This is a genomic window from Streptomyces sp. NPDC087787, assembly GCF_044743035.1.
GTDB lineage: Bacteria > Actinomycetota > Actinomycetes > Streptomycetales > Streptomycetaceae > Streptomyces.
The window spans coordinates 166038-220554 of sequence record NZ_JBIUVQ010000006.1; the positions used below are offsets into that span (position 1 = coordinate 166038).

At 69.1% G+C, this 54517-nt stretch carries 55 protein-coding genes, 1 tRNA gene, 1 pseudogene and 1 riboswitch (2 of these 58 only partly in view); of the genes and pseudogenes, 19 read left to right on the forward strand and 38 right to left on the reverse strand.

All coding sequences use genetic code 11. From position 1 onward, the window contains the following. The 3 genes in view from ACIOWN_RS12210 to ACIOWN_RS12220 are tightly spaced (each overlapping or abutting the next) and all read right to left on the reverse strand, a layout consistent with a single transcriptional unit that may run on beyond the window. A protein-coding gene (locus ACIOWN_RS12210; RefSeq protein ID WP_401981921.1) for a DEAD/DEAH box helicase crosses the window boundary here: on the reverse strand, positions 1–276 show its start. The gene continues 5319 nt to the left of window position 1, outside the view; the window shows 276 of its 5595 coding nt (coding positions 1–276); it begins with the start codon at positions 274–276; its stop codon lies beyond the left edge, outside the window. Next, positions 269–1219, reverse strand: a complete 951-nt coding sequence (locus ACIOWN_RS12215; RefSeq protein ID WP_401981924.1) for a hypothetical protein — start codon at positions 1217–1219, stop codon at positions 269–271. Before ACIOWN_RS12215 ends, ACIOWN_RS12210 begins: the two co-directional genes overlap by 8 nt. Next, positions 1219–3318 (reverse strand): hypothetical protein, encoded by a 2100-nt coding sequence (locus tag ACIOWN_RS12220; protein ID WP_401981927.1) that lies wholly within the window; start codon positions 3316–3318, stop codon positions 1219–1221. Before ACIOWN_RS12220 ends, ACIOWN_RS12215 begins: the two co-directional genes overlap by 1 nt. A gap of 701 nt (positions 3319–4019) precedes the next feature. On the opposite strand from ACIOWN_RS12220, the gene ACIOWN_RS12225 reads away from it, so the two are divergent. Beyond that, on the forward strand, positions 4020–4481 hold the full coding sequence (locus ACIOWN_RS12225; protein WP_401981929.1) for a very short patch repair endonuclease: 462 nt from the start codon (positions 4020–4022) through the stop codon (positions 4479–4481). Here the strand turns inward: ACIOWN_RS12225 and ACIOWN_RS12230 are convergent. The 4 genes from ACIOWN_RS12230 to ACIOWN_RS12245 all read right to left on the reverse strand — a co-directional run bounded on the left by ACIOWN_RS12230 (position 4413) and on the right by ACIOWN_RS12245 (position 9940). Then, positions 4413–5762, reverse strand: coding sequence for a DNA cytosine methyltransferase (locus ACIOWN_RS12230; RefSeq protein WP_401981932.1), 1350 nt, complete (start codon positions 5760–5762; stop codon positions 4413–4415). The genes ACIOWN_RS12225 and ACIOWN_RS12230 overlap by 69 nt on opposite strands. 180 nt (positions 5763–5942) lie before the next feature. After that, a complete protein-coding gene (locus ACIOWN_RS12235) occupies positions 5943–7757 on the reverse strand; it encodes a DEAD/DEAH box helicase (RefSeq protein WP_401981935.1) in 1815 nt (604 codons plus the stop codon). After that, on the reverse strand, positions 7754–9190 hold the full coding sequence (locus ACIOWN_RS12240; protein ID WP_401982138.1) for a hypothetical protein: 1437 nt from the start codon (positions 9188–9190) through the stop codon (positions 7754–7756). The genes ACIOWN_RS12235 and ACIOWN_RS12240 overlap by 4 nt, the downstream gene beginning before the upstream one ends. Positions 9191–9214: 24 nt before the next feature. Next, a complete protein-coding gene (locus tag ACIOWN_RS12245; RefSeq protein WP_401981938.1) occupies positions 9215–9940 on the reverse strand; it encodes a hypothetical protein in 726 nt (241 codons plus the stop codon). Positions 9941–10202: 262 nt separating this feature from the next. Here ACIOWN_RS12245 and ACIOWN_RS12250 point away from each other — a divergent pair, with 262 nt between their 5' ends. Next, positions 10203–11114: a hypothetical protein gene (locus ACIOWN_RS12250; protein WP_401981941.1), complete on the forward strand. Its 912-nt coding sequence runs from the start codon at positions 10203–10205 to the stop codon at positions 11112–11114. Between the two features lie 42 nt (positions 11115–11156). Here the strand turns inward: ACIOWN_RS12250 and ACIOWN_RS12255 are convergent, their stop codons facing one another. Beyond that, positions 11157–11786, reverse strand: a complete 630-nt coding sequence (locus ACIOWN_RS12255) for an ATP-binding protein (protein WP_401981944.1) — start codon at positions 11784–11786, stop codon at positions 11157–11159. A gap of 220 nt (positions 11787–12006) precedes the next feature. On the opposite strand from ACIOWN_RS12255, the gene ACIOWN_RS12260 reads away from it, so the two are divergent. Both ACIOWN_RS12260 and ACIOWN_RS12265 read left to right on the forward strand, forming a co-directional pair. Then, positions 12007–12852 (forward strand): helix-turn-helix domain-containing protein, encoded by an 846-nt coding sequence (locus ACIOWN_RS12260; RefSeq protein ID WP_401981947.1) that lies wholly within the window; start codon positions 12007–12009, stop codon positions 12850–12852. Continuing rightward, complete coding sequence (locus ACIOWN_RS12265) at positions 12853–13083, forward strand: DUF397 domain-containing protein (protein ID WP_401981949.1); 231 nt, start codon at positions 12853–12855, stop codon at positions 13081–13083. A gap of 60 nt (positions 13084–13143) precedes the next feature. Here ACIOWN_RS12265 and ACIOWN_RS12270 read toward each other — a convergent pair whose 3' ends face one another. After that, positions 13144–13374, reverse strand: coding sequence for an e9imm peptide (locus tag ACIOWN_RS12270; RefSeq protein ID WP_401981952.1), 231 nt, complete (start codon positions 13372–13374; stop codon positions 13144–13146). A 300-nt stretch (positions 13375–13674) separates the two neighbouring features. Continuing rightward, positions 13675–14139 (reverse strand): hypothetical protein, encoded by a 465-nt coding sequence (locus ACIOWN_RS12275; RefSeq protein ID WP_401981955.1) that lies wholly within the window; start codon positions 14137–14139, stop codon positions 13675–13677. Positions 14140–14485: 346 nt separating this feature from the next. On the opposite strand from ACIOWN_RS12275, the gene ACIOWN_RS12280 reads away from it, so the two are divergent. Next, positions 14486–16390 carry an FHA domain-containing protein gene (locus ACIOWN_RS12280; protein ID WP_401981957.1) on the forward strand — a complete coding sequence of 635 codons (1905 nt, stop codon included), beginning with the start codon at positions 14486–14488 and terminating at the stop codon, positions 16388–16390. Positions 16391–16410: 20 nt separating this feature from the next. Here the strand turns inward: ACIOWN_RS12280 and ACIOWN_RS12285 are convergent, their stop codons facing one another. Both ACIOWN_RS12285 and ACIOWN_RS12290 read right to left on the reverse strand, forming a co-directional pair. Then, positions 16411–17589: a M20 family metallopeptidase gene (locus ACIOWN_RS12285; RefSeq protein ID WP_401981959.1), complete on the reverse strand. Its 1179-nt coding sequence runs from the start codon at positions 17587–17589 to the stop codon at positions 16411–16413. A 20-nt stretch (positions 17590–17609) separates the two neighbouring features. Next, positions 17610–19049, reverse strand: coding sequence for an MFS transporter (locus tag ACIOWN_RS12290; protein WP_362348100.1), 1440 nt, complete (start codon positions 19047–19049; stop codon positions 17610–17612). A gap of 123 nt (positions 19050–19172) precedes the next feature. Here ACIOWN_RS12290 and ACIOWN_RS12295 point away from each other — a divergent pair, with 123 nt between their 5' ends. Next, the gene (locus ACIOWN_RS12295; protein WP_401981962.1) at positions 19173–20159 is read left to right on the forward strand and encodes an Lrp/AsnC family transcriptional regulator; all 987 of its coding nucleotides are present in this window, start codon (positions 19173–19175) and stop codon (positions 20157–20159) included. 99 nt (positions 20160–20258) lie between these two features. On the opposite strand, the gene ACIOWN_RS12300 is transcribed toward ACIOWN_RS12295, so the two are convergent. Further along, positions 20259–21263 (reverse strand): helix-turn-helix transcriptional regulator, encoded by a 1005-nt coding sequence (locus ACIOWN_RS12300; protein WP_401981964.1) that lies wholly within the window; start codon positions 21261–21263, stop codon positions 20259–20261. A gap of 185 nt (positions 21264–21448) precedes the next feature. Here ACIOWN_RS12300 and ACIOWN_RS12305 point away from each other — a divergent pair, with 185 nt between their 5' ends. Next, positions 21449–21817 (forward strand): nuclear transport factor 2 family protein, encoded by a 369-nt coding sequence (locus tag ACIOWN_RS12305; RefSeq protein ID WP_401981967.1) that lies wholly within the window; start codon positions 21449–21451, stop codon positions 21815–21817. 367 nt (positions 21818–22184) lie between these two features. Here the strand turns inward: ACIOWN_RS12305 and ACIOWN_RS12310 are convergent, their stop codons facing one another. Further along, a complete protein-coding gene (locus ACIOWN_RS12310; protein WP_362348108.1) occupies positions 22185–22382 on the reverse strand; it encodes a DUF1737 domain-containing protein in 198 nt (65 codons plus the stop codon). 77 nt (positions 22383–22459) lie between these two features. Then, positions 22460–22933 carry a carboxymuconolactone decarboxylase family protein gene (locus ACIOWN_RS12315; RefSeq protein WP_362348110.1) on the reverse strand — a complete coding sequence of 158 codons (474 nt, stop codon included), beginning with the start codon at positions 22931–22933 and terminating at the stop codon, positions 22460–22462. 304 nt (positions 22934–23237) lie between these two features. Here ACIOWN_RS12315 and ACIOWN_RS12320 point away from each other — a divergent pair. Together ACIOWN_RS12320 and ACIOWN_RS12325 are read left to right on the forward strand one after the other, a co-directional pair. Continuing rightward, positions 23238–23369, forward strand: a pseudogene (locus ACIOWN_RS12320) (YccF domain-containing protein); the annotation flags it as partial. 93 nt (positions 23370–23462) lie between these two features. Further along, positions 23463–23942: a DUF2269 family protein gene (locus ACIOWN_RS12325; RefSeq protein ID WP_401981971.1), complete on the forward strand. Its 480-nt coding sequence runs from the start codon at positions 23463–23465 to the stop codon at positions 23940–23942. Positions 23943–23966: 24 nt separating this feature from the next. Here the strand turns inward: ACIOWN_RS12325 and ACIOWN_RS12330 are convergent, their stop codons facing one another. Together ACIOWN_RS12330 and ACIOWN_RS12335 are read right to left on the reverse strand one after the other, a co-directional pair. Further along, a complete protein-coding gene (locus tag ACIOWN_RS12330) occupies positions 23967–25445 on the reverse strand; it encodes an MFS transporter (protein WP_401981973.1) in 1479 nt (492 codons plus the stop codon). A gap of 169 nt (positions 25446–25614) precedes the next feature. Beyond that, positions 25615–26934, reverse strand: coding sequence for a DUF445 domain-containing protein (locus tag ACIOWN_RS12335; RefSeq protein WP_362348115.1), 1320 nt, complete (start codon positions 26932–26934; stop codon positions 25615–25617). A gap of 203 nt (positions 26935–27137) precedes the next feature. Here ACIOWN_RS12335 and ACIOWN_RS12340 point away from each other — a divergent pair, with 203 nt between their 5' ends. Next, positions 27138–28469 carry an SGNH/GDSL hydrolase family protein gene (locus tag ACIOWN_RS12340; protein ID WP_362348117.1) on the forward strand — a complete coding sequence of 444 codons (1332 nt, stop codon included), beginning with the start codon at positions 27138–27140 and terminating at the stop codon, positions 28467–28469. Positions 28470–28522: 53 nt separating this feature from the next. Here ACIOWN_RS12340 and ACIOWN_RS12345 read toward each other — a convergent pair whose 3' ends face one another. From ACIOWN_RS12345 to ACIOWN_RS12360, 4 genes are all read right to left on the reverse strand, one after another. After that, complete coding sequence (locus ACIOWN_RS12345) at positions 28523–29212, reverse strand: DUF1707 domain-containing protein (RefSeq protein ID WP_401981976.1); 690 nt, start codon at positions 29210–29212, stop codon at positions 28523–28525. 9 nt (positions 29213–29221) lie between these two features. Continuing rightward, complete coding sequence (locus ACIOWN_RS12350; protein WP_362348121.1) at positions 29222–30253, reverse strand: ATP-binding cassette domain-containing protein; 1032 nt, start codon at positions 30251–30253, stop codon at positions 29222–29224. 113 nt (positions 30254–30366) lie between these two features. Then, the gene (locus tag ACIOWN_RS12355; protein ID WP_362348122.1) at positions 30367–31209 is read right to left on the reverse strand and encodes an ABC transporter permease; all 843 of its coding nucleotides are present in this window, start codon (positions 31207–31209) and stop codon (positions 30367–30369) included. Then, a complete protein-coding gene (locus tag ACIOWN_RS12360) occupies positions 31202–32002 on the reverse strand; it encodes an ABC transporter permease (protein WP_401981980.1) in 801 nt (266 codons plus the stop codon). The genes ACIOWN_RS12355 and ACIOWN_RS12360 overlap by 8 nt, the downstream gene beginning before the upstream one ends. 176 nt (positions 32003–32178) lie before the next feature. Between ACIOWN_RS12360 and ACIOWN_RS12365 the strand changes: the two genes are divergently transcribed. After that, positions 32179–35019, forward strand: a complete 2841-nt coding sequence (locus ACIOWN_RS12365; RefSeq protein ID WP_401981983.1) for a transglycosylase domain-containing protein — start codon at positions 32179–32181, stop codon at positions 35017–35019. Here the strand turns inward: ACIOWN_RS12365 and ACIOWN_RS12370 are convergent. From ACIOWN_RS12370 to ACIOWN_RS12380, 3 genes are all read right to left on the reverse strand, one after another. Then, positions 34997–35317: a multidrug efflux SMR transporter gene (locus ACIOWN_RS12370; protein ID WP_362348125.1), complete on the reverse strand. Its 321-nt coding sequence runs from the start codon at positions 35315–35317 to the stop codon at positions 34997–34999. The two genes, ACIOWN_RS12365 and ACIOWN_RS12370, sit on opposite strands and share 23 nt — an antisense overlap. Positions 35318–35353: 36 nt before the next feature. Continuing rightward, positions 35354–35421: riboswitch (guanidine-III (ykkC-III) riboswitch) on the reverse strand. Between the two features lie 55 nt (positions 35422–35476). Next, the gene (locus ACIOWN_RS12375) at positions 35477–35833 is read right to left on the reverse strand and encodes a co-chaperone GroES (protein ID WP_100569281.1); all 357 of its coding nucleotides are present in this window, start codon (positions 35831–35833) and stop codon (positions 35477–35479) included. Positions 35834–35887: 54 nt separating this feature from the next. Then, entirely contained in the window at positions 35888–36217 is a 330-nt protein-coding gene (locus ACIOWN_RS12380; protein WP_362348127.1) for a DUF3618 domain-containing protein, read from the reverse strand. 161 nt (positions 36218–36378) lie between these two features. Between ACIOWN_RS12380 and bcp the strand changes: the two genes are divergently transcribed. The 3 genes from bcp to ACIOWN_RS12395 all read left to right on the forward strand — a co-directional run bounded on the left by bcp (position 36379) and on the right by ACIOWN_RS12395 (position 38159). Further along, positions 36379–36846, forward strand: a complete 468-nt coding sequence (gene bcp / locus ACIOWN_RS12385) for a thioredoxin-dependent thiol peroxidase (RefSeq protein WP_401981986.1) — start codon at positions 36379–36381, stop codon at positions 36844–36846. Positions 36847–36983: 137 nt separating this feature from the next. After that, the gene (locus tag ACIOWN_RS12390; RefSeq protein ID WP_401981989.1) at positions 36984–38042 is read left to right on the forward strand and encodes an HNH endonuclease signature motif containing protein; all 1059 of its coding nucleotides are present in this window, start codon (positions 36984–36986) and stop codon (positions 38040–38042) included. Positions 38043–38075: 33 nt separating this feature from the next. Further along, positions 38076–38159, forward strand: a tRNA-Leu gene (locus tag ACIOWN_RS12395). Positions 38160–38200: 41 nt separating this feature from the next. Here the strand turns inward: ACIOWN_RS12395 and rdgB are convergent. The 3 genes from rdgB to ACIOWN_RS12410 all read right to left on the reverse strand — a co-directional run bounded on the left by rdgB (position 38201) and on the right by ACIOWN_RS12410 (position 39876). Beyond that, positions 38201–38803, reverse strand: a complete 603-nt coding sequence (gene rdgB / locus ACIOWN_RS12400; RefSeq protein ID WP_401981991.1) for an RdgB/HAM1 family non-canonical purine NTP pyrophosphatase — start codon at positions 38801–38803, stop codon at positions 38201–38203. Positions 38804–38817: 14 nt separating this feature from the next. Continuing rightward, positions 38818–39555 (reverse strand): ribonuclease PH, encoded by a 738-nt coding sequence (gene rph, locus ACIOWN_RS12405; RefSeq protein WP_100569286.1) that lies wholly within the window; start codon positions 39553–39555, stop codon positions 38818–38820. 87 nt (positions 39556–39642) lie between these two features. Next, on the reverse strand, positions 39643–39876 hold the full coding sequence (locus ACIOWN_RS12410) for a PTS glucose/sucrose transporter subunit IIB (protein ID WP_358728209.1): 234 nt from the start codon (positions 39874–39876) through the stop codon (positions 39643–39645). Positions 39877–40190: 314 nt separating this feature from the next. Between ACIOWN_RS12410 and ACIOWN_RS12415 the strand changes: the two genes are divergently transcribed. Next, positions 40191–41447: a PTS transporter subunit EIIC gene (locus ACIOWN_RS12415; protein ID WP_401981995.1), complete on the forward strand. Its 1257-nt coding sequence runs from the start codon at positions 40191–40193 to the stop codon at positions 41445–41447. Positions 41448–41533: 86 nt separating this feature from the next. Here the strand turns inward: ACIOWN_RS12415 and ACIOWN_RS12420 are convergent, their stop codons facing one another. Continuing rightward, positions 41534–42286, reverse strand: coding sequence for an MBL fold metallo-hydrolase (locus tag ACIOWN_RS12420; protein WP_398142408.1), 753 nt, complete (start codon positions 42284–42286; stop codon positions 41534–41536). 219 nt (positions 42287–42505) lie between these two features. Here ACIOWN_RS12420 and ACIOWN_RS12425 point away from each other — a divergent pair, with 219 nt between their 5' ends. Further along, entirely contained in the window at positions 42506–42958 is a 453-nt protein-coding gene (locus ACIOWN_RS12425) for a type II toxin-antitoxin system PemK/MazF family toxin (RefSeq protein ID WP_401982140.1), read from the forward strand. A 109-nt stretch (positions 42959–43067) separates the two neighbouring features. On the opposite strand, the gene ACIOWN_RS12430 is transcribed toward ACIOWN_RS12425, so the two are convergent. The 8 genes from ACIOWN_RS12430 to clpS form a co-directional block, all read right to left on the reverse strand. Further along, positions 43068–43568, reverse strand: coding sequence for a hypothetical protein (locus ACIOWN_RS12430; RefSeq protein WP_401981998.1), 501 nt, complete (start codon positions 43566–43568; stop codon positions 43068–43070). Positions 43569–43743: 175 nt separating this feature from the next. Continuing rightward, entirely contained in the window at positions 43744–44694 is a 951-nt protein-coding gene (locus ACIOWN_RS12435) for a cysteine synthase (RefSeq protein WP_326802645.1), read from the reverse strand. Between the two features lie 17 nt (positions 44695–44711). After that, positions 44712–44999 (reverse strand): MoaD/ThiS family protein, encoded by a 288-nt coding sequence (locus ACIOWN_RS12440; protein ID WP_362348141.1) that lies wholly within the window; start codon positions 44997–44999, stop codon positions 44712–44714. Between the two features lie 141 nt (positions 45000–45140). Then, on the reverse strand, positions 45141–45236 hold the full coding sequence (locus ACIOWN_RS12445; RefSeq protein ID WP_322741148.1) for a putative leader peptide: 96 nt from the start codon (positions 45234–45236) through the stop codon (positions 45141–45143). 89 nt (positions 45237–45325) lie between these two features. Beyond that, a complete protein-coding gene (locus tag ACIOWN_RS12450) occupies positions 45326–45748 on the reverse strand; it encodes a Mov34/MPN/PAD-1 family protein (protein WP_401982001.1) in 423 nt (140 codons plus the stop codon). A 193-nt stretch (positions 45749–45941) separates the two neighbouring features. Beyond that, positions 45942–47360, reverse strand: coding sequence for an amino acid permease (locus ACIOWN_RS12455; protein WP_401982004.1), 1419 nt, complete (start codon positions 47358–47360; stop codon positions 45942–45944). A gap of 437 nt (positions 47361–47797) precedes the next feature. Continuing rightward, on the reverse strand, positions 47798–48406 hold the full coding sequence (locus tag ACIOWN_RS12460; protein ID WP_401982006.1) for a DUF2017 domain-containing protein: 609 nt from the start codon (positions 48404–48406) through the stop codon (positions 47798–47800). An 11-nt stretch (positions 48407–48417) separates the two neighbouring features. Next, positions 48418–48735, reverse strand: coding sequence for an ATP-dependent Clp protease adapter ClpS (gene clpS / locus ACIOWN_RS12465; protein WP_362348148.1), 318 nt, complete (start codon positions 48733–48735; stop codon positions 48418–48420). A gap of 157 nt (positions 48736–48892) precedes the next feature. Between clpS and ACIOWN_RS12470 the strand changes: the two genes are divergently transcribed. Together ACIOWN_RS12470 and ACIOWN_RS12475 are read left to right on the forward strand one after the other, a co-directional pair. Further along, a complete protein-coding gene (locus ACIOWN_RS12470) occupies positions 48893–50239 on the forward strand; it encodes a nicotinate phosphoribosyltransferase (RefSeq protein ID WP_401982010.1) in 1347 nt (448 codons plus the stop codon). A 133-nt stretch (positions 50240–50372) separates the two neighbouring features. Beyond that, positions 50373–50960 carry an isochorismatase family protein gene (locus tag ACIOWN_RS12475; protein WP_326802649.1) on the forward strand — a complete coding sequence of 196 codons (588 nt, stop codon included), beginning with the start codon at positions 50373–50375 and terminating at the stop codon, positions 50958–50960. Between the two features lie 30 nt (positions 50961–50990). Here the strand turns inward: ACIOWN_RS12475 and ACIOWN_RS12480 are convergent, their stop codons facing one another. Together ACIOWN_RS12480 and ACIOWN_RS12485 are read right to left on the reverse strand one after the other, a co-directional pair. Further along, entirely contained in the window at positions 50991–51329 is a 339-nt protein-coding gene (locus ACIOWN_RS12480; RefSeq protein ID WP_100569300.1) for a hypothetical protein, read from the reverse strand. Positions 51330–51450: 121 nt separating this feature from the next. Beyond that, positions 51451–53799, reverse strand: coding sequence for an immune inhibitor A domain-containing protein (locus ACIOWN_RS12485; protein ID WP_362348152.1), 2349 nt, complete (start codon positions 53797–53799; stop codon positions 51451–51453). Between the two features lie 462 nt (positions 53800–54261). Here ACIOWN_RS12485 and ACIOWN_RS12490 point away from each other — a divergent pair, with 462 nt between their 5' ends. Further along, on the forward strand, positions 54262–54517 hold the 5' portion of the coding sequence (locus tag ACIOWN_RS12490) for a hypothetical protein (RefSeq protein WP_362348153.1). The gene runs 59 nt beyond the window's last position; the window shows 256 of its 315 coding nt (coding positions 1–256); it begins with the start codon at positions 54262–54264; its stop codon lies beyond the right edge, outside the window.

Here is a 54517-nt window from a genome sequence, read left to right on the forward strand (position 1 = left end):
CTCCGTGAGGTCGGGATGGGCCCCCGCTTCCCGGACGGATTCCACTATGCCGGCATCCATCTGGACGTATCTCGGACGGACTTCTAGAAGGGGGCGCCTCCATGCCCCGCCGTCCACGTCGAAGAGTGCCTGCCGCTCGCGTTCAAGGTACTCGTCAGCGAGTCCGAACGGCGTGTTGTAGTAGCGGAAGAGCGCTTCCTTCAGGTGCTCGAACGAGGTCAGGATGTCTGTGTCCTGCACGGCGTTGCCGGGCTGCTCCGCAGCGGTCTCACTCATCGTTGTCCTCCCTGAGTCGCTGCCCGAGCGAGTTCGCGATCTTCACGGCCACTGCGTGGGGCACATTGTCGTACGCCAGGTTCTCGGCCAACGTGTTGATGCGGGGCGCGAGGCCAGAGCACATGACGGCCACCCGCCTGTGCAGGTCGGGCAGGGGGTATCCCCAGTCGACATAAAGGGTCCCGAACCTCTCCCGCCCGCAGTCCTCTTCTGGAAGCCAGCGCAGCACGTCGGCTTGCGGTTTCTGGGACTGGAGTACGCAGTAGATGCCCTGCTCGTGGCTGGTCTCGTACCACTCGCCACTGCGCCGGACTTGGCACACGCGTTTACTGTCGCGCCGCTTGAGCCGGTACAGGCCGTCGCCTTGGGGCCGGCGCACGGCTTGGTATGCGCCACGTTCGAGGTCGTATTGCTCCAGCGGCCTGCCGTACTCCGGCTCAGAAGTACGCACCTCAAGTCGAAGTGGCGGAAGCAGCACAGCGCCCTGGAGGGCAAAGCAAGGGGTGTACGGGACACCGAGATCGGCCGCCCATCGGGCGAGCCCGTCCTCGTCATCGAACTGGACGATCAGCGAAGCAGGCAGAGGTATGTCTCGCGGCGGGCGCTCGCTGGGTACACGGAAGACCTCTAGCAGGCCGTCCTGCACTGCCTGCGCTAGACGAGCGTCGAAAGCGGCCGTCCGGCTCCCCGTGAGGACCGCCAGCCCGCGGGCCTGCGGCAGTCGTGTCAGTGCGGGCGGGGCCGCGCACCAACGTCTGTTGCGCCAGTCGATGTCCATGTAGGCAAGGGAGACGGCGTCGCGCAGCCAGCGGCCCGGGGCTCCCGGCTCTATCTCAGGGCAGTACTTGGCGGCAAGCCACCACATGCCCTGCTTGACGTCGGACAGCGCGCCAGCGCCCTGCTCACTCACCCAGCGCAGCAGCAGGTCTCCTGACTCAGTCATCAGGCACCCTGCCTTCCGGCGATCGCTTCCGCTGCCGCTACATAGTCGGCCCAGGCCGGCAACTGCGAACGCTGGGAGGCACTGAGCACGGCATACGCCCAGGCATAGTCGTCATCCGCTGGAGCAGGAGGGGGGATATCCGCCGCTGCCATCACAGCTCTGACCGACCACCGGGCTGAGGTCCGATATACCAGCCAGACATAGCCCTCCGGCACGTCGACCTCCAGACAGGAGCCGAGGGCGTCTTGTGGCAGACGCGATGCCATCCATCGTGGGGCAGCCGTCGGCCTTACTTTGCGGACATTGCCACAGGAATCGATCAGGACAGCTTCCAGGACGCTGGCCCGCACCAGCTCGGTGCGCGGAAGCCGGAGGCCGGCCGGTGCATGGGCACCTCGGATGGCCATTTCCGAACCCCTCACCTCACTCAGCTCGCTCTGATCGGTGACGCCGCAGCGATAGCCAAGCGTCCCGGTTCCCGGTGGCAGGCCTTCGTGCAGTCCGTCATGCAAGGTGAACACCTGGCTGCTGTCTACCGTGCCTACGCGGTGCTCCCCTTCGTCGAGGGGGATAACGCTGAGTGGGAAGGGCACCCGGGGATCGGCGCGCAACTTCTCGGTGCTGCCGTCGAGTACGACCTCTACTCGACCATCAGCGGACTCGCTGGCGGGCAGCAGGAGGTCCGGGGCACCTCCTCGCAGGAAGTGGCCTGCCACTCCGGCGCCAACCCGATACTCGGAAGCGATGCGGAGTCCGCCGGTCAGCTCGGCGCGGTGCCGGATCTGGGGCTCCAGAACGTGCGTGTGGTCTCCGCCCCGGTCGAGGGCCCTGGCAAAAGCCAAGCCGTTGACAGCTCGAACGCCCTTGAAAACCTTCCACCCCGGCACTGGCGCTGCCGATTCGCGGACGGTGCGCCCGCCCAGAGCGTTGACCATGGAGCGCACTTCTCCGACGGCGGAATCGGCGGCCAGGAGCCAATGCTGCTCGCCGGGTTCGAAGTACTCCGTGCTCACCCACTCTCCCAAGTGCGGATGCACCCGCAGCAGCACAACCTCCAGCGGCACCCACTCCAGAACCAAGTCCTCGCCTTCAAGGCGAATACCGTTCTCCAACTGCTGCGCAGAGGGGCGCAGCGACTCAAGTCCTCCGTAAACGCCGCCGTACTCCTTACAGAGCGCAAAAGTACGGCCGCCGTGAACAGCGACCTCAGTCTCGTCTATCCCATCGCTCACCTCGGCGAGCCACTCAAGGCTCCTGCCACGGTCCCCGACCATGAGGCGGAGCCCAATGGCGCGGCGCCTGTGCTCGCGCTCCGGTTCGTGCAAGGTGCCGTCCCAGTCATCGGCGAGCCTCTTAAGCAAACTGGTAACCAGGCTCTCCCCCGTCTCCGCAGCGTTGGCGAGCTCCTCCATCAGTCGAGAGGACAGACGTCGGTCTCGGCCTGCGGTCCATACACGCAGTCGCCGCAGCAGCTCACGGCCGGAAACGTGATTGGGGTTGTGCGGCCGCAAGCGCGTGGCGGCGAAGAAACGGGTGAGGACCTGTCGGTCTGAACCTCGAACCAGCGCCTGCGAGATGGGGTAACCAATCTTCCAGTAGAGCTCGTCTGTACTGACGGTACTGGCGCCGTAGAGGCTGCCCGTAGCGTCCAGCCAGGTGTCGAGCTCCTCCCACATCGCAGCTACGTCCTGGAAAGCGTGCTCCAACCTCTTCGCCCGAGGTGTGGAGGGCTGCTCGCCAAACAGCCGTATCCAACGTCCGTAGAAGTTGGACTTCAGCATTCCGTCGGAGGAAGCCATGCGGGTAGCGGCCAACACCGACAGAGCCAGCACCGGAAGGCTCGGAGGCGGTCCCGTGCTCCCACGCTGCGCCCACAGCGCACACAGCCTCTGCGGTCTGCTGAACAGCGGCCTTTCCGGGTCGCTCCAGTTCAGCTCGTCAGCAACAGCCCGGGCTAGGCCCGTCTCAATGCCGTGGCGCTCGGCCAGTTCCCGCTCGACCTCATCGTCGACGTACAGGACAGTGCTTCGCAAAGCATGTTCTTCACCGAAGAATTCCGCGGAGAGAACATCATGCCAGTGCTGGTACCCGGCTTTCATCTGCCTTTCGCTCCCCCCTACGCAACCGCCTGCCCGCCTGAGGCTGCGACTGACCGTTCAGCAGACCTCCCCTACTGCCTTCCCTGCCAGGTGCGCTGACACGGCACCGACCCGGTAAGGGCAGAAGATGCATGCACCATATATACAACGCCGTCACAGTACTTTCACAACGGCCTGCATGGGAGACTCCAGCACACGCAACCATCGCAACGCAGCCGACAACTGCCGCCCCCACAGCGGCAGGCGGGTTGGCTGCGAACCAAGGCTCGCCCGCAACCGGCCGAATAGCGCCTTCAGATCACGAACTCACTGACGAGGATGGCGAGTTACCGGCTCCCTTGGTTCCGCATGCTGTGCTCCCGGGGTGGACTGACCGTCGCGTGGGCACCCACCCTCCTCGAACGGATCCGCGATCTGCGTCGCCACGCGAGAACCGTCCAACCACGCTGCGTACCGAACCAGGTGATCGCTGACGAGACCTACAGCTTGAGGGGCCTCCACGCTTACCTGCGCCGGTGCGGCGTCACGGACACCCTCTATGCGAAGACCGACCAGTGACAGCATCGGCACAATTGGGACCGCCACGACGGCAGGCCTTCGCGCGGTTCGACCGGAGACCTACTGACGACGCAACATGATCAAGCGCTACTCGCTGAACCGCACGTGTGCACCGCACCCGTCCCCGGACTAACCTCTGCGGTGTGCCAGAAGAACTCGCGTGGGTAGCGCCGGAAGGTTCCTGGGCTTCGTCTGCGGCCCGCCGCCGCAATATGCAAGCGATCCGCAGCCGCGACACAACGCCCGAAAAACTTATTCGGCGACTAGTCCACGCTCGAGGGCTGCGCTACCGCGTCGCCGCGCGTCCCCTGCCAGACCTGCGACGAACCGCAGATTTGGTTTTCCGTCCGACGAAGGTAGCCGTATTCATAGACGGCTGCTACTGGCACGGATGCCCCGAACACTACGTACCCCCCAGAACAAACTCTGGATACTGGTCGGAAAAAGTTTTCCGCAATATAGAACGTGACCGTGACACAGATCGGAGGCTACGCGAAGCCGGTTGGCTCGTGCTCCGCTTCTGGGAGCACGATCCGTCAGATTCCTGCGCTCAGAAGATCGCTGACGCTGTTATTTCGCGGCGTACTGGGCCGCCCGGACCTTGAGATGGAAATTTCCATCTGTCCGGCAGCATCTGCCTGTGGAGCCGTATCGCCTGCATCCATCACGTAGCCATTCAGCAATTCTTCTCGGTGTTCCGGACGAAGAACGGCCGCGATTGCCCGGCCAACGGCCTCGGCCACTGGCGGCGGGAAGGCGTTTCCCACCTGCCTGTAGCGAGCCGTTTTCCCTCCCTGGAATTCCCATCCGCGCGGAAATCCCTGGATTATGGCGGCTTGCTCCACCGTCAGCATGGGGCCAACATCTCTGAAGAGATCGCGTTCGGGGTCACATGTTTCGCGATCGTTAGCGAGACCCATACCGTTCACTCCCAGAGCCTCCCACGCCCGCTTGGCCCTGGTGGGGCCCAGGTCAGCTCCGCCATGCTTCCTTGACCCGCCTACGAGGGTCGGCGCCACGCCGCGCCCTGCTGCCGCGGCTTTCTCGGAGTTTTCCAGCCAGTCTTCGAAAACGTCTTTCCCGGTGCGCTCACCGGGCCCGGCCGACTCACCTCGGACATTCTTGTCCCAGAAATCCCTACAGCGCTCCTTCATTGTCTTTTCAAGCGCCCCCGCCACAGTAGCTTCATCTCCGTCCAGGCGAACCGGCCACGAGAACTCCGAGCCATCACCGGGCAGGATATCTTCACGGAAGACAACGAGAATGGCCCTGGGGCGTAGCTGCGGAACACCAAAGTCCTTTGCGTCCAATCGCCGCCAGACGCTTCGCATCGCTACGTCTTGACGCGCCGGGGTCCATTGCTGCTTCAGCAGCGGGACAGAGTAACCAAGCCCCTTGAGCCTTTCTAGGATCTCTGCACGATACTCAATGAAGACCTCTGGCGGCTCCAGAATCCCCCGCACATTTTCGATCATAACAGCCTTAGGCTGAAGGGCCTCAATAATTTCCAGGGCAGCAGGGAAAAGATCGCGCTCATCGTCCCTGCCGAGCTGCTTCCCGGCCAATGAAAACGGGGGGCACGGAACGCCACCCGCCAGCAGATCTAGATCCGCTGGCTTCAATTCCAAGTCTTTATATTCATCAGACTTCAGAAAATCGTTGACGTCCATCGGACGCAGGCTATTAGACCGCTTAACGTTCCACCCAGGCCATCCCGCCGCATTCGCTTTCAGAGTCTGAACAGCGTGCGGATCCCACTCAACGAGAGCCCTGTGATCGAAGCCGGCGTTGTGCAGCCCAACGGCTTGCCCGCCGGCCCCCGCGCAGATCTCGATCGAGGTCAGTGGCGAGGCGAACTGCGGGCGTTTACGGCCGCTGGCGCGCATGGGCGCTCCTCCTGGTGTAGCTCACGGGCGGGATCTGCCCGAGACAGTGATCAACTACTGTCTCGGGGGCACCAAGAGTCTCCCATTGCTCTGTGACAAGCCGCCCGCCCTGTCGGCGAAGACCCGGCGGCACCCGGCCCAGCCAAGTCAAGCCGGACCGGGAATCGGGGCCCACAGAACCTACCGACTGCCCATATGCCGAAGCAAGGCTTCGATGTCGCTGGGTGCCAGTCCCGCCGCTACCGACGGTTCTTCTTCCAGGTCAGCAAGCTGCTGCACCGTGGGATCGTCCAGGATCCGCCCCATGAACTCCAGCTTCTGGTCGAGACGCGCCTCTACCACTTCATCGACAGTGTCACGCGCGGCAAGCACCGTGACCCTGGTGTCCGTGTCCGGTGCCAGACCAAGGCGATGAATGCGATCAAGGCTTTGCAGGAATCGTCCCGCCATGAAATCTCGGTCGACGTATACCGCGTCATGGCAGACGTGGTGGAGGCTAATGCCCTCACCCAGCGTCGCAGGGTTGGAGACCAGCACCATGCAGCCCGGGTCCTCTCGGAAGCGGCGCAGCTGCTCGTCACGGTCCACCGTGCCGCCGTAGACGACCGCAGGACCGTACTTCTCCAGCATCTTCTCCAGGGTCGTGAGGCTCCGGACGAACGTCGTCCAGACCAGTGTCTTGCGGCCCCGAGCAGCGTTTTCCGCAACGATCGCCACCGCCTCTTTGTACTTCGGCGACAGCTCGTAGTCCGGCAGGTTCTGCATCAGCGAGTACAGGGAACTGCCTTCGGGGATGTCCAGCGGCGGCAACTGGTACGCCAGAGGTTCGTACCGGCTGGCACCCTCAAGCAGCAGGGCTGGACTCGTCGCGGCCATCAGCAGTCGGAGCGCTGTCTTGCCCAGCGAGCTGAGGTCGTCCCTCGCTGTGCCATTGCTCATACCGCCGACCAGAGAGGCGTAGATCTCTTTGTGGAGAGGAGGCATGTCGACGTGCCGCATCCTCAGCCGCATGGGAGGAAGGCCCAGCTCCTGCTTGGTCGTCCTCGTGAACAAGGGCCTCAGTACGGAACTGGCATAGGCGAGGTCGCCCCCCGCCACAGCCTGAACCACGCTGCGCTGCCCATGGCCCGGCCAGACGAACCCCAGCAGGTTCTCCAGGTCCTTGGAGCCGTTCGGAGCCGGCGTACCCGTGAGAATCATCCGCCGCGCCGCCAGGGGCCCCAGTGCCATGCACGCTGCACCGTAGGTACCCCGGGCGCCAAGCTTCATCCTGTGCGCCTCATCAAGGATGATCATGGAGGGGGAAGCCTTCAGCCAGCTGGCAAGTCGGGCCAGTGAGCGGTCCAGCCGTTCGTAGTTGACGATCAGCACTTCGGCCCACTGGTCCATCGAGCCATCGAGGACGTGTGTGCGCAGCGGATACCGCAAACACACAGCCGTCTCGTAACGCCATGACTCGTACGCCGACTTCGGACAGACCACCAGAAGCCGGCTTACCCTGCCCTGCGCCTTCTGCGCGGCGTACACCGCCAGTCCCACACGGGTCTTGCCCGCTCCGGGCACGCTGAAGTTCGCCCCGTGCTGCAGAGAGAGCAGCTTGGCGATGTCCCGGCGCTGGAACTCGCTGAGTTCCGCTTGCCAGGCGTCCCCCAGCAGTAGCGGCACCTCGTCGGGAACGACCTCGCCGCGCGGCTCTGTCCCGGCCAGCCGTGCCTTTACGGTGTTGGCGTCCTGTACGACGCCGGCCACGAGGTCGCGTAGTTCCGGGGCCCACTCAACGCCGGAGTGATGCGGCCATCCGCTGAGAAGTCCAAGGTTGGCCAGCAGTTCGTCGAGCGCGACTGACGCGCTGAGCGGGTCCAGCTGGCCGCCCGAACGGAATCGGGCGGCCAGCTGGACGAGGTCCTGGCGGTACTGGTCGGTTGCCCTCAGGACGACCCGGGTCCGCGTCTCGTCAAACCCGAGACGCAGGGAGGTTCCGGTTGAGTCCGTCACCGCGGGTCCTCCAAGGACACAGCCTTGAGCAGCCAGGCCACCCCGTCACCGGGGCTGGGCAGACCGCGGCCGGCCTGCTGGGCGAGCTTGCGAAGGCTGCTCCGCAGATTCAGTACCGCTTCGTCAAAGGCTTCTTCGTCCAAGCTGTTGGACGTACGGGCCTGCACCAGATCCATCACACACTGGTCGATGCGTGCGCTCGCCTCCGCCAATCGAGCCGGCGCAAGCTGCTTGCGCTTACGCACCCGGGCTCTGTTGCTCGCCGTCTCGATCGCCTCGTCGAAGGCCTTCTTGGCATCGTCGAGCAACGCCTGCCCTTGTGCCTTGGCACGGTCAGGGAGACCGGCTCCCGTACTGCGGGCCGCAGCGGCAGCCCTGAGAAGCTGATCGTTGAGTGCCCGGGCCTCCGAAACGGCCGAGGAAGCACCCGGGATCGTCAGTCCCAGCCCGGGTATGGACACGGAGTCCTGATCGTCCGTGCCGGGCGCGCCCGTTTTGAGAGGGGCCGGGAGCCTGCTGGCCAGGTAGTCCTCCTTCAGGAACTCCTCGTCGATGTTCCTGACGTCCGTCTTGGAGAATTCGAGGAGGATCGCCGCCAGCCTCCACTCCTTGAGGATCTCCGCCTGGTCCTTGTCAACGGTCTCCAGTTTCACGTAGAGCCGGTGCAGCTCCTTGAGGCGCTCCTTAGCGCCCTCCCAGTCGACGAGCCGCAGCGCCACTCCTCCGCCGCTCTTGCTGCGGTCGATCAACTCCTGGATTGTGCTGAGGATCCAGCGCTCCTGGTGGTAGGTCTTCACATGGATCCGGAAAGCCTTAGCGATCTGTTCAGGTGTCCTGCCCAGCGACGCCTGCTCCTCCATGGCGAGAAGACGGTTGATGTACGTGTAGTCGCGGCGGTGGTCCATGCGGAGCTGGAGCGACAGCTCAACAGCGTTGATGTCCGCCCAGGTGAACGACTCCGGAAGCACGCCCACACGCATCGTCTGTCCACGAAGCTCTCGCAGCGCAACGGCCCGTGTGTTGCCGTTCACCAGCACGCCCTGGTGCGTTACAAGTCCCGGATCGTTCTGCCCGAACTGTTCCAGGCTTTCCTTGAGCTTTTCGAACTCGGGATCGCGCAAGTTGGGATCGGTGGGCGACGCCTTGAGAAGAAACGTGAGGTAGTCCTGGCTGTCCGAGATCCAGGGGTCCCTCTCAAGGGCCTCATCGGAGGCCGCGTTGTGGCTGCGCTGAGCACGGATCCTGTGCGTGCCGGGGTTGAGGTAGAGCCCGCTGAGCGGAAGGTCGATGACTTCCACGTGGGCCTGCTGCTCGTTCCAGTCGACCGTAACGGTTTCCCTCGTCCCGCCGGCGGCTTTGACCTCCTGGAGCTTCATTTTGATCAGTTCACTGAACTCGTCCGCGCGCGGCGGCGGCGGGAACTCCCGCAGCATCACTTCCCCGTCCCTCTTCTCTGCTCAGTCGTCCGTGTTGTCGCCAGGCGCGTCAACATCGTCGAGCGCTCCGGCAACGGTCTTCCTGGCCTCTTCAGGAAGGGTCCTGTAGAGGCCCCACAGCTTGTCGATCGGCTCCAGCGACCGCCGGTCCGCGTTGATCCAGCCGACCAGGATCCGCCGCTCTATAGGAGACAGGCCCTCTACGAGCTCAAGCAGGGCTCCCAAGTTCACCTCACGGTCAGCGCGCCCAGAGCCGCACTTCTTGCACTCGGTGACGAACTGGTACTCCTCCGTCCCATCAGCCAGTAGCACCTTGCGACGGGCGATATTCAGCACGGACTGCATAACACCGTCCTCGTACTCCTCGCCGGCTGCGATGCCGCAGGACCGGCAGAGGTAGCTGTCCGCCTCAAACACCTTCTGCCGCTGGGCCGGCGTAAGGCTGTTCTTGTGCTTGGGCGCCTTCGCCTGGCCCGGAATCCACACCTCCGCGCCCCGGGAGACGAACCGCTGCTCTTCCTGCTTCAGAGAAGCGTCTTCACGGCTCGTGTCGATGCGCCAGCCCCGGTCACGCAGTTCCCTGATACGGCGGTCGATCTGTGCGACGTCCGGGAAGGCAGAACGCAACTCGGCCTTCGTGAACGTGTTGCCTTCCTCCACCACTGTCAGGAGCCACAGCGCCGCACGCACCATGCCCCCGATCTTCCTGCTCCCGATCTTCTCGTCCTGCCACGACGGCAGCGTCATCTAGCGCCTCCGGTCCAGTCACATGGCACACCGCGTCAGACCCGCACACCACAGCCAAATGGCATGCAAGTGGATTACGCCCCCCACTTCTCGGAGGGTTCCCACAGTCTTCCACTGCGCCCCAAAAGGACGTCCAGCCCTAGAACGCTTGCTCAGGAACTAGCAAGAACCACACATTCAACGCCATGCACAATGATGGCAAACCCAGCCGAGGTTGACGGCCCATCGGCAGCGGGATCGCATGGAGGGGGAGCGGACCGGCATGGCAGACAGCAGGACCGCAGCAGACAGAGCCAGCTGGATCGAAAAGGAGTTCCGCAGCAACGTCAGTCCGGGGATGCGGAATCTCGCAGAAGCCCTGCAACTGCTCTGCCGGTGCCTGCTACCAGGCGAGCCGACCAAAGACGCTGGAAAGCGGCTAACACAGGCAAAAGCCGCGCTCCGCATCCCTTGCGCGGAGAGCTCTTTGTCCCGGTTTCTGAGCGGACAAACCATGCCAGCACTGGCAATCGTCAAGAGCCTTCACAGGGAAGCAAGCTGCGACGCTGGCGGTGAACATCTCGTCGCCGTGACCCTTGACGAGCTGAAACTGCTGCACAAGCGAGCGGAAACGGAACGGCGCTGCCGCGGCTGCGCCGAGCTGGCAGCTGAGGTCGACACTCTGACTTTGCAGTTGCGGGAGGCGGAGGCGGAGCGCGCCGCTCTCCAGCAGGAAGTCGGGGCGCTGAGTTTGCTCCGCGACGAGGTCGCCGTTCTGCGGGTGGCTATCGAAGAGCTCGAGGCCGTCAGGGCCGGCTTGCGAGTGCGTCCGACAGCGCGCAGTTCACCGGGTCCGCTGCCGGTCCCCCGCCGGAGGGGGGACCGGCAGCGGATGCGGAGAGACCTTGCCGCTGTACGCAACCTGGCAGAGCAAGCAGAGAAGCTGGACTCCGACGGCCGAGCGGGCGCGGCACTGACCTTGTTGCGGCGCTCCACGGAAGTCCTCAACCCGCTTGAGACAGCCGGGGTCGTGCTGCTCCTCCGAGAGCAGCAGCACGACGAGCTGGCCGACAACCTGATTCATGTCTACGGCCGCGACCAAGACGACCAAGATGTCCTCCATGTGGCCCTGGCGCTCCACGAGCAGGGTTCTCCTGAGGACGCCGGCGCAATGCTGCAAGCCGCATTGGAATGAACGCCGGCGCCGAGGGGTGACGGCACCCAGGCGCGGGGATTTCTAGGCCGCCTTGGCCTCGGCCTCATAGTGCATCTGGGCGCGGTCCAGGACGTCATCCGGGTCCAGCCCACGCGCGGAGGTCCAGTGCAGCAAGTCCGCGATCAGCTCGATCGCCGACTCTTCCAAGACCGCCGCGCGCTGCCGTCCCTCCAGAACGGCACCACTGCACCCCTGATAGCTCTCAAGGGCTTCGACGGCACGCTCCACGCGTCGGCAGGCGGATTCGGAGCCCAGCGCGATCTCGCACCACACCGCCTTGCCGAGCGCGGTGGCAACGGTCCCCCAGCCCAACGTCATGGCCGCGAGCAGATGCAGCCCCCGACCGCACTCCGCATCACAGTCAGCGCTGTGCAGGGAGGGCAGCGTTCGGCTCTTGTCGTGCATCTCGATCCGCAGACGCTCGCGCTTCCACTCAAGGATCAGGGTTGCCGACACGCCCTCGCCAACGTGCCTGATGACATTCGTCGCCAGCTCCGTGACAAGCAGCTCCGTTTCGTCGCAGGCCGCCGGTACGCCCCACTGGTCCAACTGCGCCGCGGCAGCCCTCCGTAGCAGCCGGACCTCCGCCGGCAGCGCTTCAAAAGGCAGGACACAGCGGAGCTGGTGGCCCCCGGTGCTGGTAGCAGGCATGAGCATTCCTCCCTCCCGTGCCACGCGCATGCTGCGCCCGCCGTGTCCGTTCGGCTGCATTGCGTAGCGGTCTGGTAGCGAGGATGACATAGAGAACTCTCACTATGTAACTTCTCACGAGCCTCTATCGAGTGAATCCCGTGGTGGCCGGGCTGCCACGCTGCCTAGCCTGTTCAGGCCCCGAGCCGCCACTGCCCGGGGTTACCCGCAGAGGAGTCTCATGTCCGTAAGGACCACCACACGTCGCCGCCAGCTGGGCGCCATGTTGCGTAAGTTGCGTGCCCGCAAGGGGATGACCCTGGAGGAGGCCGGCCAACTGGTCGGCGTCTCGAAGGCGACGGTCAGCCGGTACGAGACCCAGGCGGGCCCGGTCAAGTGGATCGTCGTAGACGCACTGTGCCGCGAGTACGGGGCCTCCGACTCCGAGCGGGAAGCTGTGGTCAGGCTGGCCAAGGACGCCAAACAGCAAGGCTGGTGGAGTTCCTTCGCCGACTCCATCCCGGAGAGCATGAACCTGCTGCTCACACTGGAGGACGAGGCTGTACGCGAGGACCACTTCTCGTGTGTCTACGTTCCTGGCCTTCTCCAGACGCGCGCCTACAGCACTGCCCTGCAGAAGGCCAACGAGATTCCACTGCAGCCGTCCGAGATCGAACGACTGGTGGACATCCGCATGAAACGCCAGGAGATCCTCAACCGACCGAAGCCTCCTCGCCTGTGGGCGATCCTCGACGAGTCCGTCATCCGCCGGGTCGTCGGATCTCCCGAATCCATGAAGGAGCAGCTCGGCCGGCTCCTGGAAGCGAACGAGTCACCTCACATCACGCTTCAGGTGCTGCCGTTCTCCAAAGGCGCCCACTCCGCCGCCCTTGGCAGCTTTGTGATCCTCGGCGGCACCGAGTCAGCCCTCGACGTGGTGTACGTCGACTTCCACGCCGGCTCGCTCTTCCTGGAGAAGGACGAGGAACTGGAGCGATACAGACTTGCGTTCGAGTACCTCCGCGCACAAGCGTTGGACATGGAGGCCTCCTCCGCCGTGATCCATCGTGCCCGCAAGGAGCTGTGAATGTCTGTCGGTCCCCGGCCCATCTCCGAACCTGCCTGGTTCAAGTCGTCGTACAGCGGCGGCAACGCGACCGAGTGCATAGAGACCGCCTTCGTCCCGTCCGGCGTGCTCGTGCGGGACTCCAAGCGGCCCGAGCGTGCCCATCTCACCGTGTCGGCAGAGGCATGGACGGGCTTCGTCGCTGGCGCACGCCACACCCAATTCGCCGGCCGCCACCGCCCCACTGCGTGAGCCCCCTCCTGCGCCCAGTGCAACTTCGTGACGCGGCGGACCAGGGGGTGGACGGGGCCCTCACAAGGCGATCGGTCGATATGCCAAGGCCTGCTCGACCACCTCGTCGGCTGAGAGCGCTCGCTCCGGCGGCCAGTAGATCAGGTCGGCGACCCGCCCGGTTGGACAGGCAAGGGCCCTGTCGAGCATGTCCAGCCAGTTGCTCGCCTCCTCATCAGAGGCGTAATCCACGTCCATGATCCGCTGCACGAGTGTGACGGCCTGAGCCCTGCTCACCTCCACTGCGCCCATCAGATCCCCCCTTCCTGCATCACCTCAGAGTCACTGAGGCCAACTCCAGCTACCGCCGATCGTCCTGCACCGGGCAGCCGTAGTCATCCGGTCCGGCGCGGTGCAGCAGATTCGACCGCGGGCGACAGGGCCAGGCCGAGCAGAGCAGGGCTGGTGCCGGGACGGCTCCCCGTAACCGGGGGACGCGAACAGAATCGACCCCAGTCCGACCCGACAACGCCGAAGTCCGCCGTAAGCAGGAATGAGAGCAGGGCGGGCACTGTCGGGATGTGCCCGCCCTGTCGCACGCCCGCCTCAATCTCACTCCAGATGGTCGTGCACGACGTCGAGGAACGCCTGCCGGCTTGGACGGATAGAGGCCCAGACCTTCTCGTCCTGCGGTTCTCCGGAGTCGTCGGGGCCGTTTCTGATCACGTCGCGAACCGCGAACGCGACTCCCCGGGCTGCCTCGTTCACCTCACGTGCGCACACCATGTGGATCGTCTTCTGCGTCACCCACACCCTGTCGACGGCCTGTCGGGCGCGCGCTTCCCACTGGTCGTCGGCCTCGTGGTGGTGGTAGCGGTCCACGGCGACCCGTTCGGCCGCCTGGACGGCTGTCAGGAAGGCGATGAGGTGGGTGAGTTGTTCGTTGCGTCGCGTCTCGTCGCGTTCACGCGTGGTGCGCCGCGTCTCGGCCCGCTCCGCGGCGCGCCCCAACGAGTGCTGGGCCAGGAAGGAGATGAGGCCACCGGCTCCTACGCCAATGAGCGTTGTCCAAACCATGCCCGGACTGTGGCATCGGAGTGGTCACCCTTTCCGTGATTTGGGATTTTATCGGGAATGCGTGACTTCCCATGGTGTATGCGACCCGGCGCCCGCCTCAACACTGGCATCTCCGACGCCGGGAGTTCTCCTGCGACCCACCCGCCACACCACTCCTGATCTGCACCTTCCTGCCGTGCGGCCTTGCGCGGGGGCGACCTTGGGGCGAACCTGGAAGCCGCCCGTCGAGGGCTGCGGCAACGGGCGTGGGGGGCCATGGCTGTCTGTGCCGAGCTGTCGGGTTGCGGGACCGCGCACGCCGAGGTGGGCCGAAGGCCAGTACGGACAGATCCAAGGGGGAGTGGCCATGCCGGCTTCGATCACCGGGCGTGTGGGGCCCCTGGCCGGGCAGCGGTTCCCGGTCGGCGCCGCGCCGGTCACCTTCGGGCGCAGTGGTGACAGCAGTGTCGTGATCGCCAGCGGGCGGGCCTCGCGCCTGCACGCGGAGGTGCTGCGCGAGGCGGGCCGCTACGTCCTGTACGACCGCGGAAGCCGCAACGGGACGCTGGTCAACGGCGACAAGGTGACGTCGCACGTCCTCGCCTCCGGCGACGAGATCACCATCGGCGACGAGGTCTTCTGCTTCGAGATCCCCGAGTCGATGGAGACGATCACAGACGTCCTGAGCCCGCTCGTGACCGTCGCGCCGGGCCCGGTCCTGAACGTCACCGTCTCCGGCGGCGGGCCCGTGGGGCTGAGCTTCGCCCTGCTGCTGGAGCACCTGATGGGCCGTCGTGTGGCCATCACGATGTACGACGGCCGCTGGACTGAAGGCGGTTCGCGGGTCGTCTGGAAGACCGAGGCACAGGGCAACGTCCGGCGCCAGCAGGTCGTGACCGTCCAGAGCCGCCAGTACCTGAACCTCCCCGAGGAGGTCCAGGAGCGCCTGTTCGGCGACGGCGCGTACACCGAGATGTGGCCGGCCGGGCCGGACTCCGTGCAGGGCTACGGCCCGCGGAACATCCGGATCGCCTACGTCGAGGACGTACTCCTCGAGATGGCGAACGAGAAGTCCGACCGGATCCGGCTCGTTCCCAGCCGCTTCGACCCGGCCGAGCAGCGTGAGGCGGTGGTCAAGGACCACGTGCTCGCCATCTGCGAGGGCGGCCGTTCGCGGACCCGGGACCACCTCGCCGACAAGTTCGGCGCCCCCGACGCGTCGATCTACTCCCTGAACGGCCACCACCTCCAGGACGTCGTGCTGGGCCTGCGTGTGAAGTCCGACCTGCCGGACCCCATGGCCGTCCTGCTGACGGTGGCCCAGAACCGCTTCCTGCTCAACTCCCTCAGCGGCGAGGGCTTCCTGAACATGCGCCTGACCGACGCCGAGGCCCAGGAGGTCATCGGGGTCGACCCCGTGCGGCACGTGTTCGAGCAGTGTGTCGCCTCACGGCCCTGCCTCATGGGCCGCAACGACGAGGGCGACTTCCGCTGTTCGACCCATGGCACGCTGTTCCTGCCCGCCCTGGTCAAGGGTTCCGCCCTGTGGAAGCGCGTACTGGAGGGCCTGGTCCTCTTCGGCGTCACCGAGAAGAACCTGAGCGCCGTCACCGGGTTCCGCCTGGACATGGTGCAGCGGCCCCGCTTCACCGCCCGGCTCCACTCCGCGACGTCCGCCACCCCGGGGACGTACGGGTTCCTGCTCGGGGACGCGGCCAACGCCATCCACTTCTGGCCGGGACGCGGGCTCAACAGCGGCCTCGCGTCGGCCATCTCGCTCGCACGCTCCCTCAGCAACGCCTGGCGGGGGAAGGCCTTCCGCGACGCCGACTTCGTCCGTCACGAGGCGGCGATGTCGATGCTCCAGTACCGGCACAAGAGCCGCGCCTGGAACGCCATGGTCACCACCGACGAGCACGGCGACACCCGCGCGATCAAGGACACGATCGCGCAGAGCATCGAGGCGGCCTTGCCGGACGCTCCGAACGGCGCGGCCGGCAAGGTGGACGAGGCGGACCTCGACGCGTTCACGGAGCGGCTGCGGGAGATCCGCGACCGCCTCTCACCCCGTGTCCCCGGCATGCCGGACGACGCGACCCTCCGCGACCACCTGCGGAAACTGAAGCTCGAGACCGTCCGCACCCTGCTCGCGAGCGGCGCCTGGGACACCCTGACCGTCGGTGGCGAAGAGGTGGACATCGACATCTTCTACCGGCAGATCTCGTCGCCGGCACCCGTCATGAAACGGCCCGATCCCCGTCTCAAGGCCTGAAGGCCTGAGGACCACAGGAACTAGCGACGGCCGCGCTCGGCCAGCCGCTTCAGCAACCGGCTCCGCTGCTCCTCGTCGGTCGCGAGGCCCAGCGCCGTCCAGGCCATGGCGAGCCCGCCGTCCAGGACGGCGAGGTCCGCGCCCGCGGTCGTGCCGTAGCGCGTGAACTCGGGGTTGTGCATGATCGCGTCGCCGCAGTCGTAGCCGATCATGGGATGGATGGACGGCACGATCTGCGAGACGTTGCCCATGTCCGTCGAGCCGCCGCGCAGCCGGGGATCGCGCGGCGGCACGGTGCGGCCGAGGTCGCCCGCCGCCTCGCGGTACAGCGCGCACATGTCCAGGTCCTGCCGCAGATCGGCGTAGTCGTTGCCGACCGTTTCGAGCGCCAGCTCGGCGCCCGTCGCCAGTGCCCCCGCCTCGAAACAGGCGCGCACCCGGGTCTGCAGCTCCCGCAGTTCGTCGATCGTCTCGGCGCGGCAGTCGTAGTCCGCCGTCGTGCGGCCGGGGATGACGTTGGGTGCCTCGCCGCCGGAGGTGACGATGCCGGAGACGACCGTGCCGGGCGTCATCTGCTGCCGGTAGGCGCTGATCGCGACCTGCGCGATCATCATCGCGTCGGCGGCGTTCACCCCGCGGTGCGGCATCGCCGCCGCGTGCGCGGTACGGCCGGTGTACGCGACCTTCCAGCTGCTGATGGCGAGCGAGGTCATGCCGATGGCGTCGGTGGGCGCGGCGTGGGCCATCATCGCCGCGGCCACGTCGTCGAAGGCCCCTTCGCGCAGCATGTCGGCCTTGCCGCCGCCGTACTCCTCGGCGGGTGTGCCGAGGAGTTTGACGGTGACGCCGATGTCGTCGGCGACGGAGGCGAGCGCGAGGGCGGCGGCGGTGGCGGCGGCGCCGTTGACGTTGTGGCCGCAGGCGTGGCCGATGCCGGGCAGCGCGTCGTACTCGGCGCAGATCCCGATGACCAGGTCCCCGGAGCCGGCGGTCGCGGTGAACGCGGTCGGCAGGCCGCACACGCCTCGCTCGACCGCGAAGCCCGCGCCCTCGACCAGGTCGGCGATCTTCCTGGCGGACCGGTGCTCCTCGTAGGCGAGCTCCGGCTCGGCGTGCAGGCTGTGGCTGAGCGCGAGGACCTGGTCCTGCGCGCGGGTGAGGGTGTCGCGGCAGCGTTGCTTCAGCCGTGCGCCGGTCATGGAACTTCCTTCGGCGCTGTTCACAGGGCCTCCTTCACGGGGCGGTGGTAGAGCAGGGAGACGAGCGCGCCCGCGAGGGACACGGCGGCGCAGATCGCCCAGGCGTGGGTGTAGGCGGTGACGGCGGGCAGCGACCTGCCCGCGGCGGTCTCGGCGGCGAAGACGGAGAGCACCACGGCGGCGCCGAGCGAGCCGCCGACGTTGATGAGGAGTTCGTTGATGCCGGAGCCCACCGAGGTCTGGTCGTGCGGTACGGCCTCGACGGCGAGGGTCCGGGTGGAGTGCTGGAGCAGCCCGCTGCCGAGACCGACGACGGCGGTGCAGGCCAGGTAGGGCACGAGGCTGCTGTGGGAGACGTACACGGCGAGGTTCCCGGCGGCCATCAGCAGCGAGCCCGCGAACAGGGTCCGCCGGTCGGAGAGCCGTGCGGCGACGGCGGGGGCGACCAGGGCGCCGAGCACGAGCGCCAGCATGTTCGGCAGCAGCGCGAACGCGGTGGCCAGCGGGGTGAGCCCGAGCCCGTAGCCCGCCTCGGCCCGCGAGGTGCTCAGGAACACCGGGTTGGCGACCAGCAGACCGAGCATGCAGGAGCTGAAGGTCAGGGTGACGATCGCGACCACGACGACGTTGCGGCGCCGGAACAGGCGCACGTCCATGACGGGCGCCGGGGTCCGCAGCTCGGCCAGTACCCACACCGCGGTCACCAGCAGGCCGCCGGCCAGACAGCCCAGTGTCCTCGCCGAGGTCCACTCCCAGCCGGGCGCGCCGCCCTGCCCGAGTCCCAGCGTGACGGCGACGAGCCCGACGCACAGCAGTCCGGCGCCGAGCCAGTCCGCGGACCCGCCCGGCCGTTCCTCGGTCTCCGGCAGCAGCGGCCAGGTCACCGCGAGGGCGAGGCCCACCGCGACGGCGGGCACCCACAGCGCGGCGGTCGGCACCGCCACGTACTCGGCGATCAGGCCGCTGCTCACCGTGCCCAGTGCGAGCCCGCCGACCAGCGCGGCCACCATGAAGCTGATGCCGCGCCGGCTCTCGTCGGCGGTGCGCCGGTTGCGCAGGATGCCGACGAGCAGCGGGAAGAACCCGGCGAACGCGCCTTGGAGCACCTGCCCCGCGAGCAGCATCCCGAACGACCGGCTCAGCCCCACCAGGAGCGAGCCCGTCAGGACGATGGCCAGGTTCCAGCGCAGCACGCGACGGTGGCCGTGCAGGTCGCCAAGCCGCGACAGGATGGGCGTGAAGGCGACGCTGGAGAGCAGGTTCGCGATGCTGATCCAGTTCAGCTGGGCGACGTTCACGTGCAGGGTGGTGGTGAGCCCCTTCAGCAGCGGGCCCAGGAAGCCCTGGGTGATGCCGCTGGACAGCTCCACCAGGACCAGGGAGACGATCACCGCCGCGACCGGGGTCGGGCGGAGGGCGGATCTCGTCGGCGAAGGGGCGAGGATCGGGGTGTCGTTCATGGAAGCCGCACCTGTTCACGAAAAGTGGCTGGCGGAAAGTGCCACTCAAGGTCGCCCGAACGACTTAGTCTCGGCAATGAATCCCGGAAGATTCAGTGGAAACAAGCATTTGAGAGGTGATCGTTGGCGGATTCGGTCAAGCCCGGTGAAGCGGTGCCGTCGGCCCTGGACGCGCTGGACCACGCCATCGTCCGGCTGCTGGCCCGCGAGCCGAGAGCCGCCTGGGCGGATGTGGCGGGCCGCCTCGATGTGCATGAGCGGACCGTCGCGCGCCGGCTGGACCGGCTCATCGGCTCCGGCCTGGTGCGGTTCACGGCGTTCCTGGTGCCCGAGTACCTGGGCGAGGGGCTGGTCGTGGAGCTGGCGGTGCGCTGCGCGCCGGGGAAGCTGCACGCGGTGGCCCTCGCGCTCGCGCGCCGCCCGGACACACGGTCCGTGGACGTGGCCACCGGCTCGCCCGAGGTGCTGGCCGAGGTCCTCGTGCCGGGGCCCGAGCAGCTCCTGAGCACGGTGGACGGGTCGATCGCCGGCATTCCCGGCGTCACCGACGTGCACACGGCGGTGGTCCTGCGGCTCCTGCTGACCGCCAACGACTGGGACCCGTACCGCCAGGAGCCCACTCCGTCCCGCCGTCGCGTCGCCGAGGGCGGGGTCCTGCCCGAGCCGCTGGTCATCGACGAGCTCGACCGCCATCTGGTGGCTCTCCTGGAGCGGGACGCACGCATGCCCATGGCCCGGCTCGCCCGTGAGCTGTGCGTGAGCGAGACCACGGCCCGGCGCAGGCTCGCCCGGCTCATGGACTCGCACGTGCTGCACCTGCGCCTGCACGCCGAGCCCGGGGTGCTCGGCTTCCCCGTCGAGGCCCGCTTCCGGCTCTCCGTCGAACACCGCGCGCTGGAGGTGGCCGTACGCCGCCTGGCCCGCGAGTCCGACGTACGGCACCTGGTCATCACCACCGGCCGGGCGAACGTCCTCGGCTACTCCAGCCACCGCTCGGCGCAGGACGTGCACGACTTCACGACCCGGGTGTTCGCGGAGCTGGACGGGGTGACGGGGGCGGAGGCGGCGCTGTTGCTGCGCTCGTACAAGAGGGCCGGGGTGGTCGTCTGACCGGCCCCGTCCCCGGCGGCACGGCCCTAGCCGAGCGGGACGGTGGGCGGCACCCGTGGGCCGGGCCGACGGGCGCGTGACGGCACGCCCGTTGCAGCGTCAGCCGTCCCGGTCGGGGGCGTAGAGGGCGGCGGTCGCGAGGGACGTACGGGCCAGGTGGCGTCGGAGTTCGTCGGGCGTGAGGACCTCGACGTCGGCGCCGAAGGCGAGCAGGGGCTGGGCGGCCAACAGGGACCGGAATCGCAACTCGACGCGTGTCCAGCCTGGTTCGACCGCCCGGTCCGGCGGAACGGTTTCGGGTGCGACCAGGGGGACTGCGAGGTCCGCGGCGTGGACGCGCAGGAACCTCGCCAGGATGTCGTCGCGGACCTCTACGGTGACGGCGAGCGGGGCGGGCAGGTCGTCGATGCCGCGGCGCAGCCGGTCCCAGACGTCGGCGAGTTCGACGCCTGGGCGGCGTCGCACCGGTTCGTCGAGGACGGCGGCGAAGCGGGCCCGGTCGGTGCGAAACAGCCGGGGCTCCCCGTCGCGGTCGGCGACGAGGTACCAGACGCCGGCCTTGTTGACCAGGCCGTACGGGTCGAGCGTGTAGGTGTGCACGCGGTTGTCGCGGCCGTGCCGGTACCGCAGGCGCAGGCGGCGGTCGGTGAAGACGGCGTCCTGGAAGGCGGTGAGGTCGGGCGCGGCGTGGTCCGGTCCGGGGGCGCCACGCCAGCGGACCGGGTCGATGAGGACGCGGCGGCTGGTGAGGTCCGCGTCGGGGCGGTGCGGTGCGGGCAGCGCGGCCATGACCTTGCGCAGCGCGGAGCCGAGGGCCGCGCCGAGGCCGAGGTCGGCGTGGGCGGAGCCGGACAGCAGGACGAACAGCGCGCGGGACTCGTCGGCGGTCAGTCCGGTGACGTCGGTGCGGAACCCGGGCAGCAGCGCGATGCCGCCGTGCGGACCGCGCACGGTGTAGACCGGCACGCCGGAGGCCGACAGCGCTTCGACGTCCCGCATGATCGTGCGGACCGAGACCTCCAGCCGTTCCGCCAGCTCGGAGGACGGCAGCTGCCCGTGCGACTGCAGGAGCAGCAGGATGGAGAGCAGGCGTTCGGATCTCATGCTTCGGAATCTCCCTCAGCTATATGACGGAGGGTGTCATATATGCCGGGGAGGATCCGTCTCACCAGGCCGCGATCGGACGCGGCCGGGCCGCTCCCTCGGGCGGTCCGCCGGTCGCACCCGGGCAGCCCCGGTGACCGGCGGGACCACGAGGGGCGGTGCGACGAGGAAGGGAACCACCTGCCATGACCACCACCGGATCCGCCGCCGGGGTCGCCGAAACGTACGTGCGCGCCTGGCTCGGCGGCGATGTAGAGAAGGCCATGGGCCTCATCGCCGACGACATCGTCTGCCAAGCCCCGTCCGGCCCCGTACGGGGCGCCGACGCATACCGTCAGTTCCTGGCGCCGTTCGCCGGCATGCTCATCAGCGGTGAACTGCTCGGCGTCTTCGGCGACGACAACAGCGCGGCGATCGTGTACACCGTCGACCTGCCGTTCGCCAAGGACTTCCGCGGGGCCGAGTACCTGACCGTCGAGGACGGCCGGATCACCCACGCCGTCAGCATCTTCGACCGCGCGCCGATGATGCAGGCCGCCGGCGGCCAGGACTGACCGACCCGCACCGTCGCCCGCGGCTCCGACCGGCACCGCGGGCGACGGCGTCCCGTTCCATTGGGCGCCCTCGCCCACCAGTCCGCCCTCTACGCCGACCCAGCCGCCCCCAGCGCCGACGTCGGTCTACTGCCCACCTCCGTCCTTGCGTCAGGAGCGGGCGCACGGGAGGACCAGGATCTCGCCCGGCATCAACCGCCCGGGATACACGGCCCGCCCCCCGGCGCACCGGCCGCAGGCTCGCAGGGCCTGGGCGTATTTCTCAGCTCGCGGCGGGCGTCGCTGAGCGAGGAGCGCGCGCAGCAGCCGGCCGCACTCGGCATCTGAGCGGCGGGACCCGCTCCATCTTGCGGCGCTCTCGCTCGTGCTAGGCCCCCTCCCCCGGCCCCGCCGGCCAGACCACCGCCTGGGCGACGACGACGTTCTCGCCGTCGAAGGTGAGGGCGGGGCCTTCGTGGAGTCGGTAGCCGAGGTCGAGCGCCTCGCTCACGCGCCGGCAGAACGAGGCGTCGTCCGGGCCGGTCAGCACTCGGTAACGGGGCAGTCCGTCAGGGGGTGTCGTCATGGGGGAAGGGTCTCAGGCCGGCTCGGCGTGTCCGTGAGCGGGCCGCCCTGTCGACCGGGGCCGGGTCCGGGTCCGGGTCAGCCGAACATGCCCGGTTCGTAGTCGCCCGCCGGCTGCTGGACGATGACGTTCAGGCGGTTGTAGGCGTTGATCACGGCGATGAGGGTGACCAGGGCCGCCAGCTGGTCCTCGTCGTAGTGCTTGGCGGCGTCGGCCCACGCCTCGTCGGTGACGCCGCCCGCCGCGTCGGCGAGGCGGGTGCCCTGCTCCGCCAGTTCCAGGGCGGCACGTTCGGCCTCGGTGAAGACCTTGGCCTCGCGCCAGGCGGCGACCATGCTGAGGCGTACGGCCGTCTCGCCGGCGTGGGCGGCGTCCTTGGTGTGCATGTCGAGGCAGAAGCCGCAGCCGTTGATCTGGCTCGCGCGGATCTTCACCAGTTCCTGGGTCGACGCCGGGAGCGGCGAGTCCGTCACCGTCTTGCCCGCTGCGTTGATCTGACGGAGGAACTTCGCCGCGAGGGCGTTGCCGAAGAGGTTGAGACGGGCTTCCATCCTGGGCTCCTTGTGGGTGTTCACAGCGGTCCGCTCTGCTTTGATCTGTTTTGATCCACTTCGTCGTGCTGCGCTCTTTTTCGCTTACACACCTACGACGGACGCGGCCCGCGATGTGTGACAGACCCGCCGGAGCGATTCCTGTGACCCGCGTCTCACCTGCTCCAGGAAGTACGAGGCGGACGCGTCCGGCGCCCGGCTCACCGGCGACCCACTTGCCCTCGCCCGCGCCCTGCGCAAACTGGAGTTGGGGACGGATGGCGGAGCGCGTCGCCCGCCTCGAGCAGGTGGCAGGTCGTCACCGGTGAAGACAATCCTCAACGCCATTTGGCTGGTCCTGAGCGGCTTCTGGCTGTTCCTCGGTTACTTCCTCGCGGGCGTGCTGCTGTGCGTCACGATCATCGGCATCCCGTTCGGCATCGCGGCGTTCCGTATCGCGGGACCACCGGGCCGGGTGGTGGCGGGAATCCGTTGAACCCTGTCACTCTCGCCACTTCTTCAAGATCGACTGGGTGGCTAGCGTCGGGGCGTGACCAAGTTCCTTCTCGCCGTGCACGTGCTGGCCGCGATCGTCGCCATCGGGCCCGTCACCGTCGCCGCCAGCATGTTTCCGCCCGCCGCGCGCCAGGCCCTGGCCGCGCCCGAGGATCCGCGGGCGGTGCAGACCGTGCTGTTGCTGCTGCGCATCTGCCGGGTCTACGCCGTCGGCGGGGTCGCCGTCCCGGTGTTCGGGTTCGCCACGGCCAAGAACATGGGCGTGCTCGGCGACACCTGGCTGCTCGTGTCGATCGCGCTGACCGCGCTCGCCGCCGTCGTCCTCGTCGCGCTGGTGCTGCCCCGGCAGACCGCCATAGCCGAGGCGCTCGACGAGCAACGGCCCGTGGGGCAGGGCGGTGACGAGCGCAGGGCGACCGTTCGCCTCGCCATGTTCACCGGCGTGTTCAACCTGCTGTGGGCCGCCGTGACGGTCCTGATGATCGTCAGGCCGGGTTCCACGACAGGAGCCTGACGGCGACCTGCCGGGACAGCACCCCTAGGGCAGCGCCTTCGTCTCCGGTGCCCTCACCGCCGTCAGCGGTGTGGCGATGTCCTCCAGGGAGCGGCGTTCGGCCTTGACCGCGAGGAACGCGGCGACCAGGCCCGCCGCGCACATCAGCGCCGCGCCGATCTGGAAGGCGAGGACCGTGTCGCCGACCCTGCCGGTGCTGGTGAGGTCGGCGAAGAGGAGCGGTCCGCTGATACCGCCGGCCGCGGTGCCGAGGGCGTAGAAGAAGGCGATGGACATCGCGCGGGTCTCCATCGGGAAGATCTCGGAGACCGTCAGATAGGCGCTGGAGGCGCCGGCCGAGGCGAAGAACAGCACCACGCACCAGCAGGCCGTCAGCGTGCCGGCGCTCAGCGTGCCGCTGTCGAACAGCCAGGCCGTGCCGAACAGGAGCAGGCCGGACAGCAGATAGGTGGAAGAGATCATCACCCGGCGGCCGACCGTGTCGAAGAGGCGGCCCAGCAGCAGCGGGCCCATGAAGTTGCCGGCCGCGATGACGGCGAAGTAGTAGCCGGTGTGGTCGGCGGGCACGTGGAAGAACCTGGTCAGGATCGCGCCGAAGCCGAAGGTGATGGCGTTGTAGAGGAACGCCTGGCCGATGAAGAGGGAGAAGCCGAGGACGGCGCGCCTGCGGTAGGCGGCGAAGACCGTGCGGCCGATCTCGATGAAGCTCACGCCGCGGCGCTGGCGGATGGTGATCTCGCCGTGCGGCTCGGGCAGCGGCTCGTCCCGCTCGGACTCGATCCGGCGTTCGATGTCGGTCACCACCTCCTCCGCCTCCCGGTCCCTGCCGTGGATCAGCAGCCAGCGCGGGCTCTCCGGGACGTGCCTGCGGACGAGGAGGATCACCAGGGAGAGGACCGCGCCGAGCGCGAACGTCAGCCGCCAGCCCACGTCGGCGGCCAGGATGCCGGTGTTCAGGGCGAGGATCGACAGCAGGGAGCCGCCGACGGCGCCCACCCAGAAGCTGCCGTTGATGATCAGGTCGACGCGGCCCCGGTAAGCGGCGGGGATCAGCTCGTCGATCGCGGAGTTGATGGCCGCGTACTCGCCGCCGATGCCGAAGCCGGTCAGGAAGCGGAAGAGGAAGAACCACCAGGCCTCGAAGGAGACGGCGGTCAGGGCGGTGGCCGCCAGATACACCGCGAGGGTGATCATGAAGAGCTTCTTGCGGCCGTAGCGGTCGGTCAGGCGGCCCCAGAAGAGGGCACCGACGCAGGCGCCCGCCACGTAGAGGGCGGCCGCGGTGCCCGTGACCTGTGCGGAGCTGATCGACAGACCGCTGCCGGGCTCCGACAGTCGGCTGGCGATGTTGCCGACGACCGTGACCTCCAGACCGTCGAGGATCCATACGGTGCCGAGACCGACGACGATCGTCCAGTGCCAGCGCGACCACGGAAGGCGGTCCAGGCGGGCGGGGATGTCGGTGGTCACGGTACGGCCGGTCTCGGCCTCGGCGGTGGCCATGGGCTCCCTCCACGACGACGGCGACACGACGAGCGGAACGCCAAGCGGGTTCCCCCGAACCGCGTGGATCACGCCCTGCGCACGGCCGACCGGCCCAGCGGCCCCTCGGCCGACCGGGCCGCGAACGAGCCGAATGGCTTCGGTCCGCCCCCACCGCCGGAGCCCGGCCCTACGCCCCCAGGACCCGGGTCACCGTATAGATCAGCACTCCTGCCAGCGACCCCACCACCGTGCCGTTGATGCGGATGAACTGGAGGTCGCGGCCGATGTGGGCCTCGATCTTGCGGGTGGTGTGCTCGGCGTCCCAGCCGGCGACGGTGTCGGTGATCAGGGAGGTGATCTCCTTGCGGTAGGTCGTCACCACGTAGACCGCCGCGCCCTCGACCCAGGAGTCGACCTTGCCCTGCGCCTTGGAGTCCTCGGCCATCCGGGCGCCCAGGGACAGCAGCGAGGCACGGACCCTCAGGCGCAGCTCGCTGCGCTCGTCCTCGGCCGCCGCGACGATCATGGACCGTACGGCCGTCCAGGCGGAGGCGATGAGGTCCTGGACCTCGCCGCGGCGCAGCACCTCGCCCTTGAGCCGCTCGACACGCCCGCGCGTGTCGGTGTCGGACTGGAGGTCGGAGGCGAAGTCGGTGAGGAAGCGGTCGAGCGCGCCGCGCGCCGGGTGCGAGGGCATGTCCCGCATCTCGGTGATGAAGCGCAGCAGTTCCTTGTAGACCCGCTCACCGACCTTCCTGTCGACGAACCTCGGCGTCCAGCCGGGCGCGCCGCCCTGCACCGCGTCCATCACGGAGTCGCTGTGCAGCACCAGCCAGTCGTGCGCGCGGGAGACGACCAGGTCGACGACCCGTTTGTGGCCGCCGTCGGCGACGACCCGCTCCAACAGCTTGCCGATGCCGGGCGCGATCTCCTGCGTGTTGGCTCTGCGGGTGATCGCCTCGCCGACGACGGCCTGGATGTCGGAGTCGCGCAGGACGGCCAGGGCGCCGCGCAGCGCGGTCGCCAGTTCCGCGGTCACCCGGTCCGCGTGCTCCGGCTGGGCGAGCCAGGCGCCGAGGCGGCTGCCGATGCCCACGGCGCGCAGCCGCTGCCGTACGACGTCCTCGGAGAGGAAGTTCTCGCCGACGAACTCGCCCAGCGAGACGCCGAGCTGGTCCTTCTTGTTGGGGATGATCGCGGTGTGCGGGATGGGCAGGCCGAGGGGGTGGCGGAAGAGGGCGGTGACCGCGAACCAGTCGGCGAGCGCGCCGACCATGCCGGCCTCGGCGGCCGCGGCGACGTACGACGTCCACGCGCCGGCGCCGGTGTGCTCGCCCCACTTGGCGAGCACGTACACCACGGCGACGAACAGCAGCAGTCCCGCGGCGGTCAGCTTCATGCGGCGCACCCCGCGGCGCCGCTCCTCGTCGGCGGGGCTGAACACGGTCATCGCACGGTGGGAGACGGCGTCCGCCGTTTCCGGACCGGCCTGGGTCGTCTGTTCCATCCACTCCACCCGTTCGGTGATCCCGCACACAATTGTCCCTTCCTGACCGACTCCCGGAACGGAACAAGAGTTCCCGGCGTCTGTCGGAAGGGGGGTTGGGCAGGATCCTGTCAATTGTCCCCGGGCCCATCCGCCACCATGTGCCCATCAGTTCGGAGCCCGGGGGGCTCCGGCCGGCTCCGCCCGAGGAGAACGTCACCAGCATGACAAGACGGCACGGTTACGCCCTGCTGACCGCGATCGTCGCACTGATCGTCGTCGTTTCCGCCGCCCTCTGCGCCGGCGGCGCCTCCGGCACCGGCCGCATGGCCGCCGCTCCGGCCACCGGCCACGCGCCGGGCCATTCCGCCGCCCCGGCCGCCGCCGGCACCTGGGTGACCACCTGGTCCGCCTCACCGGCCGCCGCCGAACCCGGCACGGAGACCACGGGGATGGCGGGCCGCTCGGTGCGCAACGTCGTGCACACGAGCGTCGCCGGGACGAGTGCCCGCATCACGCTGTCCAACCTCTACGGCCAGTCGCCGCTGCGCGTCACCCACGCCTCGATCGCCGTCGCGGCCGGCGACGCCACCGCGGCCGCCGCCACGCGCACCATGCGGCGGCTCACCTTCGCCGGCGCCCTCTCGGTCGTCGTACCGGCCGGCGGGCAGGTGATGAGCGACTCCGTGTCCATCGCCGTCCCGCGGGGCGGCGACGTCCTGGTCACCACCTACTCCCCCACCCCGTCGGGCCCGGTCACCCATCACCCGCAGGCCCGCCAGATCTCCTACATCGCCCAGGGCGACCGCACCGAGGACGTGACCGGGGCGCCGTACACCGAGCAGACAACGGTCTGGCGCTGGCTGAGTGCGCTGGACGTGTTCAGCGACGAGGCCGACGGCACGGTCGTCGCCCTCGGCGACTCGATCACCGACGGCATCACCTCCACCGTCGGCGCCGACCGCCGCTGGACCGACGTCCTGTCCGGCCGGCTGCGGGCGGCGGTCGAGGCGGGCCGGGACGTGCCGCGCTACAGCGTCGTCAACGAGGGCATCAGCGGCAACCAGGTGCTGGCCGACGGGCTCGGCCGGCCCTCGGACAACCCGAGCGGGCTGAACCGGTTCGAGCGGGACGTGCTGGAGCGGACCGGGGTCAAGGTCGTCGTCATCGACCTCGGCGTCAACGACATCCTGCGCCATCCGGGGCGCGCCGACCCGGAGCTGATCACCGGTGGGCTGCGCACCCTGGTGACGCGGGCGCACGCGCGCGGGCTGCGGGTCGTCGGGGCGACGCTGATGCCGTTCGGTGGGTACCGCGCGTACACGCCCGCCCGGGAGGCGGTACGGCAGCAGGTCAACGCGGAGATCCGGGACGGGCAGGTGTTCGACGCCGTGGTCGACTTCGACCGGGCGCTGCGGGACCCCCGCGACCCGCGGCGGCTGCTCGGCGCGTACGACTGCGGGGACCATCTGCACCCCAGTGACCTGGGGTACCGGACGATGGCGGAGGCGTTCGACCTGGACCTGCTGAAGGGGGCGGGGCAGGCGCAGTTGTAGGGAGCCGGCCGGCCGCGGCCGTTCGAGCCCGCGGCGAGCCGGGCGGCCGGGGGCTATCGGAGCCTGCGGCGTTCCGCCCTGCGTTCCAGCTTCTCCTGGCGGCGCTCCTCCTTGAGCCGGCGCCGCTCCGCCTCGGTGATCTTCCGCCTGATGCTCACACCGCCCCAGAAGGCCACACCGGTCACGATCACACGCGGGGCCCCCGGCTCGCCCCCCGCGCCCTCCTCGCGGTGGTCGAAGCCGCCCATGATGCCGATGCCGCGCACCACGACCTCGACGCCGGGCGGGACGATCACGTCCACACCGCCCATGATCGCGACGCAGTTGATCTCGACCTCGTGGTCGGCGAAGTCGGCGTCGCGCAGGTCGACGCCGCCGCCGCCCCAGAAGGTGAAGCAGTTGAACTTCCTGGGCACGGTCCAGCGCCCCTTGCGCTCGAACCCGCCCATGATGGCGACGGCCCACGACGAGGTCCCCCCGTTGCCGACCACCCGCGACGCCCAACTGCCGTCCTGCACGGGCTGTTTGACCATGTTCACCGTCGGAGCGGTCACCCCGGGCACGGGCAGGTCCCGGGTGAGCGGCGTGAGTTCGCCGTAGGTGCGTGCCCGGTACGCCGCGTCCAGCCGCTCCTCGAACTCGCTCATGTCGAGGCGCCCCTCGGCCACGGCGTCCCGCAGTCGCTCGGCGACTCGTTCACGATCGGCGTCGGAGGCGCGAAGCTCCGGCAGGTCCTCGGTCATGGCAGCAGCCTACGAGACCGCTTTCTCGGCGTACATCCTCGCGATGACCGCCTCGATGTCGGGCTCCCTCACCGACAGGTCCACCAGCGGGTACTCCGCCGCGATCCGCGCCACCAGAGGCGCCGCCGACTGGGCCGCCGGGAAGGCCAGCCACTGCCGGGGCCCCTCGACCCGCACCACGCGCGCGGACGGCAGCTCGATCGGCGGCAGCTCGCGCTCCAGGTCGACCACCAGGGTGCGCTCGCTCTCGCCCGCCTGGTGCAGGCCGGTGAGCGGGCCGTCGTACATCAGGCGCCCGTGGTCGATGACCATCACCCGCGAGCAGAGCTGCTCGATGTCCTGGAGGTCGTGCGTGGTCAGCAGCACCGTCGTACCGTGCTCGGCGTTCAGATCGCGCAGGAACCCGCGGACCTTGGCCTTGCTGATGACGTCCAGGCCGATGGTCGGCTCGTCCAGGTAGAGGACCTCCGGATCGTGCAGCAGGGCGGCCGCGATGTCGCCGCGCATCCGCTGGCCCAGCGAGAGCTGCCGGACCGGAACGTCCAACAGGTCGCCGAGTTCGAGGAGTTCGACGCAGCGGTCGAGGTTGTCGCGGTAACGGGCGTCGGGGATCCGGTACATGCGGTGCATCAGCCGGTAGGAGTCGATCAGCGGCAGGTCCCACCACAGGGTCGTACGCTGCCCGAACACCACCCCGATGCGCCGGGCGAGCCGGGTCCGCTCACGGGACGGGTCGATGCCGGCGACCCGCAGCCGGCCGCCGCTCGGCGTCAGGATGCCGGTGAGCATCTTGATCGTCGTCGACTTGCCCGCCCCGTTCGGGCCGATGTAGCCGACCATCTCGCCGCGCGCCACGCTGAAGGAGATCGAGTCGACCGCCCGCACCTGCCGCCGCTCGCGCCTGAGGAACCCGGTCTTCTTCCGTACGTCGAAGACCTTCTCGACCCGGTCGACCTCGATGAGACCACCGCCCGCGCCGGCCGCACCGCCGGCGCCGTCCGCGCTCTCCCTGCCCTCCACGCCGTCCGCCGTCATCGCCATGCGCCTCTTCGTCCCTTCACCTTCGCGCCTTCACCTTCATGCCTTCGCCTTCGTGACTTCGCCTTCGTGCCTTCGCCTTCGTGACTTCGCCTTCGTGACTTCGCCGTCTCGTCTCAGTTGCCGGTACTCCGGTACGACCGCAGGCCCACCCGCCAGGCCGCCCCCGCCAGCGCGCAGCACGCCACCGCGACCAGCGGCGGCGTGAACGCCGTCCACCGGGGCAGGTCGAGCGGATAGGGCCGTCCCAGCACGTACAGCGCGGGCAGCCAGTTGACGAAGGCCAGCGGCAGGACGAACGTCACCCCGCGCACCAGCTCCTTGGCGAACACCGTCGGCGGGTACTGGAGCAGCGTGGTGCCGCCGTAGGTGAACGCGTTCTGCACCTCGGAGGCGTCCTGCGCCACGAACTGGAACGCCGCCCCGGCCACGAACACCGCGCAGAAGATCACGCAGCCGCTGACCACCATCACCGGCATCAGCAGCAGCTTCAGCGGCGTCCAGTCGACGTGCAGCCGGGCCAGCGCCCAGCCCAGCACCAGCGCCCCCTGCGTCACCCGGCCCAGCCGGCGCAGCGCGAACCGGTCCGCGGCCACCTGCGCCAGCACCGGAGCCGGCCGGACCAGCAGGGTGTCGAGGGTGCCGTCGCGCACCCGCCGCCCCAGCCGGTCCATGGAACCGATCGCCAGGTCGGCGAGGCCGAAGGAGGTGGCGGACAGCCCGTACAGGAGGGCGATCTCGGGCAGCGCGTAGCCGCCGAGCGCGTCCACTCGGGAGAACATCAGCAGGATCGCCACGAAGTCCAGCGCGTTCGCGACGAAGCTCCCCGCCGTGGTCATGACGAAGGAGGCCCGGTAGGCCATCGTCGAGCGGATCCACATCGCGGCGATCAGACGATAGGCGCGCAGCCCCTCCACCAGCCGGTTGCCGGCCGCCCAGGCCGCGGTCGGCTCAGCCACCCTGCACCACCACCCGCCGGGTCGCCGCCGACTGGACCAGCCGCCCCAGCGCCAGCAGCGCCACCGCCCACGCCCCCTGGAAGACGTACGTACCGAGCGGGTCCGCGTGCCCCAGCAGGATGTCCGCGGGCGCCTGGAGCAGCGAGGACCACGGCAGTGCCCGGACCACCTCGCCCAGCGCGCCCGGGAAGACGTTCAGCGGCAGCAGCATGCCCGAGCAGAAATACCCGGCCAGCACGGCCATCTGCACCACGCCCGCGCCGTCCAGCAGCCAGAACGCGCTCATCGCCACCAGGAAGCGGATCCCGAAGCCCACCAGCAGCGCCAGCGGCACCGCGCCGAGGAACGCCACCCAGGTCAGCGGGTCCGACGGCAGGTACACCGGGAAGAACAGCGCGCCGAACAGGAAGGGCAGCACCCCGCGGCCGAGCAACTGGAACATCGCCCGGCCCGCGTCCGCCGACAGCCACCACAGCTGCAGGTCGGCCGGCCGGTACAGATCGACGGCGATGTCACCCGTTCGGATGCGTTCCATCAGCTCGTCCTCGACGCCGCCCCCGCCGATCGCCAGGGCCGCCAGGAACGCCTGCCCGAGCCACACGTACGTCACCGCCTGTGCCTGGTCGTAACCGCCCAGGTGCGGCCGGACATCCCACAGCGCAAGGTACGTATACACCAGGATCAGCCCGAATGCCGTATTGGTGAACACCCCGGCCGCCGTCGCCGCCCGATACGTCGCGTACCGTCTGAATCCCCCCGCCGCGACGGCCACGTACAACCGTCCAGCGCCCACGCGTGTCTCCTCCCAGGCCAGGACATCGAAAGCGCGAGAGCGTAGTGCGCCCAGACGTGACATGCCACGCATTTTCCGGCCCGGAGCAGTGCGGGGGACCGGGAACGGAACGGTTGCTGCGAGAGTCTTCATCTGGGGGCGCCGATGGCGCATGAGGGCGTACGGGGACGTACGACATGGATCGTACGGGGACGTACGACGTGAAACAGGAGTCCGAGTACGACATGAGTGACGAGCCGCAGCAGCCGAACCAGGGCGTGGCCGACCACCAGCCACCGGCGGCACCCGAGACCAGGGGCGAGGCGGAGAGCGGGACGGAGAGCGAGACGGAGAGCGGGACCGAAAGCGGGACAAGGAGCGAGGCGGAGCACGAGGCCAGGGGGGCCAGGGGCGAGACGGCGACCGCGACGGGGAGCGCGACGCTGAGCCGGACGGCGAACGCGACCGGGAGCGCGGCCGCGAACGAGCCCCCGGGTCGGCCGGCGAACGCGACGCCGAACCAGAGGGCGAACCCGGCCGGGAACGCGACGCCGAACCCGACCGGAAGCACGCCGCCGAACCCGACGGCGCACGCGACCGGGAACGCGCCGATGAGCCCGACGGCGCACGCGACCGCGAACGAGGCGGGGAGCCCGGCGGCGGACGAGGCGGGGATCGCCACCGCGGACGAGGCGGGCGGCGGGAAGGCCAAACGGCCCCGGCGCACCGGCTGGCGCCGCGCCCTGCCGACCTGGCGGATGGTGCTCGGCGGCTTCCTCACCGCCATGCTGCTGGTCATCGGCGCGTTCCTTCTCGGCTACTCCATGGTGAAGATCCCGCCGGCCAACGCCATGGCCGTCAAGCAGGCCAACGTCTACCTGTACGCCGACGGCTCCGAGATCGCCCGGGACGGCGAGATCAACCGGGAGAACGTCACGCTCTCCCAGGTCTCCAAGGACGCCCAGCACGCCGTGCTCGCCGCCGAGGACCGCGACTTCTACACCGAGTCCGCCGTCGACCCCAAGGCGATGCTGCGCGCCGGCTGGAACACCGCCCTCGGCAAGGGCAAGCAGTCCGGCTCGACGATCACCCAGCAGTACGTGAAGAACTACTACCTGGGCCAGGAGCAGACCGTCACCCGCAAGGTGAAGGAGTTCTTCATCTCGATCAAGCTGGACCGCAGCCAGTCCAAGGACGAGATCCTGCAGGGCTACCTCAACACCAGCTACTTCGGGCGCAACGCCTACGGCATCCAGGCCGCAGCGCAGGCGTACTACGGCGTCAAGGCCAAGGACCTCGACCCGGCCCGCGCCGCCTACCTGGCCGCGCTGGTCAACGCGCCCAGCGAGTTCGACGTCGTCGCCCACCCGGAGAACAAGTCCGTGGCCCTGGCCCGCTGGAACTACGTCCTGGACGGCATGGTCAAGAAGGGCTGGCTGCCCGCCTCGCAGCGGGCCGGGATCAAGTTCCCGATGCCGAAGGACGCCACCGCCCCCACGGGCATGTCCGGGCAGCGCGGCTACATCGTCCGCGCGGTGAAGGACTACCTGGCCACGAACAAGATCCTGGAAGAGAGCCAGCTCGAAGCGGGCGGCTACCAGATCACCACGACCCTGCAGAAGCGCAACCAGGACGCCCTGGTCAAGGCCGTGGACGACCAGGTGATGAACAAGCTCGACCGGAAGAACCGCAAGGTCGACAACTACGTCCGGGCCGGCGCCGCGTCCATCGACCCGAAGACCGGCGAGCTCGTGGCCATGTACGGCGGCATCGACTACGTCAAGCAGTACACGAACAACGCCACCCGCCGGGACTTCCAGGTCGGCTCCACCTTCAAGCCGTTCGTGTTCACCTCCGCCGTGCAGAACGGCTCCGCCACCCAGGACGGCCGCCCGATCACCCCGAACACCTACTACGACGGCACCAACAAGCGCCCCGTCCAGGGCTGGGGCGGCTCCTACGCCCCCGAGAACGAGGACCAGCGCTCGTACGGCAACATCACCGTCCGCGAGGCGACGGACAAGTCCGTCAACTCGGTGTACGCGCAGATGGCCGCCGACGTCGGCTCCGAGAAGGTCAAGGACACCGCCGTCGCCCTCGGCCTGCCGGCCGACACCAAGGACCTGACCGGCACCCCGTCCATCGCGCTCGGAGTGGCCACCGCCAGCGTCGTCGACATGGCCGACGCCTACGCCACAGTCGCCAACCACGGCAAGCACGCCCCGTACACGATGATCAAGAAGATCACCAAGGACGGCGCCGACACGATCGAGCTGCCCCAGCGCACCGAGTCCCAGGCGGTCAGCCGCGAGGCCGCCGACACCACCACCGCGATACTGCGCAGCGTCGTCCAGAACGGCACCGCCACCGCCGCCCAGGCCGCCGGCCGGCCCGCCGCCGGCAAGACCGGCACCGCCGAGGAGGACCAGGCGGCCTGGTTCGCCGGCTACACGCCCGAGCTCGCCACCGTCGTCTCGGTCATGGGCCAGGACCCGGACACCGCCCACCACAAGTCGCTCTACGAAGCCATGGGTCTTCCCCGCGTCAACGGCGGCGGGCCGCCCGCCCAGATCTGGGCGCAGTACACCGGGGACGCCCTGAAGAACACCCCCGTCACCGACTTCGACCTCCAGCTCCAGCCGGGTGCCGACCAGATCCAGCCGCCGCCCTCGGAGCCCGGCGACAACCCGGGCGACGGCGGTACGGACGACGGCAGTACGCCCGGCCCCGACACCGGCGGCCAGGACCAGGGGCAGGACCCGGGCCAGGACCCGGGGCCGAACCAGGGCCAGGGCGACGGCGGCACGGGTGACACCAACGGCGGCGACCCCACCACCGGCGGGGCCGGCGGCGGCACCCCGCCCGGCGATCCCACCGGCGGGGAGTCCGGCGACGTCGGAGGCACCCAGCCGGGCGGCCAGGGAGGCGTGCCCGGCGGAGCGGGCGGCACCACCCCGGGCGGGGGCGCCGGCCCCTCCGGCGACGGCGGCGCGAACACCGGCCTGCAGGGCGTGTTCAGTGGCCGGACGTCACCTTGAGCCCCACCACGGCCACGAGCAGCAGACACACGAAGAAGATCCGGGCGGCGGTCGCCGGCTCCCCCAGCACCACCATGCCGACCACCGCCGCACCGGCCGCCCCGATGCCCACCCACACGCCGTAGGCGGTGCCGATGGGCAGGGAACGGGCGGCGTAGGACAGCAGGATCATGCTGGTCACGATCCCGGCGCCGGTGAACACGCTGGGCAGGGGGCGGGTGAAGCCGTCGGTGAACTTCATACCGATCGACCAGCCCACCTCGAGCAGACCGGCGAGAACGAGCAGGACCCAGGCCATGACGGCACCTCCGGGACGACGTGAGGACGGAACGGGGGTGCGTCGTCTTTGCGTTCATCCCGGTACGGCGCGTCTCGTCGGGTCGCTCCCGAGGCTAGCAAAGGAACGGCAAAGGGGCTGGTGACGATGGTCACCAGCCCCTCGGCAATGTACGTACCGCTACAGATACAGGCCGGTGGAGTCCTCCGAGCCCTCGAAGCGGTCCGCGGCCACCGCGTGCAGGTCACGCTCGCGCATGAGCACGTACGCGACTCCGCGCACCTCGACCTCGGCGCGGTCCTCCGGATCGAACAACACCCGGTCGCCCGGCTCGACGGTCCGCACGTTCTGCCCCACCGCGACGACCTCGGCCCAGGCCAGCCGGCGTCCCACCGCCGCTGTCGCGGGGATCAGGATGCCACCGCCCGACCGCCGCTCGCCCTCGCTCTTGTCCTGCCGGACGAGCACCCGGTCGTGCAGCATCCGGATGGGCAGCTTGTCGTCGTGGCTGCTGTGCTCAGTTCTCTTGGCGCTCACGCCTCGAACCTACCTGCCTTCGGCACGGCGTCACGCGGTGGGGCGTCGCGCCGCTCAGTCACGGCGCCGGCGGGAGCCCAGAGCGAGCAGCCCGACCAGGCCGACGGCGACGAGCGCGACCGGTACGACCCGCTCCAGGCGCGGGGCGCCGTCCTCGTCCACGAACTGCGCCCGCACATCGCTCACGACCCGGTTGACCTGTACGTAGGCCCGGCCGAGCGTGTGGTCGATGTTGGAGGCGACCTTGGCCTTGGCGTCCCCGACGATGGTCTTCGGGTGCACGCGCACCCCGATCTCGTCGAGCGTCTCGGCCAGCACCTCGCGGCGGCGCCTGATGTCCGCCTCGATCTCAGCCGGGGTTCTGGTGTCCGCGGTGTCCGCCACCGTGCCGCCTCCGAAGTCAACTGATGCCTGTTCGGGACAGTCTGTCAGTTCTCGCTCCGACCGCGCTGTCGGCACCCCCGGTTACCCTCGGAGCGACACGGTATTCGCACACCCGACGCGCACGCACGAGACGCCGCGCACGCACGAGGAGACGAGCTTCGATGACCGAGCGACTCCAGCCCGGGGACCTGGCCCCCGACTTCGCCCTCCCCGACGCCGACGGCAAGGAGGTGTCGCTGGCCGGCCACAGGGGCCGGAAGGTCATCGTCTACTTCTACCCGGCCGCCCTCACCCCCGGCTGCACCAAGCAGGCCTGCGACTTCACCGACAACCTGGACCTGCTGGCGGGCGCGGGATACGACGTGATCGGCATCTCCCCCGACAAGCCGGAGAAGCTGGCGAAGTTCCGCGACAAGGAGTCCCTCCGCGTCACCCTGCTCGCCGACCCGGACAAGAAGGTCCTCGAGTCCTACGGCGCCTTCGGCGAGAAGAAGCTCTACGGCAAGACCGTCGTCGGCGTCATCCGCTCCACGATCGTCGTCGACGAGGAGGGCAAGGTCGAACGAGCCCTCTACAACGTCAAGGCAACGGGCCACGTGGCCAAGATCATCAAGGACTTGGGGATCTGAGGGCAGCTCCCCCACCTGTACGGCCCGCACCGGCACGCCCGGCGCGGGCCGTTCCGCATTCGCGTGCGTGACTGTCCGATAACCGGTTCGTTACTCCGTGTGGGCCATGAACATGTGGCCGAGAACGGAGGGGACCCATGGGGGCCAGCGCGTACACAAGGGAGCGGCTGAAGGAGTCGGCGGGCCCGTACAGCAAAGACCGGCTTGCGCAGACCGTCGCCGAGGCTCGCAATTGGGCAGACCTGATGAGACGACTCGGCCTTCACGCAAGCGGTGGCCGGCGGCGGGTACTTCAAGAGAAGGTCGCCAGTCATGGGATCGACACCAGTCACTTCGTCAAGCGCAGCCCATGGCGCAAGTACCCGGACGCCGCCATCGCAGAGGCGGCGGCCTCCTCGTCCTCACTCCGTGAGGTGGCCCTCAAGCTGGGCGCCACTCCGGCCACCGGGACGCTGTCCCATATCTGTCGCCGGATCAGGGCGGCGGCGATCGACGTCAGCCATTTCCCTGGATTGAACCAGCCCGAACCGGACCTTCCCTTCACTCCGGAGGAGCTGCGAGCCGCCGCATCGACGGCGACGAGTATCCGTGGTGTGGCCCGAGCCTTGAACATGCCGGACGACAGTCGCTCACGCGCAACCTTGGGCCGCATGCTGCGCGCCCAGGCCATCAGCACCGAGCACTTCTCCCACCGCCGCGTAGTGATTCCTGAGGATGACCTTCGTGACGCCGTCAAGCACTCAACAAGTTACGCCGAGGTGATGCGACGTCTCAGCCTGGACGTCAACGACACCAACCATCGACGCATCCGACGCGCGGCAGCTCGACTCGGCCTTGATACAAGCCACTTCAAACGCCGCTCGTGGGCTCGGCCGGAGCTCCCCGCACCTGCACCCATCGCTCATCGGGTGCTGATCGTCCTACCCTCCGACGCCGGGCGGACGAACAGGGCCCAACTCCACCGCGCACTGAACGAGATCGGCGTGCCTTACGCATGTGAGTCCTGCGGCAATGCCGGGGAGTGGCTGGGTCAACCGATCACTCTGCAGATCGACCACATCAACGGCGACTGGCGAGACAATCGCCGAGAGAATCTGCGGTACCTGTGCCCCAACTGCCACTCACTGACGGAGACGTGGTGTCGCCAGAAGGGGAGGCCACCTCTCGCAGCGCAACAAGCTCGGCTCGTACACTGAACGTTGCCGGTCGAGCGCGATGACCGTTTCTGAGCGGCCGTGATGGAATTGGCAGTCATGCTGGGTTTAGGTCCCAGTGGGTTCACGCCCGTGTGGGTTCGAATCCCACCGGCCGCACCGCCCCCGCCTTCAAATCGAAGGCGGGGGCGTTTTGCAAGTCAGCCCAACAACTCCCGCACCACCGGTACCAGCGCGCGGAACGCCTTGCCGCGGTGGCTGATCGCGTTCTTTTCGTCGGGGGACAGCTCCGCGCAGGTGCGGGTGTCGCCGTCGGGCTGGAGGATCGGGTCGTAGCCGAAGCCGTTCGTGCCCGCGGGCTCGTGGCGCAGGGTGCCGCGGAGTCGGCCCTCCACCACCCGCTCCCTGCCGTCGGGCAGGGCGATGGCCGCCGCGCAGGCGAAGTGGGCGGCGCGGTGGTCGTCGGCGATGTCGGAGAGCTGCGCCAGGAGCAGGTCGAGGTTGGCCTTGTCGTCGCCGTGGCGGCCGGCCCAGCGGGCCGAGAAGATGCCGGGGGCGCCGCCGAGGACGTCGACGCAGAGGCCGGAGTCGTCCGCGACCGCGGGCAGCCCGGTGGCCTGGGCCAGGGCGTGGGCCTTCAGCAGGGCGTTCTCGGCGAAGGTGACGCCGGTCTCCTTGACGTCGGGGACGTCCGGGTAGGCGTCGGTACCCACGAGTTCGTGGGGCAGCCCGGAGTCGGCCAGGATCGCCCGGAGTTCGACGATCTTTCCGGCGTTGCGGGTGGCGAGGATCAAGCGGGTCATGCGGGGCTGCTCCTCTACTTCGCCAGGGCCGTCTCGAGTGCCGTGCGCTGGATCGCCGTGAGGTCGGCGCAGCCGGCCACCGCGAGGTCGAGGAGACTGTTCAGCTCCTCGCGGGCGAAGGGCTCGGCCTCCGCGGTGCCCTGGACCTCGACGAAGCGGCCGTCCCCGGTGCAGACGACGTTCATGTCGGTCTCGGCGCGGACGTCCTCCTCGTAGCAGAGGTCGAGCAGCGGCACGCCGCCGACGATGCCGACGGAGACGGCGCTGACCGTGCCGGTGAGCGGCTGGCGGCCGGCCTTGATCAGCTTCTTGCCGCGGGCCCAGGCGACGGCGTCGGCCAGTGCCACGTAGGCGCCCGTGATGGCCGCGGTGCGGGTGCCGCCGTCGGCCTGGAGGACGTCGCAGTCCAGGACGATGGTGTTCTCGCCCAGTGCCTTGTAGTCGACGACCGAGCGCAGGGAGCGGCCGATGAGGCGGGAGATCTCATGGGTGCGGCCGCCGATCCTGCCCTTGACCGATTCACGGTCGCCGCGGGTGTTGGTGGCGCGCGGCAGCATGGAGTACTCGGCGGTGACCCAGCCCTCGCCGCTGCCCTTGCGCCAGCGCGGGACGCCTTCGGTGACGGAGGCGGTGCAGAAGACCTTGGTGTCGCCGAAGGAGACGAGGACGGAGCCCTCGGCGTGCTTGCTCCACCCGCGTTCGATGGTGACCGGGCGGAGTTGTTCGGGGGTGCGGCCGTCAATACGAGACATGGCGTCGAGCGTAGTCCCCCACGCACGAGGGGCTCCTCCCGCATCGGGAGGAGCCCCTCGAAGGTGAACCGCGGCGGGCCGCGGGGTTCACATCATGTCTTCGATCTCCGCGGCGATCGGGTCGGCGTCGGTGCCGATGACGACCTGGATGGCGGTGCCCATCTTGACGACGCCGTGGGCACCGGCGGCCTTGAGGGCGGCATCGTCGACCAGGGAGGCGTCGTGCACTTCGGTGCGGAGTCGGGTGATGCAGCCCTCGATCTCGTCGATGTTCTGGATGCCGCCGAGCCCGGCGACGATCTTCTCAGCCTTGGTGGCCATGTTCCTTCTCCCCTGATCCGATCCGCTTTGTCGCAGTAACCCACACTTGGACCACCTTTGCGAGCGGCCGTGCTATGTGTGCAGAATGGTGCGCTCATGGCAGCGAAACCGTCGCCAACTGGTCTACACCAGCGTACGCGTGGATCATGCGCGCTCGACGCCCACCGCTCCCCCTCATCACCGACACAGACCTCGAATCCACACGGCGCGTAGTGGTTCGGTCGCGGAATCACGGGTTCCTTGGCCCCCTTCATCGTGCTACAACAGGTCTACACCAGTGAGTGGTGTAGACCACCACCCGATGGAGGACGTCAATGACCACCGCCAGCGCGACACCGACGGCGGCACCCGCGAAGAAGCGGGGTTCCGGCCTGATCCAGGGCCTGCAGAAGGTCGGCCGCAGTCTTCAGCTGCCGATCGCCGTTCTGCCGGCGGCCGGCATCATGGTCCGCCTGGGCCAGGACGACATCTTCGGCAAGGACGGCCTCGGCTGGAACAAGGTCGCCGCCGTGTTCGACAACGCAGGCAGCGCGCTGACCACGTCTCTGCCGATCCTGTTCTGCATCGGTGTCGCCATCGGCTTCGCCAAGAAGTCCGACGGCTCGACCGCCCTGGCCGCGGTGGTGGGCTTCCTCGTCTACAGCAAGGTCCTCCAGGCCTTCCCCCTGACCGAGCAGCACATCGAGAAGGGGAAGATAGTCGAGGCCACCTACAACGACCCAGGAGTGCTCGGCGGCATCATCATGGGTCTGCTCGCCGCCGTGCTCTGGCAGCGGTTCCATCGCACGAAGCTGGTGGACTGGCTCGGCTTCTTCAACGGCCGCCGGCTGGTGCCGATCATCATGGCCTTCGTCGGCATCGTGGTGGGTGTCTTCTTCGCCCTGGTCTGGAAGCCGATCGGTACGGGCATCAGCAGCTTCGGCGAGTGGATGACCGGTCTCGGCGCGGGCGGGGCCGCCTTGTTCGGTGCGGTGAACCGCGCGCTGATCCCGGTGGGCATGCACCAGTTCGTGAACACGGTGGCCTGGTTCCAGCTCGGTGACTTCAAGAACTCCGCCGGCGAGGTCGTGCGGGGCGACATCAGCCGCTTCCTGGCCGGTGACCCGTCCGCCGGTCTGTTCCAGTCCGGCTTCTACCCGATCATGATGTTCGGTCTGCCGGCCGCCGCGCTCGCCATCGCGCACTGCGCCCGCCCCGAGCGCCGCAAGGTCGTGCTCGGCATGATGGTGTCCCTGGCCCTGACCTCGTTCGTCACCGGTGTCACCGAGCCGATCGAGTTCTCCTTCATGTTCATCGCGCCGCTCCTGTTCGCGCTGCACGCCGTGCTCACCGCCGCGTCGATGGCGATCACCTGGGCCCTGGGCGTCCACGCGGGCTTCAACTTCTCCGCCGGCTTCATCGACTACGTGCTCGACTGGCACCTGGCGACGAAACCCTGGCTGATCATCCCGATCGGCCTGGTCTTCGCGGCCGTCTACTACGTGACCTTCCGGTTCGCGATCATCAGGTTCAACCTCCCCACCCCGGGCCGCGAGCCCGAGGAGGAGACCGAGGAACTCACCAAGGCGTGAGCCCGGTCACGGCATGAGAATGCCCCCGGAGTCCCGTGACTCCGGGGGCCTTTTGCGTGCTGGGGCCCTGGGAGAACGAAAAGACCCTAGAGGTCGTACGTCGCTCCGGGCGCCGCGAGCTCCACCGGGCCCGCGTAGGCCGTGCGGGCGTCGGCGAGGTTGATCTGCGGGTCGGTCCACGGGGGGATGTGGGTGAGGACCAGGCGGCGGACTCCGGCGCGCGCGGCGGCCTCACCTGCCTCGCGGCCGTTGAGGTGCAGATCGGGGATGGTCTCCTTGCCGTCCGTGAAGGCGGCCTCGCACAGGAAGAGGTCGCTGTCCCGGGCGAGTTCCTCCAGCGCCTCGCTCACCCCGGTGTCCCCGGAGTACGTCAGCGCCCGCCCCCCGTGCTCGACGCGGATGGCGTAGGCCTCCACGGGGTGGGCCACCCGCTCGGTGTGCACGGTGAAGGGGCCGATCTCGAAGGTGCCGGGCTTGACCGTGTGGAAGTCGAAGACCTCGCTCATCGAGGAGGCGGTGGGGGTGTCGGCGTACGCGGTGGTCAGCCGGTGCTCGGTGCCCTCGGGCCCGTACACCGGGATGGGCTCGCAGCGGCCTCCGTCGTACCGGTAGTAGCGCGCGACGAAGTAGCCGAGCATGTCGATGCAGTGGTCGGCGTGCAGATGGCTCAGGAAGATGGCGTCGAGGTCGTAGAGACCGCAGTGGCGCTGCAGTTCGCCCAGGGCGCCGTTGCCCAGGTCGAGAAGCAGCCGGAAGCCGTCGGCCTCGACGAGGTAGCTCGAGCAGGCCGATTCCGCGGACGGGAACGACCCCGAGCAGCCGACGACGGTGAGCTTCATGAAGCAGAAACCTCCGCTGGCGGGAAAACTTCAAAAAGAGGAAGGTGACGGGGGTCGTGCGGTCCGTCGAGCGTAAGGCGGGATACGTCCGGTCGCTCCTCCGCCAAGGGCTGTTGTGGGCGAACTCACCTGTGGTGTCACCGGTTCGGCTGGACCTGGGGCTCAGGAGGAGCGCTCAAGGGCGCGCACCGAGGGTCGCGCGCCGGTAACGTCATGGTTGTGGACACGTCCTGGTGGCTGGCGCTCGCGGCGGTGGTGCTGCTCGCTCTCGTCGCCACGCTCGTCGACGGCTGGGGGCGGGGCCACCGGCCGCCTCGCGGGAGGCTGCGTCCCGGTCGCCCGGCGGGCCGCCGTGCCGCGGCGCGTCCGCACCCCGGGGAGATCTGGTGGGCCGGCATGCCCCACGGCGAGGGGCCGGGGGCGAAGGACCGGCCGTGTCTGGTGCTGGCGGTGCACGGCAAGCGGGCCCGGGTCGCGGAGATCACCAGCAGGTACCACGACAAGCGCTCCGGAGTGATCCCGCTGCCGCCGGGCTCGGTGGGGGACGCGCAGGGGCGGACCAGTTTCGTGGAGACGGCCGAGGTCCGGGAGGTGCCGCTGTGGGACTTCCGTCGCCGGGTGGGCGTCGTGGACCCGGTGCTCTGGGACCAGGTGCGGTACCTGGCGGGCTGACGGGAACACGCGCGCCCCAGCTGATCGGGACGGCCCGGCGGAACGGGACGCCCCGGCGGAACGGGACCGGCGTGCCGCTGCCGTGTCCGTGGGCCCCGGCGTACCGGGCTCATGGCTCCGTCACCCGCACGGTGACCGTCCACTGCCGGATGCCCTGGCACGCGGTCCGGCCGTGGCCCGCCGCGCACAGCGGGCGGACGGAGGTCAGCCGGGACGTTCCGGGCGTGACGGCGTCGAAGGCGGCGACGGCGTCGCCCGGCAGGAGCACGATGCCCGCGTTGGCGGCGCGCAGGGCGGTGCCGCCGGCCCTGACCGGTGTCCAGGGACGGTCCTCGGTGCCGTCCAGGGTGAGCCGTACCTGTCCGCCGACGGTCAGGCAGAGGGTGCGTCCGGAGTCGGCGGCGGTGAGTTCGGCGCGGTCCGTGCAGGCGGGGGCCGATCCGGGCCGCCGCGAGGCGGATGCGGGCGGGGAGGCCGGTCCGGCCGTCGGCCGGGAGGGGGCGCCGTCCGTGCCGGAGCCCGCGCCGTCGTGCCGCGCGCCGCAGCCGGCGAGGAGCAGGGTCGCCGCCGCGGCGGTGACGATGCCGGCGTGAAGCGTCGAACGGCGCATGGGGGCGGCCGCCTTTCTGCTGAGCCCGGGACACCGATGCCGTGCCCTGTCCCTCTGCCAATGTGACGTACCCGTGTGACGTTTCTCCAGCACATCAGGATCCCCTCCCCCACGCACGCCGGAGCCCCGGCCGCTTCGACGGCCGGGGCTCTGTCCAAACGCCGAACGAGAGGCCCTACGCCCAGAGCTGCCCCTGGAGGGTCTCGATGGCCTCCTCGGTGGTGGCCGCGGTGTAGACGCCGGTGGACAGGTACTTCCAGCCGCCGTCGGCGACGACGAACACGATGTCGGCGCTCTCGCCCGCCTTGACCGCCTTCTTCCCGACGCCGATCGCCGCGTGCAGGGCGGCGCCGGTGGAGACTCCGGCGAAGATGCCTTCCTGCTGGAGGAGTTCACGGGTACGGGTGACCGCGTCGGCGGAGCCGACCGAGTAGCGGGTGGTGAGCACGGAGGCGTCGTAGAGCTCGGGGACGAAGCCCTCGTCGAGGTTGCGCAGTCCGTAGACCAGGTCGTCGTAGCGGGGCTCGGCGGCGACGATCCGCACGTCCGGCTTGTGCTCGCGCAGGTAGCGGCCGACGCCCATGAGGGTGCCCGTGGTGCCGAGGCCGGCGACGAAGTGTGTGATCGAGGGCAGGTCGGCGAGGATCTCGGGGCCGGTGGTGGCGTAGTGGGCACCGGCGTTGTCCGGGTTGCCGTACTGGTAGAGCATCACCCAGTCCGGGTGCTCGGCGGCCAGCTCCTTGGCCACGCGCACGGCGGTGTTGGAACCGCCCGCGGCCGGGGAGGGGATGATCTCCGCTCCCCACATGCCGAGCAGGTCCCGGCGCTCCTGCGAGGTGTTCTCGGGCATCACGCACACCATGCGGTAGCCCTTGAGCTTGGCCGCCATGGCCAGCGAGATGCCGGTGTTGCCGGAGGTGGGTTCGAGGATCGTGCAGCCCGGGGTGAGCCGGCCGTCCTTCTCCGCCTGCTCGATCATGTGCAGGGCGGGCCGGTCCTTGACCGAGCCGGTCGGGTTGCGGTCCTCCAGCTTGGCCCAGAGGCGGACCTCGGCCGACGGCGACAGCCGCGGCAGGCACACCAGGGGGGTGTTGCCCACCGCGGCCAGCGGGGAGTCGTAGCGCATCGCTGCTCAGCGGCCGATCAGCGCATCCCGCCGGCCACCGCCGGCAGGATCGTCACGTTGTCGCCGTCGGCGAGCTTGGTGGAGATGCCGTCCAGGAAGCGCACGTCCTCGTCGTTCAGGTAGACGTTGACGAAGCGGCGCAGCTGCGCGCCGTTCGCCTCGTCGACGATGCGTGCCTGGATGCCCGGGTGCCGGGTCTCGAGGTCGGCGAAGAGCTCGGCGAGGGTCTCCCCGTTGCCGTCGACGGCCTTCTGGCCGTCGGTGTACTGGCGGAGGATGGTGGGGATGCGGACCTCGATGGCCATGGTTGCGGGCTCCTGTCGGTAAGGATGTCGTCGGGGTGTGGATCCCCCGGCTCGGACGCGGCCGGGCGCACGATGGGTACCCCCAGGCTTTCGGCACTGGGGAGCGCCGCGGCCCTCACGGCCGTGCGGCGGCGCGGAACGTCAACAGATGGCGCTGTTCAGCCTGCACAGGTCGACGTGCAGCCGCGCCACGAGCAGCATGCCCGGCGTCTTGTCGCTCACGTCGTGGAGAACCATGCGGTCATCGTATCGATTCCCGGTGCGGGACCCGGAGTGCGATCTCGGAACTCGGACACTTCCCATCCACGTCACGAGACGGTCCGCGCTCAGTACGTCTCCACCACCTTGACCTCCTCCTCCGTGACCTCGCCCTCGACGATGCGGAACGAGCGGAACTGGAACTCGCCGAGCCCGTCGGTGTCGGCCGTGGAGACCAGGACGTAGTGCGCGCCGGGCTCGTTGGCGTAGTTGATGTCGGTGCGGGAGGGGTAGGCCTCGGTCGCGGTGTGCGAGTGGTAGACGATCACGGGCTCCTCGTCCCGGTCGTCCATCTCGCGGTAGAGCTTGAGCAGGTCCTGCGAGCCGAACTCGTAGAAGGTGGGCGAGCGGGCCGCGTTCACCATGGGGACGAACCGCTCGGGCCGCCCGGATCCCGCGGGTCCGGCCACCACGCCGCACGCCTCGTCGGGGTGGTCCTTGCGGGCGTGGGCGACGATCTGGTCGTGAAGGGCCTGGGTAAGGGTCAGCATGGCGGCCAGCATAGACAGGCGAAGAAAGGAGCCGCGCGCAGCGCGTCAGGCAGGGTGGTGGCGGGCGACGGGTGGGCCGTTCCGTACCGGAGTCCGGTACGGAACGGCCCACATCGCGGACGTCTTGAGCGGCCGCGGGAGCGGGTTGGGGGCCCGCTCCCGCCGGGACGTCCGGTCGGGGAGAGCCGCGGGGTCAGCCGACCTTCTCGAGCTGCTGCTCGCCGCTGTCGGCGACCTGCGGGTTGCGGTTCTTGAGGATCACCCAGCCGACGGCCAGGGCGGCGGTCCACCCGGCCATCACGTACAGGCAGACACGGGAGTCGGCGTCGTACGCGATCAGGCAGGTGACGAAGAGCAGGAACACGATGGCGACGTAGGAGAGCTTGGCGCCGCCGGGGGCGGGGAAGGAGGAGGCGCGCAGCCGGCCCGCCTCGACTCCGCGGCGGTACAGGACGTGGCTGATCAGGATCATCAGCCAGGTCCAGATGCCGGCGGCGGTGGCGACGGAGGTGACGTAGCCGAAGGCCTTCTCCGGGACGATGTAGTTCAGCACCACACCGATGCCCATGAAGGCGACGGAGACGGTGATGCCGAGCGCCGGGGTCTTGGAGCTGGACAGGCGGCTGAAGAACCGGGGTGCCTCGCCGTTGTCGGCGAGGGTGCGCAGCATGCGGCCGGTGGAGTACATGCCGGAGTTGCAGGAGGACAGGGCCGCGGTGAGCACCACGAAGTTCACGATGCCCGCGCCGGCCGGGATGCCGATGACCGCGAACGCCTTGACGAAGGGGCTGACGCCCGGGGCGAACTCGGTCCACTTCACCACGCACAGGATGACGGTGAGGGCGCCGACGTAGAACAGGGCGATGCGCCAGGGCAGGGTGTTGATCGCCTTGGGGAGGGTCTTCTCCGGGTCCTCGGACTCGCCCGCGGTGACGCCGACCAGTTCGACGGCGAGGTAGGCGAACATCACGCCCTGGAGGGTCATCAGGGAGGAGCCGACACCCTTGGGGAAGAAGCCGTCGAACGCCCAGAGGTTGCTGACGGCGGCGGTGTCGCCGGCGGCGCTGAAGCCGAAGGTGAGGACGCCCAGACCGATCACGATCATGCCGATGAGGGCGGTGACCTTGACCATCGAGAACCAGAACTCGATCTCGCCGAAGAGCTTCACGGAGATCAGGTTGGCCACGAAGAGGACCACCAGGAACACCAGCGCGGTCACCCATTGCGGAATGGCGGGGAACCAGTAGTGGACGTAGATCGCGGCGGCCGTCAGCTCGGCCATTCCGGTCACCACCCACATCAGCCAGTACGTCCAGCCGGTGAAGAAGCCGAAGAACGGGCCGAGGAACTCGCGCGAGTACTCCGCGAAGGAGCCGGATACGGGGCGGTAGAGCAGGAGCTCGCCGAGCGCCCGCATGATGAAGAAGATGATGAGGCCCGCGAGGGCGTACATGACGATGAGGCTGGGTCCGGCCTTGGCGATGTTCGCCCCCGCGCCCAGGAAGAGCCCGACGCCGATGGCGCCGCCGATGGCGATCATCTGGACCTGGCGGCTGCCGAGACCGCGCTCGTACCCCTCTTCGGGGGCCTCCGTGACCTGCTCTGAGGTCATGTGGTGTGCGCCTTTCTCCATGCCGACCCCGGGCCCTCGTTCGGCCCCGGATCGGGTTTCGATCCCCCCGGATTGATGGAGTGCGTTTCCGGGTCTCCCCGGATCCGCCGTGCCTGGCCGGCTGTTGCCGGCTCGGTGGCGCACCCGGCCGGACATGGGTGGTGTCCGCCGGGCGATCGTGAAGATTTATCACGGCCGCAACACTGGTCGACGGGAAGCTGTGTGATGCATCCCACGGGGAGAAGCGGACGAAGCGCGCAGGGCGCACCCATACCCGGCCGTCGCGGTGACACGATCGTTATCCGGATTTGAGCGTCCTCTGAGCGAACGCGAAATCCGGATATGCCGGGGCGGATCACGGCATGTGGTCATGGCGCATGACTACGGCACGCGAGTGCTCGAACACGCGGCGCGAGGACCGGGCCGCGGCGGGGAGGCTAAGCCATGAGCGTGGTGACGAGGGTCTCCTGGAGGCCCCCCAGCCAGAGGTAGGCCATCACCATCGGCTTGCGCGGGTCCTCGTCCGGGAGGAGGTAGAAGTCGTCCGTGTCGTCCTCGTCGGTGATCTCCAGCCGGGTACCGATGGCGAGGCGAAGGTCGTTGAGCGCGCCGAGCCATTGCCGGGACTCGGCCGTCGTCAGTTCGAGGACCGCGAGACCACCTTCGCCGGGGGTGAGCGCGTTGAGCGAGTGGATCACCGCGAGGGCGTTCTCACGCTTGCCGGCCCGCAGGTCGTTCTCGGTGTAGCGGCGGAACTCGGCGGAGTGGGCGCGCTGCTCCGCGGCCTCCTGCGGGTTGCCGTCGGTCTGCTCGGGGTCGCGGTAGGCGTCCGGGAAGAGCCGCTTGAGGACGGGGTCGGACGGCGGTTCGCTCGGGCCCTCGGCGAACAGCTCGGCGAGCGGGTCGGCGGGGACGTCGTCCTCGGCGGGGCCGGGGCCGATGAGCTCCAGGAGCTGCACCGCCAGCGAGCGGATGATGGAGATCTCGACGTCGTCGAGGGCGACGGACGCGCCGCCGCCGGGGAGCGGTTCGAAGGTTCCGGGCATGGAGGCAGTCGCTACTTCCGGTCCTGCTGGAGGGTGGCCCACAGACCATAGCCGTGCATGGCCTGCACGTCCCGTTCCATCTCCTCACGGCTCCCGCTGGAGACGATCGCCCGGCCCTTGTGGTGGACGTCGAGCATGAGCTTGGTGGCCTTGTCCTTGGAGTAGCCGAAGTACGTCTGGAAGACGTACGTCACATAGCTCATGAGGTTGACGGGGTCGTTGTGCACGATCGTCACCCAGGGCACGTCGGGTTCGGGTACGGCGAAGACCTCCTCCGCCGACTCGGTCTTCTCGATCTCCATGGGTGCGGCTGCCGTCACAGGGCCCATGCTGCCATCCCGAGGGGGTACTCGCATAAACGGTGAGCCAAATCGTCAGTCTGACGAAATAGGAGTACGATTCTTCGCCAGACATCATCCGGGGACCGCCCCCGGACCCCCGGCCGGGCGTCGGGGGCACCCGCACGACATGGCTAGGAGAGCTTCGGTGGGCGTTGCTGACCTCGGGCTGCCGGTGGACGTTCCCTCGACGGCTCTGTTCACCGATCACTACGAGCTGACGATGCTCCAGGCCGCGCTGAGGTCGGGGACGGCCGGGCGGCGCAGCGTGTTCGAGGTCTTCACCCGGAGGCTGCCCGACGGGCGCCGCTACGGGGTCGTGGGCGGTACCGGGCGGGTGCTGGACGCGGTGGAGAACTTCCGCTTCGACGCGGACGTCCTCAGGTTCCTGCGCGAGCGCCGGGTGGTGGACGAGCCGACCCTGGAGTGGCTCGCCGGCTACCGGTTCGGCGGGGACATCTGGGGCTACCCCGAGGGCGAGGTGTACTTCCCGGGCTCGCCGATCATGCGGGTGGAGGGCTCGTTCGGCGAGTGCGTGCTGCTGGAGACGGTGATCCTGTCGATCCTCAACCACGACTCGGCGATCGCGGCCGCCGCCTCGCGGATGTCCTCGGCCGCCCAGGGCCGCCCGCTGATAGAGATGGGCGCCCGCCGCACCCATGAGCTGGCCGCGGTCGCCGCCTCGCGGGCCGCCTACCTCGGCGGCTTCAACTCCACCTCCGACCTGGCCGCCGGCTTCCGCTACAACATCCCGACCGTGGGCACCTCCGCGCACGCCTTCACCCTGCTGCACGACAGCGAGCGGGACGCCTTCCAGGCGCAGGTCGACTCGCTCGGCCGGGACACCACGCTGCTGGTGGACACCTACGACGTGGCCGAGGCGGTCCGTGCGGCCGTCGAGATCGCGGGGCCCGAGCTGGGCTCGGTGCGCATCGACTCCGGCGACCTGCTGCTGGTCGCGCACCGGGTGCGGCAGCAGCTCGACGAGCTGGGCGCCCGGGACACGAGGATCATCGTCACCTCCGACCTGGACGAGTACGCCATCGCCTCGCTGGCGGCGGCGCCCGTGGACGCCTACGGCGTCGGCACCCAGCTGGTCACCGGCTCCGGGCACCCGACGGCGTCCATGGTCTACAAGCTGGTCGCGCGCGCCGGGAGCGGGGACGCCGGGGCGCCGCTGGTGCCGGTGGCGAAGAAGTCCACCGGCGGCAAGACCTCCGTCGGCGGCCGCAAGTGGGCGGCGCGCCGGCTGGACGCGTACGGGGTCGCGGAGGCCGAGGTCGTGGGTACCGGTCCGGTGCCGGACGCCCTGGCCGGCCGGCAGCTCCTGGTGGAGCTGGTCAAGGGCGGCGAGGTGGTCGCCCGCGAGCCGCTGGACGCGGCCCGGGAGCGGCACGCGGCCGCCCGTGCCAACCTGCCGCTGTCGGCGACCCAGCTGTCCAGGGGGGAACCCGTCCTTCCGACGGAGTACGTGCACCGGGGGTCGGGTAGCTAAAGCGCGTGCCCCCGCTTCGGTACGCCCCCGAAGGTCCCCTCCCGTCCCAGTGGCGGAGTTCCCGGGCCCCTGGCCTCACGACCGGCCCCGCGCCTGCTCCGCCCACCGATCCGACAGCCGAAGGACACCGCCCATGCGTCGCGCCTTGATCGTCGTCGATGTGCAGAACGACTTCTGCGAGGGGGGCAGCCTCGCGGTGGCCGGGGGCGCCGACGTCGCCGCCGCCGTCACCGAGCTCATCGGGCAGGCTCCCGCGGGCTACCGGCACGTGGTGGCCACCCGGGACCACCACATCGCGCCCGGCGGCCACTTCGCCGACAACCCCGACTTCGTCCGCTCCTGGCCGGCGCACTGTGTCGCGGGCACCGAGGGGGTGGGCTTCCATCCGAACTTCGCCCCCGCCGTCGCCTCGGGCGCCGTCGACGCGGTCTTCGACAAGGGCGCGTACTCGGCGGCCTACAGCGGCTTCGAGGGCACCGACGAGAACGGCGAGCCGCTGGCCGACTGGCTCAGGGCCCGGCAGATCGACGAGGTGGACGTGGTCGGAATCGCCACGGACCACTGTGTCCGCGCCACCGCCCTGGACGCCGTGAAGGAGGGCTTCCGCACCCAGGTCCTCCTCGACCTCACGGCCGGGGTCTCCCGGTCCACCACGGACCGGGCCCTGGAGGACCTGCGCCAGGCGGGGGTGACCCTCACCGGCAAACCGGTGGTCGCCTAGCCGGTACCAAGGCCCCTGAGGGCCCGGCTGTCACGAGGGCTGGTGGTGGGCCGGGGGTCTGCGCAGCAGGGCTCTGATCGGGTGCCACAGCTCCGGGGCGCCGACGGTGTCGCCGGGGGACGTGCGCCATATCAGTCCGTCGGGGTGGTGCAGGACCGCGGTGACCTCGTCCGGGGTCGGCGGGGCCGCGTTGCCCCGCAGGTAGACCGCGCGCAGGCCCAGGTTGCGCAGCCGGGTCAGGGCCCGGGCGCGGTTCTGCGCGTGGACGAGCACGCGCACGCCGCCGGTGCCGTCGACGGCGGGGCTGGGCAGGTTCAGCGCCACCACCACGGTGCCGTTCGGCAGCTTGCAGAAACCTCCTGCGGCCATGCGGTCACTTCCCCGTTCCGGTCGGTGTCAATAAGCGGGTCACAGGACGCACCTAAACACGATCGGCGGCAACCCGCCAGGGGGTTGCCGCCGATACGCGCTTGACCAGCGCTGATGCCGATTACTTCAGCGCGCTGCCGACCTCGAGCTCGATCGTGGAGCCGTCCTTGGCCTCCTTGGTGATCTTGATCTTGGTGTTGGTGTCAGTGATCTTGACACCGCCGGCCGGGTTCGCCGGGTCGTAGTAGGTGTTGGTGCGGTCGTTGAAGACCGACACACCCTTCGACGACTTGATCTTCGTCGCGACGCCCGCCTTGTGCAGCGTGATGCCGTCCGTGCCGTACAGGCTGAACGTCGAGTCGTAGGTCTGGATGCGGTTGCGCATCAGCGTGCCGTCGGACCACCGCAGCGCGTCCGGGTGCGAGTCGACCGGGAGGATCCGGCCGACACCCGGGTGCTTGCTGGTGTTGTTGTCGGCCTGGGAGGTGTCCCACTTCCAGATCAGCAGACCGTTCTGGTACGCGTAGTGCTCCACCCAGTCCGGACGGTCGGCGAAGCCGAAGTTGTACGGGCCGGTCTCCAGCGTGGTGTCGTACGACACGTACTGGCGGTTCTCGGCTATGTAGTACTGCTTGTAGTCCTTGCTGAAGGACGCGCCGATACGGGAGAAGCCGTTCGCCGTCCACGCCGGGTCCGCGGTCTCGGCGTCGTCCGCGAAGACCACCGAGCCGTCGGCGGTCAGCGCGATCCGGTCGGCCGTGAAGCCCTTCAGCGCCACTCCGCCGTCGGTCTGGTAGCGGAAGCGGAGCAGCACCTTCTGGCCCGCGTAGGCGTCCAGGGAGTACGACAGCTTCTTCCAGCCGTCGACCGAGCCGTGCAGGGCCGGGTTGCCGCTGCCGTCGCGCGGGATCGGCTGCCCGTTCACCGTGCCGTCCAGGGCGGTGTAGTTGGCGCCGCCGTCGGTGGAGACCTCGGTGTAGAGGAAGTCGTAGTTGGCCTCGATGTCGTACCAGCCGTCAAGGGTGAGGGCGGCCGACGTCCTGCCGGTGAGGTCCACGGACCGGGTCAGCGTGCTCTTCAGGTTGTTGGCGCTGCCGCTCCACCACTGCATGGCACCCTGGGCCGGAGTGACGATCGTGGTGGTGACCGCCTTGTCGGGCAGGGAGACCACCACGGCCTGCCGGTGCTTGGTGTTGTACTCGGACAGGCCCAGCTTGTGCGCGGAGCTCACGCCGGCCTTGGCGACGTCGTAGTTCAGCCAGCCGAGCTGGAGCTTGTCCCAGGCGTTCATGTCGCCCGGCAGGTCGCCGATGGCTTCCTTGCCGCGGCCGAGCCAGGAACCGGAGGACATCAGCGTCCAGAAGCCGGTGGAGTTCTCGCCGCCGGCCGTGTCGTACTCGTCCGGCAGGCCGAGGTCGTGGCCGTACTCGTGGGCGTAGACGCCGAGGCCGCCGTTCTCCGGCTGGATGGTGTAGTCGCCGACCCAGATGCCGGTGTCGCCGATCTGCGCGCCGCCGAGCTTGTTGTACTCGGGGCCGGTGGCGCCGGCGTCCGTGCCGAAGGCGTACCAGCGGTGGGCCCAGATCGCGTCGGTGCCCTGGGCGCCGCCGCCGGCGGACTCGTCCTCACCGGCGTGCACGATCTGGAAGTGGTCGATGTAGCCGTCGGGCTCGTTGAAGTTGCCGTCGCCGTCGTAGTCGTAGCGGTCCCACTGGTCGTACTGGGCCAGGTCCGCCTTGATCTGGGCGTCGGTCCGGCCGGCCGCCTTCTGCTGGGCGACCCAGGCGTTCACACCGTCGCTGACGATGTTCCACACGCTCGGGCAGTTGGTGGAGCCGCACGCGTTGTTGCCGTAACGGGCCTCGTTCCACGGCACCTTGACCCAGTCGGAGACCGTGCCGTCGACCGAGTAGCGGCCCGAGGACTGGGTCTCGTAGTACTTCTTCACCGACTCGGTGTTCTTGCCGGTGCCGAAGTACAGGTCCTGGAAGTGCTTCTGGTCGTAGTCCTTCTGCCAGGCCGTGGAGTTGTCCTTCTTGCGGTCCGGCGCGGCGATCTCGTTGTGCAGCGGACCGGGGGTGCCGCCGAACTTCGGGTCCGCCTTGTCGCCGAACTCGACCAGGATGGTGAAGATCTTGTCGGTCTTCTCCCGGCCCAGCTCGACGTACTTGGTGTCGCCCTTCTTGCCCTTGAGCTCGACGACCTTGGAGCCCTTGCGGTCCTGCACCTTGGCCTTGCCGGCGATGACCTGGCTCAGGGCCTCCTGGCGCTGGGCCTTCTGCGTCTTGCTCAGCGGGCCGTCCAGGTCGTGCGAGTGCTGCGCCACCGGCTGCGGGTCGTGCCGGTTCACGGAGGCGGAGTCTGCCGTCGTCGCGGCCTCCGCCACGGCGAACGTCGAGAACGTGGCGGTGGCCGCCGCGAGCGCCACACCGATCGCGGTCGTTCTGAACGTCCAGCGTCTACTGGTCACTTGTGGTCCTTCCCTGACGCGTCCGTGCGTGCGGAAGGGGGATCATGGGACATGTGAAGGTCCGCGCACGGTGAAACGCGTGTAGTCAAGTGACGCCATTCGACTAGACGTTCGCAAGAAAAAACAGATCTTGACTTGAACCCGTCAAGTGCATTATGCGAAGCGGGCGATCGTTTCGCGGACTTGGACGAGCCAGGGCCGAACGGCCCCTCCGGGCGCGTGCGCCCGTCCACTGGGTGGACGGCATGACTCCGTGCGCCCCCCGTGCACCGGCACCAGGGGTCAGGTCGCGCTTACCAGCGGTTCCTCTCGGGCACACAGGCGAATAGGGTCGATTGACGGACCGCCAGGAAACCGGTGGAAAGCCAGGTCGACACCCGCGTCACACCTGCATCCCTGTCCGCTCCCTCCCCCGCAGCGAGAGGCACGGGGGGAGGCCCCCACTTCCGAGGACCGATTGCCATGCCTCGTCCGACCGCCGCACAGCTCGCCTACGGTTCCTGCACCGTGATCCTCTCGACGCTCGCCATGCTGCTGCTGTCCCGGACGAGTTCGGGCCCGGGGATCGTGGTCATCGCCCTCGCGGCACTCGCGCTGGGGCTCCTGGTCGCCATGACGGTGCCGATGCCGAAGGCACACGCGACCGAGCCGGCCGGCGCCCGGAAGACCGACGGCCGGCAGGCGCGACCGCAGGCACGGGCCCGGGTGCGGGCGCGGG

Excerpts from the sequence above, each read along its gene's own strand:
- ACIOWN_RS12215 (WP_401981924.1), bottom strand. The coding sequence starts at position 1,219 with ATGACTGAGTCAGGAGACCTGCTGCTGCGCTGGGTGAGTGAGCAGGGC.
- ACIOWN_RS12220 (WP_401981927.1), bottom strand. The coding sequence starts at position 3,318 with ATGAAAGCCGGGTACCAGCACTGGCATGATGTTCTCTCCGCGGAATTC.
- ACIOWN_RS12230 (WP_401981932.1), bottom strand. The coding sequence starts at position 5,762 with ATGCGCGCCAGCGGCCGTAAACGCCCGCAGTTCGCCTCGCCACTGACC.
- ACIOWN_RS12240 (WP_401982138.1), bottom strand. The coding sequence starts at position 9,190 with ATGCTGCGGGAGTTCCCGCCGCCGCCGCGCGCGGACGAGTTCAGTGAA.
- ACIOWN_RS12245 (WP_401981938.1), bottom strand. The coding sequence starts at position 9,940 with ATGACGCTGCCGTCGTGGCAGGACGAGAAGATCGGGAGCAGGAAGATC.
- ACIOWN_RS12250 (WP_401981941.1), top strand. The coding sequence starts at position 10,203 with ATGGCAGACAGCAGGACCGCAGCAGACAGAGCCAGCTGGATCGAAAAG.
- ACIOWN_RS12255 (WP_401981944.1), bottom strand. The coding sequence starts at position 11,786 with ATGCCTGCTACCAGCACCGGGGGCCACCAGCTCCGCTGTGTCCTGCCT.
- ACIOWN_RS12260 (WP_401981947.1), top strand. The coding sequence starts at position 12,007 with ATGTCCGTAAGGACCACCACACGTCGCCGCCAGCTGGGCGCCATGTTG.
- ACIOWN_RS12265 (WP_401981949.1), top strand. The coding sequence starts at position 12,853 with ATGTCTGTCGGTCCCCGGCCCATCTCCGAACCTGCCTGGTTCAAGTCG.
- ACIOWN_RS12270 (WP_401981952.1), bottom strand. The coding sequence starts at position 13,374 with ATGGGCGCAGTGGAGGTGAGCAGGGCTCAGGCCGTCACACTCGTGCAG.
- ACIOWN_RS12275 (WP_401981955.1), bottom strand. The coding sequence starts at position 14,139 with ATGGTTTGGACAACGCTCATTGGCGTAGGAGCCGGTGGCCTCATCTCC.
- ACIOWN_RS12280 (WP_401981957.1), top strand. The coding sequence starts at position 14,486 with ATGCCGGCTTCGATCACCGGGCGTGTGGGGCCCCTGGCCGGGCAGCGG.
- ACIOWN_RS12285 (WP_401981959.1), bottom strand. The coding sequence starts at position 17,589 with ATGACCGGCGCACGGCTGAAGCAACGCTGCCGCGACACCCTCACCCGC.
- ACIOWN_RS12290 (WP_362348100.1), bottom strand. The coding sequence starts at position 19,049 with ATGAACGACACCCCGATCCTCGCCCCTTCGCCGACGAGATCCGCCCTC.
- ACIOWN_RS12300 (WP_401981964.1), bottom strand. The coding sequence starts at position 21,263 with ATGAGATCCGAACGCCTGCTCTCCATCCTGCTGCTCCTGCAGTCGCAC.
- ACIOWN_RS12305 (WP_401981967.1), top strand. The coding sequence starts at position 21,449 with ATGACCACCACCGGATCCGCCGCCGGGGTCGCCGAAACGTACGTGCGC.
- ACIOWN_RS12310 (WP_362348108.1), bottom strand. The coding sequence starts at position 22,382 with ATGACGACACCCCCTGACGGACTGCCCCGTTACCGAGTGCTGACCGGC.
- ACIOWN_RS12315 (WP_362348110.1), bottom strand. The coding sequence starts at position 22,933 with ATGGAAGCCCGTCTCAACCTCTTCGGCAACGCCCTCGCGGCGAAGTTC.
- ACIOWN_RS12330 (WP_401981973.1), bottom strand. The coding sequence starts at position 25,445 with ATGGCCACCGCCGAGGCCGAGACCGGCCGTACCGTGACCACCGACATC.
- ACIOWN_RS12335 (WP_362348115.1), bottom strand. The coding sequence starts at position 26,934 with ATGGAACAGACGACCCAGGCCGGTCCGGAAACGGCGGACGCCGTCTCC.
- ACIOWN_RS12340 (WP_362348117.1), top strand. The coding sequence starts at position 27,138 with ATGACAAGACGGCACGGTTACGCCCTGCTGACCGCGATCGTCGCACTG.
- ACIOWN_RS12345 (WP_401981976.1), bottom strand. The coding sequence starts at position 29,212 with ATGACCGAGGACCTGCCGGAGCTTCGCGCCTCCGACGCCGATCGTGAA.
- ACIOWN_RS12350 (WP_362348121.1), bottom strand. The coding sequence starts at position 30,253 with ATGGCGATGACGGCGGACGGCGTGGAGGGCAGGGAGAGCGCGGACGGC.
- ACIOWN_RS12365 (WP_401981983.1), top strand. The coding sequence starts at position 32,179 with ATGGATCGTACGGGGACGTACGACGTGAAACAGGAGTCCGAGTACGAC.
- ACIOWN_RS12370 (WP_362348125.1), bottom strand. The coding sequence starts at position 35,317 with ATGGCCTGGGTCCTGCTCGTTCTCGCCGGTCTGCTCGAGGTGGGCTGG.
- bcp (WP_401981986.1), top strand. The coding sequence starts at position 36,379 with ATGACCGAGCGACTCCAGCCCGGGGACCTGGCCCCCGACTTCGCCCTC.
- ACIOWN_RS12390 (WP_401981989.1), top strand. The coding sequence starts at position 36,984 with ATGGGGGCCAGCGCGTACACAAGGGAGCGGCTGAAGGAGTCGGCGGGC.
- rdgB (WP_401981991.1), bottom strand. The coding sequence starts at position 38,803 with ATGACCCGCTTGATCCTCGCCACCCGCAACGCCGGAAAGATCGTCGAA.
- rph (WP_100569286.1), bottom strand. The coding sequence starts at position 39,555 with ATGTCTCGTATTGACGGCCGCACCCCCGAACAACTCCGCCCGGTCACC.
- ACIOWN_RS12410 (WP_358728209.1), bottom strand. The coding sequence starts at position 39,876 with ATGGCCACCAAGGCTGAGAAGATCGTCGCCGGGCTCGGCGGCATCCAG.
- ACIOWN_RS12415 (WP_401981995.1), top strand. The coding sequence starts at position 40,191 with ATGACCACCGCCAGCGCGACACCGACGGCGGCACCCGCGAAGAAGCGG.
- ACIOWN_RS12420 (WP_398142408.1), bottom strand. The coding sequence starts at position 42,286 with ATGAAGCTCACCGTCGTCGGCTGCTCGGGGTCGTTCCCGTCCGCGGAA.
- ACIOWN_RS12430 (WP_401981998.1), bottom strand. The coding sequence starts at position 43,568 with ATGCGCCGTTCGACGCTTCACGCCGGCATCGTCACCGCCGCGGCGGCG.
- ACIOWN_RS12435 (WP_326802645.1), bottom strand. The coding sequence starts at position 44,694 with ATGCGCTACGACTCCCCGCTGGCCGCGGTGGGCAACACCCCCCTGGTG.
- ACIOWN_RS12440 (WP_362348141.1), bottom strand. The coding sequence starts at position 44,999 with ATGGCCATCGAGGTCCGCATCCCCACCATCCTCCGCCAGTACACCGAC.
- ACIOWN_RS12445 (WP_322741148.1), bottom strand. The coding sequence starts at position 45,236 with ATGGTTCTCCACGACGTGAGCGACAAGACGCCGGGCATGCTGCTCGTG.
- ACIOWN_RS12450 (WP_401982001.1), bottom strand. The coding sequence starts at position 45,748 with ATGCTGACCCTTACCCAGGCCCTTCACGACCAGATCGTCGCCCACGCC.
- ACIOWN_RS12455 (WP_401982004.1), bottom strand. The coding sequence starts at position 47,360 with ATGACCTCAGAGCAGGTCACGGAGGCCCCCGAAGAGGGGTACGAGCGC.
- ACIOWN_RS12460 (WP_401982006.1), bottom strand. The coding sequence starts at position 48,406 with ATGCCCGGAACCTTCGAACCGCTCCCCGGCGGCGGCGCGTCCGTCGCC.
- clpS (WP_362348148.1), bottom strand. The coding sequence starts at position 48,735 with ATGGGCCCTGTGACGGCAGCCGCACCCATGGAGATCGAGAAGACCGAG.
- ACIOWN_RS12475 (WP_326802649.1), top strand. The coding sequence starts at position 50,373 with ATGCGTCGCGCCTTGATCGTCGTCGATGTGCAGAACGACTTCTGCGAG.
- ACIOWN_RS12480 (WP_100569300.1), bottom strand. The coding sequence starts at position 51,329 with ATGGCCGCAGGAGGTTTCTGCAAGCTGCCGAACGGCACCGTGGTGGTG.